The organism is Nonomuraea sp. NPDC002799, assembly GCF_053592075.1.
In genome coordinates, this window is the sequence record NZ_JBSFVA010000041.1 from 1 (window position 1) to 57,671 (window position 57,671).

The following is a 57,671-nucleotide window of genomic DNA, read 5'->3' on the forward strand; positions in this document are numbered from 1 at the left end:
TCATGACGCATCGTCCCGATCGCCTCGACATGCGTCCGACCACCCCGCGAGACCAGGGCGACCAGCCCGGGGATCTTCCCCGAATCGACATGCCGCGCCAGCACCTCACGCAGCCTGCGCAGCCCCGCGTCGGAGAACCCGCTGCCGTTGTTTCCCATCATGAATCTCCTTGCCTGCAGTGTTCGATCTTGTGAAACCCCGTCTCGGCGTGGCGCTCATGGGCAACGCACGAGTTCGGGCGTGACCAGCTCGCAGCCTTGAGGCCGCAGTCGCTGAACCGTTCGTGGCATCGCCGACCGCGGTGGCCGGCGCGGCAGCCGACTCAGATGCGGGGGCCGAGGAAGCAGCCGCCGGAGGCGTCGATGACCTGCCCGGTCACCCAGCGGCCTGCCTCGCCGGCCAGGAAGGCGACCACGTCGGCGATGTCGGCGGGCCGGCCGGCCCGGGGGATGGCGTTGCCGTTGCCCACCATCTGCTGGACCTCGGGGTCGTCGAGCATCCACGGATTCATGTCGGTGACCGTCGGGCCGGGCGCCACGGCGTTGACCGTGATGCCCCGCCCGCCGACCGCCTGGGCCAGGGAGCGGCTGAGCACCTCGATGGCGGCCTTGCTCATCGCGTACGGCTGCTCGGGCATGGCGATCCTGGTCGCCGCCGTGGACAGGTTGACGATGCGGCCGCCGACGTTCAGCAGCGGCAGGGCCCGCTGGATGATGAACAGCGGCGCCTTGGTGTTGACGGCGATCAGCCGGTCGAACGCCTCCGGGGTGATCGTCTCGATCGAGTCGGCGGTGATGGCGGCGTTGTTGACCAGGATGTCCAGCCGCACCTGGCCGGTCCACGCGAGCAGGGCCGTCTCCAGGGCGGTGAACAGGGTGTCCACATCCCCGGCCACGCCCAGCTCCGCGCGGATCGGAAAGGCCCGGCCGCCGTCCTTCTCGATCAGGCGCACAGTCTCCCGGGCGGCCACGTCGTTGCTGCCGTAGTGCACGGCCACCAGTGCCCCATCGGTGGCCAGCCGCCGCGCGATAGCCCGCCCGATCCCCCGCGAAGCCCCGGTCACCAGCGCCGTCTTGCCCAGCAAAGGCGTCATCTCGCCACCCCAGAAGTCATGTGACTAGGATCAGCGCGAACAACCACCTGGAACAACGACAACCTACGCAAGGCAGCATTAACCTCGGGGTTAACGCGAAGGAGGATCGTGGAACTTCGCGACATCGAGATCTTCCTGACCCTGGCCGAGGAGCTGCACTTCGGCCGGACCGCCGAACGGCTGCGCGTGACTCCCGCCCGCATCACCCAGGCCATCAAGAAACAGGAACGCCAGATCGGCGCTTCGCTGTTCGAGCGCAGCAACCGCATGGTCCGGCTGACCCCGCTCGGCCGGCAGCTCCGCGACGACCTGTGGCCCGTCTATACCGGGCTGCGGGACGGCATGCACCGCGCCAAGCTCGCCGCCCAAGGCGTCACCGCCGTGCTGCGCGTCGGCATGCTCCCCATCAACGTGCAAGATCTGCGCCCCTACTGGGACACCTTCCGTGCCCGCCACCCGCAGTGGAAGCTGCAGATCCAGCACGCCTCCTTCGTCGACCCGTTCGTCGGGTTGCGCCGTGGCGCTCTCGACGCCCTGGTCTGCTGGCTGCCGGTCGAAGAACCCGACCTGACGGTGGGTCCGGTCCTGTTCGCCGAGCCGCGGGTGGTGGCCGTGGCCACCGACCACGAACTCACCCGGCGCTCCTCGGTCTCGCTGGAGATGCTCGCCGACTTCGAGCATGCGAACGTCCCGACGTGGCCGGACTACTGGGCCGACGGGTACGTTCCGTTCCACACCCGCTCGGGGCGCCGGATCGAACGCGGCCCGTCGGTCGGCAACACGGAGGAGGTTCTCACCCTGGCCAGCACCAGGGAGATCGTCAACCTCTTCCCCGCCCACATGAGGCGTTATTGGAGCCGGCCCGACATCGCCTACCTGTCCGTCAGCGACATCGGCGCCCTGCCGTTCGCCCTGGTGTGGCGTAGCGAGGCCGAGAACGACCTCATCCGGGCGCTCGCCCGAGTCGCCGCCGACCTCGGCACCCTCATCGTCTGAGCCGTGACCGGGAAGGCGCATGGGGTCAATCCTGGGTACAAAACACCGACTCGCTCGCCACGCCGGTGTTGCCGGTGGTGCGGGGTGGGCAGGCGGTTTGCGGGGGTGGGGTCAGGGCAGTTGACGGCGACAAGTTTCGTGGGGGACGCCAGGAGGGGAAGTGCCGACGTTGGACGCACGCGGCCGTCGTGGCGCCGCCCGGTGCCTTTGTGCGGGAGGCGCGTGATGCGCCTGCCCGCCGCCCGCGGCCCGATCACCGCTGAGCTGTTCACCCGTCTAGCCGGGCCGACGGGTGAGCTGAGCACGCGGCTGCTCATGCCACCGGCTCCCCGGGTGCTGAACGACGGTGACCTCCAGCTCGCCCTCTTCACCTGCTATGAGCTGCACTACCGGGGCTTCGACGACGTGGACGACCACTGGGAGTGGCAGCCGTCGCTGCTGGCCGTCCGCCAGGAGCTGGAACGCTCCTTGGAGTCCGCGCTCGCGCACGCCGTGCCGCGCCCGCCGGCTGTGCCGGCGCAGCAGGTGCGTCACGCGCTGACCGAACTGGTGGGCAAGGAGGAGGCGAGCGGCCCGTCGCTGGCGGCACAGCTGCAGCGCGAGGCCGACCTGGAGCGGTTCCGCGAGTTCGTCGTGCACCGTTCGATCTACCACCTCAAGGAGGCCGACCCGCACACGTGGGCGATCCCGCGATTGCACGGCGGCCCCAAGGCGGCGCTGGTCGAGGTCCAGGCGGACGAGTACGGCGGCGGCCGGGTGGAGCGCATGCACGCCGAGCTGTTCAGGACCACCATGACCGGGGTCGGCCTGGACGGCTCCTACGGCGCCTACCTGGCGCGGGTGCCCGGGATCACGCTGGCCGTCTCGAACGTCATGTCGCTGTTCGGGCTGCACCGGCGGCTGCGCGGCGCGCTGGCCGGGCACCTCGCGGCGCTGGAGATGACCTCGTCGCTGCCCAACAGCCGCTACGCCCTGACCTTGCGCCGCCTCGGCGGCGACGCCGCCACCACCCGCTTCTACGAGGAGCACGTGCAGGCGGACGCGGTGCACGAGCAGGTCGCCGCGCACGACCTCTGCGCCGGTCTGGCCGCTCAGGAGCCGTCGCTGAGCGGCGACATCCTGTACGGCGCCGCCTGCGCCCTGGCCGTCGAGCGCCGCTGGGCCGAGCACGTCATGGGCTGCTGGCAGCGGGGCGTCAGCTCGTTGGAAGGCGACGGCGACCTGGCGGGCCACGGGCCCACCAGCCAGGGGCCGATCGCGCTGGAGGATGAGGCCGTGGCGGCGGCGAGTTCCGAGGGTCGTGCCCCCGGCCGCCGTGCCGGGTGACCGGTCCGCCACGGCGGGCGGCGGTCCCGAGGCGGATGGCACGGCGCTCGACTACGTCCTCCCGCTCCGCTGGGAGGACGACGCGGGCCTGGACGAGCTGACCGGCTATCTCCGCACCCTCACCCGCCACGCCCACGTCATCGTCGTCGACGGCAGCCCGCCTGTCCTGTTCGCCCGCCACGCCCGCCGCTGGCGCGGCCTGGTGACCCACGTGCGTCCCGACCCCGGTCTCGGCCACGCCAACGGCAAGGTGGCCGGGGTGACGACCGGGCTCCGGCTGGCCCGGGCCGAGCGGGTGGTGATCGCCGATGACGACGTGCGCTACGACGGAGCCGCGCTGGCCGCCGTCCACGCTTCGCTCGCCGGCGCCGACCTCGTCCGGCCGCAGAACTACTTCGACCCGGCGCCCTGGCACGCCCTCTGGGACACCGCCCGCACCCTGCTCAACCGCAGCCTCGGCGCCGACTATCCGGGCACGTTCGGCATCCGCCGGGCCTTCTTCGAGGAGATGGGCGGCTACGACGGCGACGTCCTGTTCGAGAACCTCGAACTCATCCGCACCGTCCGGGCGTCCGGCGGCACGGAGGCCCGCCCGCCGGGTCTCTATGTGCGCCGTCTGCCGCCGGACGCGGCGCGGTTCTGGTCGCAACGGGTGCGGCAGGCCTACGACGATCTGGCGCAGCCGCTGCGGCTGGCGTTGTTCGCGGCCGTGCTCCCGGCGGGGGCCGCGGCGTTGTTCCGGCGCCGGTACACGCCACCTGCCGTCGCCGCGCTGCTGGTCGTCGCGCTGGCCGAGGCCGGACGCCGCCGGGCCGGGGGCCGCCGGGTGTTCCCGTGGGCGGCGTCGCTCTTCGCGCCCGTCTGGGTGCTGGAGCGGGCCGCCTGCGTCTGGCTGGCCGTGGCGGCGGCGCTGCGGGGCGGTGTCCCGTACGCGGGTCACCGCCTGCGGGTCGCCGCCCATTCCGCCCGGCGGCTGCGGCGGCGGGCACGCCTGCGGCGTCAGAGGGGCGGGTCGGGCTCGCTGGCGGCGCGAAAGCCGATCGCCTTGTGCGAGCCGTCGCAGAACGGCTTGGCGGACGAGGCCCCGCACCGGCACAGCGCCACCGTCGCCCGGCCCGGCTCGATGACCGCCCCGTTCTGAGTCACCAGCGAGAACGGCCCCCTGACCAGCAGCGGACCGTCCTCGCAGGGTGTCACCGTCACCTCGTCGTCCATCGGCCCCTCCTGCCCCGCGTGGCACGGCGGAAACGACGGCCGGCGGACGTGGGCTCGCGGTGAAGCCGGCCGGCGCCCAGGTGCCACCTGGACGCCGGCCGCGGCGCGGTCCCTGCGGTATACCGGGACCCGGGTGCGGCTGTCAGGTGAGGTCGGCGGCCGGTGGGAAGCGGTCCCACACCCGGTGGCGCGCCAGGAGTGCGACCGTGTCGCGCAGCACCGCCGCGCCGTCCTCTCCCACGACCACCCCGGCCGCCTGCGGCGGCACGCCCGCCTGGGCGAACGCCTGAGCGGCGCCGCCCCATCCGCCGAGGGCCTTGGCGTGCCGGTACGCCTCCTCGATCATGAGCACGACGCGCGGATCCACCTCCGCGCCGGCGGGAGCACCGGCCCTGGCGTCGCGGGCCCCGTACGCGTCCTTGCCCGGCACGGGCGCGCCCGCCAGCAGGATCGCGTCGAACTCGACCGATCGCGCGGTGACGAACGTCCGCTGGACGGTCAGCGTGCCGCCCAGCTTCCCGCCCCGGGGTGCGATGACCAGCGGCACCATGCCGGCGTCGAACACGGCCTGGCGCACCGCCTCGACCACGCCGAGGTCGCTGGTCTCGTCGGCCACGATGCCGATGGTCCGCCCGTCGACCGGCCATTCCTCGCCGACCTGGGACAGGGCGGGGCTCGGCGCGGGACCGGTCGCCGGCCGCGACGCCTCGGGCACGGGCAGCCCGAGCCCGTCGGCGACCTGCCGGCACAACACCGGGTCGATGTCGGCCAGCACCCTCAGGGCGCGCTCCTTGATGGGCTGCTCGTAGCACTTGCCCAGCTCGAAGGTGTAGGCGGCGACGAGGTGCTCGCGCTCGACGGGCGTCAGGCTCCGCCAGAACAGGCGCGGCTGGCTGAAGTGGTCGTCGTAGGAGGCCGGCGCCTCGCGTACCTTGCGGCCCGCCACCTCCAGCGGCACCTCGATGTAGGCGCCCTCGGCCGCGCCCGCGTGGAACGGGCAGCCGCCGTCCAGCGAGTTCGGCTTGTACGGCGCCACCCCCCGGTGCACGGCCGCCTGGTGGAAGCCGTCCCGCAGCATGTCGTTGACCGGCGCGTGCGGCCGGTTGATCGGGATCTGCGCGAAGTTGGGGCCGGCGAGCCTGGTGATCTGCGTGTCGAGGTAGGAGAAGAGCCGCGAGGCGAGCAGGGGGTCGTCGGTGATGTCGATGCCGGGCACGAGGTGACCGACGTGGAAGGCGACCTGCTCGGTCTCGGCGAAGAAGTTGGACGGGTTGCCGTTGAGGGTCATCAGCCCGACCGGCTGGACCGGCGCCAGCTCCTCCGGGACGATCTTCGTCGAGTCCAGCAGGTCGATGTCCTCGAACGTCTGCTCCGGCGTGTCGGGCAGGACCTGGATGCCCAGCTCCCACTGCGGGAACGCGCCCGCCTCGATGGCGTCGGCGAGGTCGCGCCGGTGGAAGTCCGGGTCCACGCCGCCGATGATCTGTGCTTCCTCCCAGGTCAGGGAGTGCACGCCGAGCTTGGGCTTCCAGTGGAACTTCACCAGCGTCGTCGCGCCCTCGGCGTTGACCAGGCGGAAGGTGTGGACGCCGAAGCCCTCCATCATCCGGAACGAGCGCGGGATGCCCCGGTCCGACATGTTCCACATGGTGTGGAAGGTGGCCTCGGTGTGCAGGGAGACGAAGTCCCAGAACGTGTCGTGCGCACTCTGGGCCTGGGGGATCTCGCGGTCCGGGTGCGGCTTGGCGGCGTGGATGATGTCGGGGAACTTGATGCCGTCCTGGATGAAGAAGACCGGGATGTTGTTGCCCACCAGGTCGTACACGCCTTCGCCGGTGTAGAACTTGGTGGCGAAGCCGCGCGTGTCGCGGACGGTGTCGGCCGAGCCGCGCGAGCCGAGCACGGTGGAGAAGCGCACGAAGACCGGCGTCTCGACGCCTTCGGCGAGGAAAGCGGCCTTGGTGACGTTCGAGGCGGTGCCGTAGGAGCGGAACACGCCGTGGGCGCCCGCGCCGCGAGCGTGCACGACGCGCTCCGGGATGCGCTCATGGTCGAAATGCATGATCTTCTCGCGCAGGTGGTGGTCCTGCAGCAGCACCGGGCCGCGCGGGCCCGCCTTGAGCGAGTGGTCGGTGTCCGGCAGCCGCGCCCCCTGCGCGGTGGTCAAGTACGCGCCCGCCTGGGCGACCTTGGCCTGCGGCACGCCGGTGGGCTGCCCCGTGGGGGAGTAGGTGTCGGGGCCGCGCTGGTCGGGCTTGGGCGGCAGCGGCTCCCGCGGCTCGGTCGGCTGTTCCAGCGAGGGCGTCTCGCTGCTGGGCACTCCCGGGATCTCGGCCCGCTCGTCGCCGTCCACGGCTGCTTTGCTGGGGTGGGACTTGTCCATGCTCGTTCTCCTCGCGATGTTGCGACGCCTGGCTTCACTGACGGTCGGCGTTCCGGCGAGTACCCGCACGAGCGGCGGCCAGTCCTCACGAGGCACGGCAACAGTGCAGGTCAGAGGCCTCAGAGTTTCAGGGCGTGGTGCCGCGCGTACGCGTCCAACGCGCAGGTCCGGGCCGTTGCCACGCGCATTCGTGCCAGAACCCTTTCCCTGACGGCCGACGGAGCATATAAGTAAGTATCTAGTTCGTTAGTTAGCGACGCTAGGAAGGTGAGACGCCTATGCTCACCGCCGGCCATGGCGCGGCAGGTCCGCTCAGCCGCCCAGCCGCGAGCCCTCCGCCGGCGCTCGCGACGATCTGCCTCTCCGGCACCCTGGAGGACAAGCTCGCGGCCGCCTCCAGAGCGGGCTTCAAGGGCATCGAGATCTATGAGGGCGACCTCGTCGTGTCGAGCTGGTCGCCGAGCCGGATCCGGCAGGAGTGCGCCGACCTCGGCCTGTCGATCCACCTCTACCAGCCGTTCCATGACTTCGAGTCCGTGCCGCCCGCGCTGTTCGAGGCCAATCTGCGCCGGGCGGAGCGGAAGTTCGACGTGCTGGAGCACCTCGGCACGACCACGATGGCGGTCTGCTCGACGACGTCCGTGAACGCCGTCGGCGACGACGATCTCGCCGCCGAACAGCTCCACACGCTGGCCACCCGGGCCGCGCGGCGCGGCCTGCGCATCGCCTACGAGGGCCTGGCCTGGGGGCGGTTCGTCAACACCGTCGAACACGCCTGGCGGATCGTCCGGCGCGCCGATCACCCCGCGCTCGGTCTATGCCTCGACAGCTTCCACGTCCTCTCCCGCGGCGGCGACCCCGCCGCGCTCCGGGCCGTGCCCGGAGCGAAGATCTTCCACCTGCAACTCGCCGACGCGCCCCGGCTGAACATGGACGTCCTGGAGGGGAGCGAGCACCACCGGCTGTTCCCGGGGGAGGGCGTCTTCGACCTGCCCGCCTTCGTCGGCCAGGTCCTGGCCACCGGGTACGACGGCCCGCTCTCGCTCGAGGTGTTCAACGACGTCTGCCGTCAGGCGGATCCGCGGCAGGTCGCCGTCGAGGCGATGCGCTCGTTGTTGTCGCTGCAGGAGACGGTCGGCACGCTCGGCCCGACGACGATCCGCGAACGCGTCCGGCTGTCCAACCTGCCGCCGGCTCCGCGACTCGACGGCCTCGTGTTCACCGAACTGGCCGTGGACGAGAACTCCGGCCCGGCCGTGGCACGGGCCCTGGCCGCGCTCGGGTTCACCCATGCCGGGCAGCATCGTTCCAAGCCGGTGGATCTGTGGCAGCAGGGCAAGGCCCGGATCCTGCTGAACTTCGCACCGCAGCGGACGGTGCCGGCGGGCACGGCGGCCATCTGCGCGCTGGCGGTGGAGAGCGCCGACCCGGCCGGCTCGGCCCGCCGGGCCGAGCGGCTGCTGGCACCCGTGCTGCCGCGCACCCGCCAGTCGCAGGAAGCCGATCTCAACTCCGTGGCCGCACCCGACGGAACGGCCGTCTTCTTCTGCCATACCGGCGGGAACGACAACTGGCTCGACGACTTCGCGCCCACCGGCCACGCGGCTCGCGGCGACGGCCTGCTGACCGGAACGGATCATGTCTCACTCACCGAGGCGGTCGACGACTTCGACCAGGCCGCGCTCTTCTTTCGTGCGGTGCTCGGCCTGCGGGCGACGCAGACCACCACGCTGCCCGCGCCGTTCGGGCTGATCCACAACCGGGCCGCGACCGATCCGCAGCATCACGTCCGGATCAGCCTCAATACCGCGCCGCTGCGACGGGGCGACTGGTCGCCGGCGGTGCCGAGCCCGCAGCACATCGCCTTCAGCACCGGCGACGCGATCGCCAGTGCGCAGGCGATGCGGGCACTCGGCGCGCCGCTGCTGCGGATCCCCGACAACTACTACGAGGATCTCGACGCCCGCCTGGCGCTGCCGCAGCACCTCCTCACGGCGATGCGGCAGCACTCCGTCCTCTACGACCGCGATCAGGACGGCGAATACCTGCACTTCTACACCGAGATGCTCGGCGCCCGGATCTTCTTCGAAGTGGTGCAGCGCGTCGGCGCATATTCCGGCTACGGCGCCTCCAACAGCGCGGCGGTGCGCATGGCCGCGCACCGCAGGCGCCGGCTGACCACGCTGAGGGAGCCGGCCGCGCTGGTCAGCGGCGGCCACCGGCACGACTACTCGCTGGCGCATCTGACGGCGCTGAGCCTGTCCCCGCCCGAGCTGGTGAGCGCCGCCGCCGACGCGGGCTATCGCTACGTGGGCCTGCGCCTGACCCGGGTCACCCCGCACGAGCCGCACTATCCCCTCGCCACCGACCCGGCCCTGATGCGGGCGACCAAGGTCCGCCTCGCGGCCACGGGCATCGAGGTGCTCGACATCGAGCTGGCCAGGATGGCACCCGATGACGACCCGTCGGGCTTCCTGCGCTTCCTGGAGGCCGGAGCCGAGCTCGGGGCCCGCCATGTCATCACCCAGCTCCCGGATCCGGAGTTCGCCCGCAAAGCCGATCGGTTCGCGCGGCTGTGCGAGATGGCCAGGCCGCTCGGCCTGACCGTCGATCTCGAATTCCCGTCGTGGACCCAGACGCCCGACCTCGCCGCGGCCGTCCGCGTCCTGCGGGACGCCGCCCAGCCCAACGCGGGCATCCTCGTCGACCTGATCCACTTCGCGCGCTCCGGCTCCAGCGTGGCCGATCTCCGTGGCCTGCCATCCGACTGGTTCAGGTTCGCGCACGTCTGTGACGCGCCGGCCGAGGCGCCCGCCACGCAGGAGGAGGTCATTCACGCCGCGCGCTTCGAACGCCTGTTCCCCGGCGAGGGCGGCCTCGACGTGCACGGCGTCCTCGCCGCTCTGCCGCCCGGCATTCCGTACGCGCTGGAGATCCCGCGGGCCACGCTGGTGGCGCAGGTGGGCGCCAAGGAGCACGCCCGCCTCGCGATCACCGCGGCGCGGCGCCACCTCGATGTGGCCGGCCGGAAAGTGGGTCCCACGGAAGCGGCATAGACCCTCCACGGTGCGCGGCCGGCGTCTCAGGCGGCGACCTGGTCGCTGCCGGTGGCGGGGACGTGGCGGTCGCGTTCGGGATCGACCAGCAGGGCGAACAGCACTCCGGCGACGGCGAGCAGGACGCCGGCACCGGTGAGGCAGGCGCCGCCGAGCAGACCGCGCGCCCGTCTGGAGGTGACGCCCGCGCGGAGCAGCCGGTCGGTGGCCGCGCCGGTGACGACCAGCGCCACGATGCCGAGCGCGCTGGGCAGCCCGAACAGCGACCCGGCCGCCTGCGCTGAGAAGCCCAGCGCGTTCTCGGAGTAGGAAGGCAACCAGCCGAAGCCGATGATGACCAAGGTCAGGAGGGGCGCCATGGCGATCTTCGCGACGGAGGCGCCCGCGGTGTAGAGCGCCTGCGGCAGGCCGCGCCGCTCGTTGGGGAACCACGAGTACAGCACGGTCATGGACAGCGGGCTGGCCGGTCCTTCCGCGGCCCCGACGAGGATGCGGCTGGCGTACAGCATGCCGCCGGTGGCGGCGACGATGGCGGGCACCTGGCCGGCGGCCCACAGCAGGCCGCAGACCAGCAGGACCCACCGTGGGGAGATCCGCTGCGCGGCGAAGCTGACGGCGATGCAGGTCGCGCCGAACAGCACGTAGGAGGCGCTGCCCAGGCTGCCGAAACCGGCGGCGGACATGCCCAGCTCGGCGCTCATCGGCTTGGCGACCAGGCCCAGCAGGGCCTTGTCCAGGAACACCACCACCGCGGAGAGGACCAGCACGGCGGTGACGCCCCAGGCGCGGGCTTTGACGTCGGGTGATGTGGGGGGATGGAGGCGCCGTGCGGCGCCAGGCTCTCGTTGATGGCCACGCTGCTGTTCTTCCTTTCCGGCAGGCTATCGGGGAAGGCCCGACAACCAGTGCATGACGGAGTCGTTGACGTCGCCGGCCAGTTCTTGATGGATGAAGTGGCCGGCGTGGGGGCGCAGGAGCACCTGGCTGTAGTCGTGTGACAGGCACGTCCGCTCGATCCGCGCCCGTGCCGCGTGGCGGTGGAAGGCCAGCACCGGCTGGCGGCGCCGGCGCAGGACGGGCTCGGCCTGGGGGCGTTGCGGCTGACGCCGAGCGGGGAGGCGCTGCTGCAGCACGCCCGGCAGTTCCTCGGCCTGGCCGCGGCCACTCAGGAGCTCGTCTCGGAAGCGGCGCGGGCACGGCAGGTGGTCTCCCTCGGGGTGCCGCCCGCGACGCCCGGCTCCTGGTTGTCGTCCATCGTCGAGGCGGCGAACCGCACGCTGCCCCATGCCGAGCTGAACTACGTGGAGGCCACGAGCTTCGCCCAGCTTCGCCTGCTGCACGAGGGCAGGCTCGACCTGTGCCTGGTCCACCAGCAGCCACCCGGCCATCACGCCTCATGGCCGGTGCGTGAGGAGGTTCTCGGCCTCGCGGTACGGCCCGGCCATCCGCTGACCGACGAGCCGCGCTTCCGGATCGGCGACCTTCACGGTCTGCGGGTGCTCGCGCACACCCGTGAACGGGAGCCCTCCCGCGAGAGTGTCACGGCGGCCGCGCTGGCCGCCGGCATCCGGCCGTACTGGCAGTTCGCTCAGTTCACCGAGCACGTCCTCGCCTGCGCGCAGGCGAGCCGGTCCGACGCCGCGCTGGTCACCTCGCACACCGCTGAGACGAAACTGCCCGGCTGGCGCTGGTGGCCCGTCGAAGGGCTGCCCCAGGCCGTGATGACCACGTGGCTGGTGTGCCGGCGACCCACGCGGGCCGTGGTGGACGAGGTGGCCGGCGTCGTGCGGGCCGTGACGGCCTGAGCCGCCGGTTCGGGTGACGCCCATCTGAAGCCCGGTGTGACAACACTGGGGTCATGGACACGGTCAGCACCGACGAGGTTCCAGCCGAAGAGCGGTTCGCCTTCTGGCGGGATTCGAGCTCGCCTGCACCGTGCGCGGTGCCGGCACGGTGACACAGAACGGCCGCCGCAGCGATCCAGGCTTGGGAGACCTGGTCCTGGTCGACACCTCGCGTCCCTACCAGGTCGAGCACGCGCCGCACATCCCGGTGAACCGGGTGATGATCCTGCGCTTCCCGCGCTCGCTGCTGCCGTTGCCTTCCCGGGACGTGCGGCGCCTGAGCGCCGTCCGCATTCCGGCCACCCAGGCCATCGGTGCGCTGTCCTCGCAGTTCCTGCTGCAGCTCGCCCGGCACCTGCCCGAGCTCAGCCCGTCGGAGACCTCCCGGCTGTCCACCCTCACCCTCGACGTGCTGACCCTGGTGCTCGCCGACGCGCTCGACACCGAGAGCCTGGTGCCGCCCCACCCCAGGCAGCAAGCGCTGACGGCCCAAGTCCACGCCTTCATCCGAGAGCACCTGGGCGACCCCGGCCTGACTCCGGGCGCGATCGCCGCCGCCCATCACATCTCGCTGCGCTATCTGCACAAGCTGTTCCAGCGGCAAGGGCACACCGTCGCCGCCTATGTCCGCGAACGCCGCCTGGAACAGTGCCGGCGCGACCTCGCCGAACCCCGGCTGGCCGCCCGCCCGATTCACGCGATCGCGGCCAGGTGGGGATTCACCAGCGCCGCGCACTTCAGCCAGACCTTTCGCCATGCCTACGGCCTCTCGCCGCGCCAGTTCCGCCGCCAGAGCATGACAGAGTGCGCGCAGCCGTAAGGACAGGGCCCGGCCACGGCGTGCACCCTTTCTTGGGAGAGAACGGTGACGCCCAGAAGAAGGGCCGACGATCATGCCAGACATGGCGAACGCGCCACGCGCCCAGCGACGTCATCTCAGGACCGTGAGGCTTCGATGCCTCGGGCGACCCGGCTGACCGCATGTGAGGGTTTGACCTTGACCTAAGGTCAGGGTGCACGCTGAACGGGTGACCGAATCCAACTCCCCCTGGACCGGCATGGTGCCCGTCGACGACACCGCGCTGGCCGTGACCGACACCGGTGGGCCGGGCCGTCCCGTGGTCTATCTCAATGGCCAGTTCGCCACGCAGTCGTACTGGCGGCGCGTCATCGCCGAACTCGGCGGCGACTACCGGCACATCACCTACGACATGCGAGCCCGCGGCCGATCGAGGCGTTCGGCCGCGGCCGCCTCGTTCGAGGCACACGTCCGTGACGTCGACGTCATCCTCGCGGCCAGGGGCGTGGACCGGCCGCTTCTGGTCGGCTGGTCCTACGGCACCCCGGTCGCGCTGCACTGGGCCGGCCGGCATCCGGACCGCGTCCTGGGGGTGGTGTCCGTGGACGGCGCGTACCCGCACGGCTGGACCGACACCGTCACCCCGGAACGGATCAGAGGGCTGTTCCGCCGGTGGGGCTGGCTGTTTCCGGTGCTGCGTCCCCTGCACTTGTGCGCGAAGATGTCCGTCGAGGCGCATGCCCAGAGCAACGTCGAGCTCGTCGAGATCTGCGCCGCCCTCGACCCGGTCCTGGACAGTGTGACGTGCCCGGTCCGATACGTGGTCGCCACGGGTGCCAACCTCGGAGGCAGCCGGGAGGAGATGGAACAGATGCGCGCCACCCTGGCCCCGGTGCTCGCCCGCAACCCGAACATCAAGATGAGCGCGAAGGTCGCCGGTAACCACGGCAACATCCTGCGCAAGGACTTCCGCGCCGTCGCCGACACGGTTCGCGAGCTCGCCGGCATCCCACGATCACGAGGCCGGCAGAGCAGATGACCGACGGCGTCACGATCGGCCAGGCGGCGGCCTTCGCCGGCGTCACGGTGAAGACCGTGCGGCACTACCACAAGCACGGGCTGATCGACGAGCCACGACGCGACGGCTCCGGCTACCGGCGCTACGGATCGGCCGACCTGCTGCGGCTGTTCCAGATCCGGACGCTGACCGCGGCCGGTGTGCCGCTGGCCGAGATCGGGGCGATACTCGACGCCGACCCTGACCGGTTCGCCGCCGCGCTCGGCGACGTCGAACGGCGCCTCAACGATCGGATCGACGATCTGATCGCGCGGCGTGACATGCTGCATCGGCTCGCCACCGGCGACCGGGCCCTGCTGCCCGACCGCGTTCTCGCGAAGCTGGACAGGGTGGCCGCCGACCTCGGCTTCACCCCGGACGACGTCACGATGGCCAGGGAGGGCCTGGTGCTGATCAGGGCCCTGGTGCCGGAGGGCTTCGACGACTATGTCGCCAAGGTCGAGCGCGGCCTCGACGACCCCCGGTACTTCTCCTTGATCAAGCGCATGTGGCGTGCCGCCGCATGGGAGCCGGACGATCCCCGGGTCGACGAACTCGCCACGGCCATGGCCGACCACTATCTCGCCCATCCCGCGCTGCTGCCCATTCCGGCCGGACTCCAGGCCCGCACCGACGGCGCGATCCGGCACGGGTTGCTCAGCCGCCACGGAGAAGAGCAGAAGCCGGCCTGGATCCGCTTGAGGGCGTTGGTCGAGGCAAGAATGCGTGCGGCCGGCATCGACCTCGCGTAGCGGACTCCAGGACGGTCCGCTCCTCGGCGCCGGCACGCGGACGTCCCGCGAGTCGCTCGTGAGCTTCGCCGATTCGCTGCCGGCGCCACGGCGTCAGCCGCGCGCGAGGCCCTGGAGGGTGAGCTCGATGAGGCGGTCGGCGTCGGTGGCGGACAGGTGCTCGTGCAGCGATGCGGCAGCGGTCGTCAGCGCGGTGACGTCCGCGCCCGTCGCGTCGGGACGGACGGCGCCCGACTCGCGGGCCTGAACGATGAGGCGTTCGCCGATCTCGGCCATGCGCAGGCAGGAGGCATGCAGCTCCGACGCCTCGTCGTCCAGGCCGCCGGCGAACAGGGCGGCCAGGCCGCTGTAGGTGGCGGCGTGCTCGGTGACCGCCCGGACCCAGGCGCCGAGCGCGTCCGGCCCCGGCGAGGCGGCCAGTTGGTCGCCGCGCTCGAACAGGGCCTCGTTGCGGTCCCGCAGCACCGCGCCGACCAGCGCGCGGCGGCTGGGGAAGTGGCCGTAGAGCGTGCCGATGGCCACGCCCGCCGCCCTCGCGATGCTCTCCAGGCTGGCGTCGACACCTTGCGCGCGGAAGGCGGCGTCGGCCTCGGCCAGGAGGCGCTCGGAGTTCCGGCGGGCGTCGGCGCGGGGCCGGCGGGTGGTGGTCATAGGGGCTCCAGTGGTAATTCGAGGCTCCCTCGATATATGTTGTCGAGGTAGCCTCAGCTTATCCGAAGGAATTGATCATGATTCTGGTGACCGGAGCCACCGGCTCCATCGGCACGCATCTCGTACCTCTCCTGCTCGATCGCGGCGCCCCGGTCAAGGCGCTGGTCCGTGACGAGGCCAAGGGGGCGGCCCTGGGCTGCGACGTCGTGGTGGGCGACTTCGACGACCCTGAGTCGCTGGCCGCCGCCATGCGGGGCGTGGACCGGCTGTTCCTCAACGCCGGGGGAGCGCAGCCGGTGGACGGTGAGCAGCCGATGATCCGCCAGCAGCGGGCCGTCATGGACGCGGCCCGCGCAGCCGGGGTGTCGAAGGTGGTGAAGATCTCGGTCTGGCACGCCCATCAGGGCGGACGGCTGGCCGAGGGCGCGCACTGGGAGATCGAGGAGTACCTCAAGGCGTCAGGGCTGGGCTGGTCGATCCTGCAGCCCAGCGGGTTCATGCAGAACTTCGTCACCGGCGCGGGCGCCTTCACCGCCGACGGCAAGCTCGCCGGCGCGTACGGGAACGCGGGCGTGTCCTACATCGACTGCCACGACATCGCCGCCTGCGCCGCCGCCCTCCTGACCGGCTCGGCGGGCCTCGGCGAGACGTACGTGCTGACCGGCCCGCACGCGCTCGACCACGACGAGATCGCCCAGGAGCTCTCGGTGGCGTTGGGCCGGACCGTCGAGCACGCCGCGCTGTCGCCGGACGAGCTGGGCGCGGCGCTGCGGGCGCAGGGGTTGCCGGCTCAGTTCGCGGACGATGTCGCGGAGCTGTCCCGGCAGGTGGCGACCGGTTCGCTGGCGGCCACGACGGACGCGGTGCTGGAGCTGACCGGCCGCCGGCCCCGGACGTTCACGGAGTTCCTGACGGCGAACGCGCAGGCGCTTCGGGAGGGACTGATCTCCGGCGTGCGCTGAAGTCATCCGTGAACGCGGGACCGCACGCCCGGCTCCCGGGTGACCGGCAGGCCGGAAGTCACGGTCGTCTGCCCGTCCTGGTGCGCCGCCACAGCGCAGATCACCATGCTGTCCTGTAAATCACCGAAAATCAGTGGTTGTTAGCCCTTGATCAAGAATCTTGATCACGATACTTTCCCGATGATCATGGCACATCGCCCAGTGCCAGGTACCCGTCAGGAAAGAGACAGCGGCTGATGCGCGACCACCCCCCTCGACCGGCCCCTGTGACACGGCGGGCCCTGCTCCGCGCGTCCGGCGCGGCAGGGTCCACCCTGATCGTCGGCATGACCTTACCCACCCCGGCCGCCGCCGCCGAGACGTTGTCACCCGAGCAGCGGAAGCTGGTGCTGCGGGTGGCCAAGGCCGGCGCGATCTATCCCATCGAGGTCCCCGGCTTCGGCGAGGCCGGCCCGGCCGCCAGCCGGGCCACGGCCGCCCGGCTGCGGCAGGCCGAGGCTCGGCTGCAGCCGGCCAGACTGGCGGCGGTCCGCACCGGAGCGGACCTGCTGATCTCCCAAGGTCTGCTGGCCGCGCCACGTCCGGCGCTGCTCGCGGGCATCGGCCGGGCCGCCGCCACTGCGGCTCCCGCCCTGCGGCAGGCGCTGATCGCGGTCGCCGCCCTCGGCGCGGCCACCGTCTCCCGCCATCTCGACCCCGCCTCCGACAGCCCCGCGACCGTGTGGATCGGCGGACTGGCGCACCTGCACGAGCGCGGCGTACAGCCCGACGTCCTGCGGCACTTGGAGACCCGATGAACCTCAGCCAGGACACCGAGGACCGGCTGCACCGGGGCAAGCGGAAGATCCTCGACGACTTCGGCGCCGACCCCAACGTCACCGGCGCCGGCATCGGTTTCCGCCGCCGCGACGGGCAGTGGACCGAGGAGCCCGCGGTCGTGGTCCTGGTCGCCAAGAAGCGCCCCGCCGCGCTGGTCTCCAATCGCCGGCTGCTGCCGGGCACCGTCGAGGTGGACGGGACGCCCTGCGAGGTCGACGTGATCCAGGCCGGCCCGTTCAGCATGGGCCGGGTCGGCGATCCCGTACGGGAGGCGGCGCCGTTGGCCCTGGAGGGGGTCACCGGGCGCATGCGGCCGCCGCGGCCGGGCTGCAGCATCTCCAACCCCCTGGACGGCGACACCGCGGGCACGCTCGGGATTTTCGTCATCGACAAGACGGACGGCAAGCTCTGCATCCTGTCCAACAACCACGTGATGGCCCGCACGAGCAAAGGCGTCAAGGGCGAGAAGATCATTCAGCCGGGTGTCCACGACGGCGGCACGGCGGCGAACGACACGATCGCCACACTCAAGCGCTGGGCGCCCATCACCACGGCCGGGACGAAGATCGATGCCGCCATCGCCCAGCTCGTCGACCAGTCGGGCTACTCCCTGAAACCCGCGCTCGACCGCATGCCGCCGATCTCGGCCACCCACCCGGCCGTCGGCATCTTCACCGCCGGCGACGGGTACGGCTCCGGCCTGATGACCAGGATGGACAACACGCTCGCCGCCCTCAACGTGGCCCCGGCCGTCGCCGGCTCGGACGGCAAACCGGTGGCCGCTCCCGCCGGGGCGGTGACGACACCCTCGCTGTTCATGAACATCGAGAAGGTGGGCCGGACCTCGGGGTACAGCTCCAGCGTCATCACCGCCATCGGCGTCGAGTCGTGGATCATGACCCCGATCGGCGGGGTGCTCTACTCCGACCTCTTCCTCACCGATCGCCTCGGCCGGCCCGGCGACTCCGGGTCGACGGTGTACATCGGCGGCGACGGAAAGACGCTGATCGAGCCCGAGGAGCAGGGTTCGTGCCCGCTGCTGTCCAGCGTCGGGAGTTACTACGGCCTGCCGCTGACCGAGGACAACGACCTCGCCGACGACCTGCGGGACGGCTTCCTGGCCCAGAGCCTGCTCGGCAGGCTCCTGATCCGCATCCCCTACATCAACCAGCAGGCGGTGGTCGACCGCCTGCAGGGCAGACAGGGCACCGGATCGGAGACTTCCTACGCCGCACAGTATTACGAGAAATATCACGACTTCATGGCCACGGTGCTGGCCGACCCGAACTCGACCGCCGTCATCACGGAGGAACACCTCAACGACGCCGGCTTCGTCATCTACGGCCTGAGCCAGTCGGTGCTGACCGGGGAGGAATCCGCCCTCGCCTTCACGCTCTTGGAGAAGGCGCTGCTGCCGACCCTGGGCATGAACCGGCGCCAGGCGCTGGAGTACATGAACCGCACCGACGTGTACAAGATCGTCTATGACGAGATCGCCAAGGTGCCCAGCATCGAGCTGAACGGGCCCATCGAGATCCCGGGATGACGAGCACCGCGACCGTACCGCCCGGCTCCGTGCCGCCCGACGCGTTCACCTCCCAGGTGAACGACAGGCTCTTCAGCCTGGCCGATGGGTTGCCGGAGCCGGTCCGGGCCTCGGTGCGCACGCTCGTCGCCGGGCCGGGCAAGTTCGTCCGGCCACGGCTGCTGGCCGCCTGCGCGGACTTCGGCACGGCCGACCCCGGCCGGCTGGTGCGCCTGGGCGCCGTGGTGGAGCTGATCCACCTGGCCTCGCTCCTGCACGACGATGTCATCGACGAGGCGGAGACCCGCCGGGGAGCGCCGGCCGCGCACATGTCCGTCGGCACGGAGCAGGCCATGCTCGCCGGGCTGGCCTGTTTCGCGCTGGTGGGCACGGAGGCCGCCGATCTCGGGGACGGTGTCGCCGGGGCGGTGAGCACGGCGGTCGCCAAGCTCGCCTACGGTGAGCTGCTCGACGTCGAGCGCGCCTTCGACACCGCCTTCCCCCTGCCCGCCTACCTGGAGCTCGTCCAGAGCAAGACCGCCGAGCTGTTCCGGCTCTGCTGCCTGCTCGGCGCCGCGGAGGCCCGGTGCGCGCCCGAGGAGGCGGACGCGCTCGTCCGGTTCGGCACGGCGCTCGGCGTCACGTTCCAGATCCTTGACGACTGCCTGGACCTGCGCCCGGCACGCTCCGGCAAACCGGTCGGCATCGACCACGCGCTGGGCCTGTTCGGCGCCCCCACCCTGTACGCGCTGCGCGCCGACGGCGGCGGAGAGCTCGCCACGCTGCTGCTGTCGCCGTCGTTCAGCAGGGGCGAGATGCCCGAGGTGTACTCCCTGGTCGAGGCCCACGGCGGGCTGGAGGCCGCGACACGGCTGGCTGCCGACTGGCACGACCAGGCGCTCGCCGCCCTGCGGGAGCTGCCATCGGGCGGGCCCCGCGACCGTTTGGCCGCGCTCGCCGCCTCCCTCCTCCAGGCCCGCTCATGACCGCGCCGCTCGCCAGCGACGCGCCGCTAGGAGCCGACATGCCGCTGGGAGCCGACATGCCAGTCAGAGCCGACGCGCCGCTCGAAGCCGACGTGCTGATCGTCGGCGCCGGACCGGCCGGCGCGATCGCCGCCGCCGAGCTGGCCCGTCACGGCCTGCGCACCGTCCTGGCCGGTGAGGCGGGCGGGGAGGCGGGCGGTGAGGTGGCAGGTGAGGCGGACTACGACCTGGTGCTGGGCGGTGCGGCCATGCGCGCCCTGGCCTCGGTCGGCGCGCTGCAGGAGGTCGCCGCCCACGTCGTCGACACCGTGGAGCTGCGGTTGGGGCAGGGCGGCGGACGAGTGCTGCCCGAGGCCGTGAACGCCGCCTGCGGCCGGCGCCACCTCGTCGACGGGCTGCGCCGGATCGCCGTGACCGCCGGAGCCACCTGGTTGCCGCGAAGGGTCACCGACCCGGTACGCCGGGAAGGCGCCTGGCACGCCTCGACCGGCGGCACCACCGTGTCGGCGCGCCATCTCGTGGTCGCGACCGGAGCGCCCTCAGGCGGCACGCCGCACGCCACCGGCCTGCTGTGCGCGCGACCGTACAGCGGTGTGGACCTGACCTCGTCGATCGTGCTGGCCCTGCCCGCGCCGCGCACCATCGACCCGGCCGAGCGCCCGACGTGCGTGTGGGCGGTGCCGGGGGCTCAGCCGGGCACCTGCACGATCGGCGCCTCCAGGCTCGGCTCCGGCAGCCAGGACGAACTCCTCGGCATCGCGCTGGCCGTCCTCACCGAAGGGGATCAGCGTTTCGCCGGGGCCACCCCCGCAGGACCCCCGGTGAGCGGCGTCCTCAACAGCGGTTTCGCCCCCGAGCTCAGCGTCCCCGGCGACGGCCGGCTGCTGGTCGGCGACGCCGCCGGCCTGGTCAACCCGTTCACCGGCGAGGGGCTCAGCTACGCCGTGCAGAGCGGACTGCTCGCCGCCCGCGCCATCGCCGACCATCCGGACGACCCGGGCGCGGCCGGGCGCACCTACACGCGCCGGCTGTCCGCGACGTTCGTCGGCTACTTCGAGACGGCCACGCACGCCGCCCGCCGCTACCATCTGGCCTGGCGGGTCCTCGTGGCCACGGCCGACGACGAGCGGCCCGTCTCGGCCAAGGTGCGCCGGGCCGTGCTGACGCCAGAGGGGTTCTCCGGGCTGACGGCCGCCGACCTGATGCCGCTGTCCGCACCTGACGTGGCGCTTCTCGGGCCGTTCCTGTTCGCCTGCGACGAGGTCGCCGTCAGCACCGTCCGCAGGGAATGGCCGTTCATCGCCCGCCTGCTGATCGCCGGAGAGCACGGCCCGCACCAGCGGCTGCGCCCCGCCGCGCCGTTCTTCGCCGCCTTGCTGGCCGGCGGGAACCCGCCCGACCCCGCCTTCGCGACCCTCGCCGCCGCGATCGAGCTCGCCACCCTCGGGGCGCTGGCCTTCCTCGGCCCGACGCCGGAGCGCGCGGCGCCGGGCCGGAGGGTGGACTGGGCCGTCGCCAGCACCTTGCTGGCCGGCGACTTCCTTCTCGCGCAGGCCTCACGGCTGGTGGCGGCCGCGGCCCCGCAGGTGTCGTGGTCGTTCGCGGACTGGCTGGGCGAGCTCGCCGCGCTCCGCACCGCCAGGATCGACCCGGCCGGGCGGTCGCGGGCGGGGGAGGTGTTCGCCGCGTTGCTGGAGTTCCCCTCCCGCATCGGGGCCCAGCTAGGCGGTGCCGCACCCGAGACGACCCGAGCGCTGCGCAGTTTCGGCAACCACAGCGGACACGCCTTCCTGCACGCCGAAGAGGTCCTGGCGGTACGCGGCGAGCGAACCCGGCTGGACGTCACGCTGTCCGGAATGTTCGCCGGACGACTTTCGGACATCCCCGACACGCTCCCGCACATCACCGCCGATCTCCTCGCCGGTGACCCCGGCGCCCGCTCGACGGCCCTGCACCTGGCCGAGACCGCCTGCCGTGATGCCCACCGGGCGGCTCTGGACGCTTTGGAGAACGTCGCGCACCCGGTGTCCGCACGTATGCTGCGGAGCTTCGTCGCGACCGTCTGCGCCCCCTGCGCACCGATTTCGGTCAGGAATCTCAGGTAATTGTGGTAGTAAAGGTGCGCTCTTAAACGCTTGTGTTTCTAGGGGGAACAGTGACGATCAGCAGGCGGCGTTTGCTTCAGGTGGGAGCCGGCGCGATGCCCGCTCTGGTGCTCGGCACCCGGGCCGCGGAGGCTGCCGCGGCCCCGACGACCGGGGTCGTGCCGGCCGCGATGGCGGGCTTCGACACCGCCATGAAGACGTACATCGCCGAGCGGAGCATCTCCTGCGCCCAGCTCGCGGTGGCCAAGAACGGGAAGATCCTGCTCGCCCGCGGCTACGGCTCGTACGCGAAGGACGGTGTGTCGGTCCCGGTGCAGCCGACCTCGTTGTTCCGCATCGCCAGCCTCAGCAAGAGCCTGACCGCAGCCGCGCTGGCCAGGCTGGTCCAGGACGGCAAGGTCACACTGGGGGCGAAGGTCGCGACCATTCTGGGGCTGCCCACCACGGCGGATCCGCGGCTGGCGAACGTCACTCTGTGGCGCCTGTTGCAGCACACCGGCGGCTGGGACAGCGCCGTGTCGAAGGACCCGCTCTGGACCGACCCGACGATCGCGGCGTCGCTGGACGTGCCGCTGCCGATCGGTCACGCGGACATCATGAAGTACGTGAGCGGCAGGAAGCTCGACCACGCCCCCGGCACCACGTACGCCTACAGCAACTACGGCTACATGCTGGCCGGCCGGGTGATCGAGAAGATCTCCGGCATGAGCTACGAGTCCTACGTCCGGCAGCACCTGCTCGCCCCCGCCGGGATCACCCGGCTGCGGCTCGGGCGGAGCCTGCGGTCGCAGGCGTTCGCCACCGAGGTGCCCTACGTGTCGAAGTACACCGGGACCAGCGTCGTGGACGAGTCCGGCGCGACGGTGCCCTTTCCGTTCGGCGGCTTCAACATGCCGAACCAGGACGCCAACGGCGGCTGGGTCGCCTCGGCCGTCGACATGGTCAAGTGGGGCTTCGTCTTCGACGCCCCCGGGCCGGTGCTCAACAAGACCTCGATCTCGGGGGTGTTCGCCAAGCCGGAGATCGGCGAGAACGCCGGTGGCTGGTGGTACGGCCTCGGCTGGCAGGTCCGCGCCAACAACGTCGGCACCCTCAACACCTGGCACACCGGCTCGATGCCCGGCACGTACAGCTTCCTCGCGCGGGTGCAGAACGGCGTCAGCTACTGTGCGATCTTCAATCGGCGGAATGAGGAGGGCAGCCCCGAATTCGGCTCCATCGACCCGGTCCTCGGGAAGGCGATCGGCACCGTGAAGACCTGGCCCACCACCGACCTCACCTCCCGGTACTTCTGACCGCCACGACTCCACCCCGGGCGCCGCGAGCCAGGTGAGACGCACGCCCGCGTCGGCGAAGGAGCCGGCCGCAAGCCGCGGACGTCACGGCCGGCTCCGCCCTCGACAGTTCGATGGCGTCATATCCCGGCCAAGGAGTGGCGCACGGGCGGATTCGGCCGGAACATGCGGATGTGGAGGTATCACGCGCTGGGCCGCTCCGCAGGTGGATCACTGCGGGCGGCGTTGTGCTGGCCCTCGGAGGCGGGCTGTGGGCGGTCTCGCTCATCGAGGCCCCGCCGCCACCGAGGTCCGTGCCCACACCCTCGCCTTCGCCCACCGAGACGCCTTCGCCGGAGCCCCTCCGCGTCACCGTCGAGCCGCCGAGCGTCCCCGCCGGAACGCGGAAGGCGCGGGTGTCCGCCTTCTGCGCGTCTCCCGACCGCGACGTCGCCGCCGAGTCCAGCGCCTTCGCCTGGAGCCCGGCTTTCGACGGAGACCTGCCCGGCGTGGGCCTGTACGCCGACGCCGAGCTGAGTCGCGGCCTCACCCCCGGCAGATACCCGGTCATCGTCAGGTGCGGGAACCGCTTCGGCAGCGCCGAACTGGAGGTGACCGGGAAGGCGGTCCCATCCGAGCAGTCCCTGACGCCGCGCGTCGCCACCACCTGGGTGACGCTCACCCGCGCCACGGCCGGCGACTGGAGCGACCACCCCGCCGTGGGGGAGGAACAACTCGGCCGGCTCGATCCGCGGCTGAGCCTCTGCAAGATGCGGGTGATACACGAAGTGAGGGTGCCGGCCGACGACCCTGACGTGGTCGCCCTGCGCGCGGGCGCCGCCGGCCGCCTGCCCATGGAGTTCGCGGAAGCCCGGCTGGGCACCATGGTGAGCACCCTGCAGCCACTTCTCGATCTGGCCTTCGCCGCCCCGGTCATCAGGATGGAACGCGGCTCGCGCGAGGCCGTCATCACCTACACCGGCACCGAGTACGGCGGCTTCCAAGAGGCTGGTGCGAGCGAACCACCTGCGGATCTCCTCGTCGAGCAGGCAGGCGTGAGATATGTCGGCATCGAATACACGCCACCCGCCGATGATCAGGTCCCCCGGCTGACCGCCCACGAGATCGTCGTCACCGCGACCGGCTGGACCGTGGCAGGGGTGCGCGGCCCTCCGCCCTTGACGCAGGACGCGCATTACCTCCGGCTGAGCGGCGCGTCCTCGGTGAAGGTCGCCTTCACCGAGGACGGCCGGTCGGCGCCCGTCGCCGAATATCTCGGCGAGGATCCGCAGATCGCGGTGTACCTGGAGGGCGAAGATCCTCAACAGGGGTTCGAGGAGGAGAATCCGGATGGCAGCTTCCTGAGCCGGGGCTGGACGGCGCTGCAGGCGGTGAGCTGGGTGGCCGCCGGGCTCATCCTGTCCTACAGCCTCGTGCGCGCGCTCGGCGGCACGTGGTGGCGCCGTCCCCGCAACGGGCTGCTCGTGGCCATGGTGGTGGTGGCCTACACAGCGGGCATCTGGACCTTCAGCGGTTGGCTCGCCTACACGGCCGTGGTGTTGTTGCTGGCCGGTGTCCCGATCATGGCGCTCTTCTCCACGGCTCGCGCCGCGCGAGGGCGCAGTGACCTGCCCGTGGCGGTGGCAGCGGGGACCGCCGCCCTGGCGGGCCTCGCCCTGGGCGCGTGGCCGCTGCGGGCGTTCCTCGGCTTCTGGCCCGCCGCCGGATGCCTGGCCGGCGCGGCGGCCCTCGCCATCGTGGTGGCCGCCGTGCCCGGGCTGCGCCGCCTGCTGCCGGGCGCCGGCCTGCTGCTGCTGGGAGCGGGCGCCCTGCTCCAGGGAAGGGCGGTGCTGACCGGGCTGCCCCCGTCGCACCGCATGCTGCTGGCGCTGGGCGTGCTCGCCTGGTGCGCGCTGGTCTTCGGCTGGGTCACCGAGACGAGTCACCGATGGTCGCCGCTGAGCGCGGCTCGCTGGGTGGCGGCCACGTCGGCCGCGTTCGGCGTGCTGGTCTACGCGAACATCGCGATGGAGGCAGGGAGCAGTTGGCTGTCCTTGCGGATGGACGACCTCAACGCCCTGTTCGGGCAGTTCGCGCTCATGGGCCTGCCGGTTCTGGCACTGCTGATGCTCGTCATTCGCGTACGCCGCTTCGGCCAGAGCCCGGCGGGGCTCGCTGAACCGGCCGCCTTCCACACGGCCGTGCTCTTCCTGGTGCTGATCCGTGCCCAGGCCATCGACAGCTCCGCTCTGGGGATCTCGGTGCTGCTGGCCTGGGCGGGGGTGTTCATCCTGCTGCCACGTCCGCGGCCCGAGGTGCTCCAGGAGGTCTCCCAGGACGAGCACCGGTTGCTCGTCCGCGACCTGATGAGACGCAGGTCGGCACGTACGGCGCTGACGAACCTGCTGCGGCAGCCGGGGGAGGGCGACGACTTCGAAGGGCGGCGCCGGACGCTGGAGCAGGCGGGCGACGAGCGCATCAGGACGCTCGACTCCGACCTCGCCCTCACCACCCTGGCCGGGCGCACCCCCTGGCAGAACGCGCTGGCCGCGTTCGGCGTGGGGATGGTGTTGTCGCTGCCGTTCTCCGTCGTGCGGATCGTGGAGTCGGTGAGCGGGCCGGCCGACGGATTCCGGTTGCTCGTGGCCGCGCTGGCGTTGTTGTCGCTGCCTGCCCTGTGCATGGTGTCCGGCTACTTCTACCCGCGCGTGCGCGGCACCCACCCGCTGGCCAAGTCCATGGCGTTCCTGCTGACGGCGCTGCTCGTCGAGCTGCCCACGTACGTGTACACGTTCGTCAAGGCCACCGTCGGGACCACGGATACGCTGGAGACGGTGCCCACGCCCAACGAGGCGCTGATCGGCGTGCTCGTCGCCGTCGGCAACATCGCCGTCGTCAGCATCGGGCTGGGCCTGTGGTGGGAGTGGCGGCTCATGTGGCTGGCGGACGAGCCGTGGGCGCGCGCCAGGAACGTCCGCACGCTGCGTGCCCTGGCCGCACCGATGGCCGCGTTGTCCATCGCCATCGCGACCACGGCGGCGACCGCGCTGATCAACAACGTGATCGCGCCGCTGCCCAGCGGGCCGCCCGCGCCGACCCCACCCACGCTGTCCTCACCCGCGCAGCCGCGCGCCACCTGAGCCGCAGGCGGGCGGCGGGGGACCCGCGAGCCACGCGGCGGCCCGGGGTCTCCCGCGACTTCGCGTTCAGCGCACGGCAGCGCCGAACCACTGGGGCAGACGGCCGAGCAGATCTTGCTGATCTTCACCGACCCACGCCACGTGACCGTCCGGCCGCAGCAGCGCCGCGGGCACGGCCAGTTCCTCGCTGACGTCGGCGACGTGGTCGACCCGATCCGCCCAGCCCGCCACCGAGAGCCGGCCGGTCTGGTCGAGCAGCAGTCCACGGCCGCCGCGCATCAGCTCGTAGAGGCGGCCCCGCTTCAGCTGCACGTCCCGCAGCCGCCGGCCGAGCAGTTCGGGGCCCTCGCCGAAGTCGTAACGGACCTCGACCGCGGTGATCATCCCGGTCACGTACCGGTTCACCTCCTCGAAGTCCATCAGCCTCGACAACAGCCCCCGCAGCGCGGTCGCACCCGGATCTGCGCCCAGCAGGGTGATCTGCGCACGGGTGTTGTCCAGCACGCGGGCGCCCACCGGGTGCCGTTCGGCGTGATAGCTGTCCAGCAGCCCCTCCGGCGCCCAGCCGTTGACCGCGGCGGCCAGCTTCCAGCCCAGGTTGAACGCGTCCTGCACACCGAGGTTGAGCCCCTGCCCGCCGGTCGGCGGATGGATGTGCGCCGCGTCGCCGGCCAGCAGCACCCGGCCGACCCGGTAACGCTCGGCCTGCCGGGTGGCGTCCCCGAACCGGGACAACCAGCGCGGCGAGTGCACGCCGAAGTCGGTCCCCGCGTGGGCCCGCAACTGCCGCTGGAACTCCTCCAGGGTCGGCGCGGTCGCACGGTCCTCGGCCACCCCGTCGGCCGGCACGACGACGCGGTACAGCCCCTCGTCCCCCGTGGGGGCGAGGCCGCACCGCAGTTGGGTCTTGCGGACCTCCGCGACGATGGCCGCGATCGTCGCCGGGTCCTCGGTCGACTCCATCACACCCAGCAGCGTCTCGACCGTGGCGGGCTCGCCGGGGAAGCCGACGCCGAGCCGCTTGCGCACCACACTGCGGGCGCCGTCGCACCCGACGAGGTAGCGCGAGCGCAGGTGCGTGCCGTCCGCCAGCTCGACGGTCACCCCGTCCTCGTCCTGGCTCAGCCCGGTCAGTTCGCAACCGCGCCGGATCTCGGCACCGACTTCGAGGGCGTACTCGTTGAGCAGCCGCTCGGTGACCGGCTGCGGGGTGGCGAGGCCGTACGGGTGAGCCGTGTCCAACCGGTCCGGCCACGGCTTCATGATGCCGCCGAAGAACCCGCCGATCTGAAACTTCTCACTGACCGCGAGGAACCGGTCCAGCAGGCCGCGCTGGTCCATCATCTCGACGCTGCGCGTGTGCAGACCCTGCCCGCGCGACTCCTCGGTCGGCTCGGTCAGCTTCTCCAGCACGACCACCCGCACTCCGGCCAGCCGCAACTCGCCGGCCAGCATCAGGCCGGTCGGTCCGCCGCCGGCCACGATCACGTCGATCATCGAGCCTCCCCTTCGCCAAGGTCGTCTTCCGGCACGTGCTTCGCGAACCCCTTGTTTCCGCAGGTTCTGGCCTCGGCCGATGATTCTGCTGCACGACCCGGGTCTTGCCGCAAGCCCCCCGGTGCGCTATAGATTGAAAGTGGCAGGGAGTGGGGTTTCCTCCTTGCGATCGATGATCGAGGAGCACCAGGCTCGCCGGAGACCTACGGTGTCCGCGCGCTGAGCCGGTCCTCGGGGATGACGGCGACTCCCATGATCTCGATCATCGCCTCCGGCTGCCACAGGGCGGTGCATCCGATGCCGGCCATGGCCGGGTAGACGGGTCCGGCGAGCTCCCGCCAGGCCCGGCCGATCTCCTTGCCGTGCGCCTGGTAGTCGGGGATGTCCGTCAGATACAGCGTGATGCTGACCAGGTCCTCCGGCCGGCCACCCACCTCTCGGAGCGTGGTGAGGACGTTGCTGAAGGCCTGGCGGAACTGCTCGACGATGCCACCTTCGACGATCTTCATGTCCTGGTCGAGCGCGGTCTGGCCGCCGAGGTGGAGCGTGTTGCCGGCCAGGGTCCCATGCGAGTAGCCGCTCGGAGCCGGCAGCAGGGCCGGGTTGACAGGGATCGGGGTCATCACGCCTCCGTCGAGTGAGGTCCGCCGGGGCCGGGCAGCCGCAGCGGTATTGACTTTATATGACGAACGTGAAAAAAACGATATATCAACCATGAGACGTCCGGTTGGAGGCGCGAGGATGAGATTTGCCACGTTGACCGAGGCAGACGGCCGCACGACGGCGGCCGTCAGTCTTGACGGCACCTGGCGCAAGCTGCCGGCACCGCACTTGTCGGCCTACCTCGCGGCGTTCCACGACCGGCCGGTGGCCGGCCTGCTCGGCGAGGAGATCCACGGCGCCCACGCGGCACTGCCGCTGCCCGAACCGGGCAAAGTGGTCTGCTGCGGTCTGAACTACGCCGGCCACATCGCCGAGACGGGACGCGAGCTCCCCGCCCACCCCACCCTCTTCGCCAAGTACGCCGACACGCTGATCGGCCCGGCCGAGGAGATCCGGCTTCCCGACGGTCTCGACGTGGACTGGGAGGCCGAACTGGCCGTGGTCGTGGGAGCCGAGATCCGGGGCGCCGGCCGAGCCGAGGCCGCCGCCGCGATCTGGGGTTACACGATCGCGAACGACGTGTCGGTGCGCGACTGGCAGCGCAGGACACTCCAGTGGTTCCAGGGCAAGGCGTGGGACCGCACCACGCCCGTCGGACCGGTCGTCGTCACCGCGGACGAGCTCGATCCGGCCGCGGGACTCCAGGTCGTCTGCCGGGTCGACGGCGTGGAACGCCAGCGCGGTGACACCCGCGAGCTCGTCTTCGACGCCGCCGCGCTGGTGGCGTACGTGTCGACGTTCACCCGCCTCAGACCTGGCGACCTGGTGCTGACCGGGACGCCGGGCGGCGTGGGGATGGCGATGACGCCGCCGGTCTATCTCACCGACGGCGCCGTCCTGGAGACCGAGATCACCGGCATCGGCGTGCTGCGCAACCGCATCGCGTTCACCAAGGATTAGGAGTCGATCATGCAGCCGACAGAGGGAGACCTCGGCCACGTCCACCTCGTGGGCGACAATTCCCAGTACGCCGGCGAGAGCGGGCTGGTCGTCCCGGTCGTCACCAGAGGCGGGCTGGAGTCCGGTCTGACCGGCCAGTCGGAAGGCGCCTCGCGCATCGCCGGTGTGAGCCCCCAGCACACGCCGGCGACCCGGATCTGGTTCGGGAAGGTCAGCAACGAGCCCGGCTACCGCTCCGTCCCCCATCACCATGGGGAGGCCGAGACCGGGGGATACGTCCTGTCCGGCCGGGCACGCATCTACTTCGGGGAGAAGTACGAGGACTACATCGACATGGCGGAGGGCGACTGGGTGTTCGTCCCGCCCTTCATGCCGCACGTCGAATGCAATCTGGATCGCAACCGGCCGCTCACCTGGATGACCGCCCGCACGCCGGACAACATCGTGGTCAACTTCGCCGACGTCCTGGACGAGGCGCTGAGCGACTGGGTGAGCCGGCCGTGACGGCCCTCACTTCCGAGGCGTTCACGGCGGCCGTCACCCTGAAGGAGGCCGAGCCGGAGCAGCACGACGTGGCCTACACCGCGGTGACCCAGCCCTGCCCCTGGCCCAAGGCCTACGGCGGCGACCTGGTCGCCGCGGCCGCCGCCGCGGCGATGCGCACGGTCCCGGAGGGCAAGACGCTGCACTCCATGCACTCCTACTTCATGCGCCCGGCCGACATCGGAGCCGAAGTCCGCTATGAGGTGGAGCTCCTGCGTGACGGCCGCGGCTACGGCACACGGCAGGTCCGCGGCTACCAGAACGGGCGGGCCATCTACGTGGCGCTCGCCTCGTTCGCGGCCGGCGAGCCGGGCGGCGCCTTCGCCGCACGGCCTCCCGAGGCGCCGGATCCGGGCACGCTGCCGTCCTCGGCCGCCTACCTGGCGGAGCGCTCCGGCGGGACGATGACGGAGGAGTCGAAGGCGTACTGGAGCGGTGGCCGCAGTTTCGACATGCGCCACGTCCCCGGCCCCCTCTACCTGACCGTCGACGGGAACACGGCGCCGCACCAGGCCGTCTGGGTGAAGCCGTTCGACGGCCTGCGACCGGTCGAGGGCCTGACCCGTACGCAGCGCGACCTCGCCGCGCTCTCCTACGTGTGCGACTACACCGTCCTCGAACCGGTGCTGCGCGTGCTCGGCCTGCCATGGGCTCGCCCCGGCCTGGTCACCGCGAGTCTGGACCATGCGATGTGGTTCCACCGGGCGCCGGGCGAAGGAGTCCTCGACGACTGGTTGCTCTACGCGCAGGAGGCCGTCTCCGCCGGGTCCGGACGCGGTGTCGGGCTCGGGCGCTTCTTCACCCGCAGCGGCGAACACCTGGCCACGGTCGTGCAGGAAGGCATGGTCCGCGCGTCCTGATCATTGGACCGTTCCCCCTAAACTCCGTCTGGCCGCCCCCGCGGCTCGGAAGGGCCCCCGATGCAGCTCTCACCCACCTCCTACACCGACACCTTCGCCCGCGATCATCTGCCGCCGATCGAGCAGTGGCCGCGGCTGGAGTTCACCACCGACCTCCTCAAGTACCCGGACCGTCTCAACGCGGCGGGGGAGATCATCGACGCCGCCATCGCGGCTTTCGGCCCCGATCGACCCGCGATCCGCACCGACTCGGGCGAGATGTGGACCTACGGCGAGCTCCGGCGGCACGCCAACCAGGTCGCCCAGGTCCTCGTCGAGGACCTCGGCCTCGTGCCCGGCAACCGGGTGCTGCTGCGCTCGCACAACAACCCGTGGGCGGTCGCCTGCTGGCTCGGGACGCTGAAGGCCGGCGGCGTGATCGTCACCACGATGTCGGCGCTGCGCGCCCGCGACCTCGCCCCCGTCGTCGCCAAGTCCCAGCCGGCGATCGCGCTGGTCGACCACCGCCACGTGGCGGACGTGGAGGTCGTGCGCGACTCCGGCGCCCCCGGCCTGACGATCGTGCCGTTCGGCGGCCGCGGCGACGACGACCTGATCGCCCGCTGCGCGGCCAAGCCGGGCGAGTTCACCGACGTGCCCACCGCCGCCGATGACATCGCGCTGTTCGGGCCGACCTCGGGCAGCACGGGCGTGCCCAAGATCACCGCCCACTTCCACCGTGACATCCTGTCCATCGACAACACCTTCGGCCGGGAGATCCTCCAGCTCACGCCCGATGACGTGGTCGCCTGCACGGCCCCCCTGGCGTTCACCTTCGGGCTCGGCATGCTCGTGGTCTTCCCGTTGCGAGCGGGCGCGTGCGCGTTCCTCGTGGAGAGCGCGACGCCGGCGCGGCTCGCCGGCCTCGTCGAGGAGCACCAGGTCACGGTGCTGGCCACCGCGCCGACCGCCTACAAGCAGATCCTCAAATCGGGCCAGATCGACAAGCTGCGTGGTCTCCGTGCGGCGGTGAGCGCCGGCGAGCACATCTCGCAGGACGTCTGGGAACAGATCGAGTCGGCCATCGGCCTCAAGATCATCGACGGGATCGGGGCCACGGAGATGTTGCACATCTTCATCTCCGCGGCCGGCGACGACATCCGCCCCGGAGCGACGGGCAAGCCGGTGCCCGGCTACCGGGCCACCGTTCTCGGCCCGGACGGAGCGGAGCTGCCCCCCGGTGCCGAGGGCCGGCTGGCCGTGATCGGCCCGGTCGGCTGCCGCTACCTGGACGACGACCGGCAGACGGCCTACGTCGCCGGCGACTGGAACGTCACCGGTGACACCTTCTACCGGGACGAGGACGGCTACTTCTACTACTGCGCGCGCACCGACAACATGATCGTGTCCTCGGGGTACAACATCGGCGGCCCGGAGGTCGAGGCGGTCATCGACACACATCCCGACGTGATCGAGTCCGCGGTCGTCGCCGAGCCGGACCTGGAGCGGGGATCGATCGTGTGCGCCTTCGTCGTGCTCAAGGACGGCGCGGGCGGTGACGCCGCGAAGGCCAAGGAGATCCAGGACTACGTCAAGCAGCAGATGGCGCCGTACAAGTATCCGCGCGACGTGCGTTTCCGTGCCTCCCTCCCGCGCAACCCCAGCGGCAAGCTGCAGCACTACGTCCTCCGGGAGATCGTCGAAGCGGAGCAGGCCGATGCCGTCGCGAACCCGCAGTGAGAGGAAGACCCCGTTGAAGATCGCAATCGCCGGCGGTGGCCCCGGTGGTCTCTACTTCGCAGCGTTGATGAAGCAGCTCGACCCGGCCCATGAGATCACCGTCTGGGAGCGCAACGCTCCGGACGACACCTTCGGCTTCGGTGTCGTCTTCTCCGACGAGACGCTGGGCGGCATCGAGAACGCCGACACCGTCATCCACGACCAGATGGCCCGTCGCTTCGCCCGCTGGACCGACATCGACATCGAGGTCGACGGCCACGCGCACACGGTGGGCGGGCAGGGCTTCGCGGCGATGAGCCGTCAGGAGATCCTGCACCTGCTGCAGCAGCGCGCCGCGGACCTGGGCGTGCACGTCCGCTACGAGAGCGAGGCGCCGGACGCCGACGAGCTCCGCGCGACCCATGACCTCGTCGTGGCGGCCGACGGCCTCAACTCGCGGATCCGGACCAAGTACGCCGACACCTTCGTCCCCTCGCTCGACCACCGGCGCAACAAGTACATCTGGCTGGGCACCGACCTGGTCTTCGAAGCCTTCCAGTTCTTCGTCAAGCAGACGGAGTGGGGCACCATGCAGATCCATGGCTACCCGTACTCCGCGAGCGGCTCGACCTTCATCGTCGAGATGCACGAGGACGTGTGGCGCCGCGCGGGATTCGACGTGACCGAGGGCGAGTCGTTCCCCCCTGGGGCGTCGGACGAGCACGCGGTCGAGCAGATCAAGAAGATCTTCGCCGGCGAGCTCGCCGGGCACCAGGTGCTCACCAACAACTCCAAGTGGCTCAACTTCACGACCGTGCGCAACGAACGCTGGTACGACGGCAACGTCGTCCTGCTCGGGGACGCCGCCCACACCGCGCACTTCTCCATCGGCTCGGGCACCAAGCTCGCGATGGAGGACGCCCTGGCCCTGGCGGCGTGCCTGCACGAGCACCCGTCGCTCGGCGAGGCGCTGCAGGCGTACCAGTCGGAGCGGAAGCCGGTGGTGGAGTCCACCCAGCGCGCGGCGCAGGCTTCGCTGGAGTGGTTCGAGAACATCGGGATGTACGCCGGCCAGGATCCCGTCCAGTTCTGCTTCAACCTGCTGACCCGGTCGCGGCGGATCACCTTCGAGAACCTCAAGGAGCGCGATCCGGAGTTCGCCCGCCTCGTCGAGACGGCGTTCGCCGCGGCGGCGGGGTCGGACGAGGTCGCCCCGGCGATGTTCCAGGCGGTCGACATCGGGCCGCTGCGGCTGAAGAACCGGGTGATCGTGTCGCCGATGGACATGTACTCCGCGCAGGAGGGCGTGCCGGACGACTTCCACCTGGTGCACCTGGGCTCCAAGGCGCTGGGCGGCGCCGGGCTCGTGATGACCGAGATGGTGTGCGTCTCCCCTGAGGGGAGGATCACGCCCGGCTGCACCGGCCTGTGGAACGACACGCAGCGTGCGGCCTACCGCCGGGTGACCGACTTCGTGCACGCGCGGACCACGGCGAAGATCGGGCTGCAGCTCGGCCACGCGGGGCGCAAGGGGTCCACCAGGCTGATGTGGGAGGGCATCGACCAGCCTCTCACCGAGGACAACTGGGAGGTCATCGGGCCGTCCGCGCTGCCGTACGGGAAGGACTGCCACCTGCCCCGCGAGGCCGGCCGCGACGACCTGGACCAGGTGGTGGCCGACTTCGTCGCCGCCGCGCGACGCGGTGTCGCGGCGGGCTTCGACCTCATCGAGGTGCACGCCGCGCACGGCTACCTTCTGTCCTCCTTCCTCTCCCCGGTGGCCAACAAGCGGACCGACTCCTACGGCGGTTCCCTGGCCAACCGGCTGCGCTTTCCCCTGGAGGTCTTCGACGCGGTGCGCGCGGCCGTGCCCGGGGAGATCCCGGTCACGGTCCGCATCTCGGCGACCGACTGGGTGCCGGACGGCAACACCCCGCGGGACGCGATCGACATCGCCCGGGCCTTCGTCGAGCACGGGGCGGCGGCCATCGACGTGTCGTCGGGACAGGTGATCCAGGAGGAGCAGCCGGCGTTCGGGCGCTCCTACCAGACGCCGTTCGCCGACCAGATCCGCCGGCTCGTCGCGGAGCCGGCCGGCGTGCAGGTCATCGCCGTGGGCGCCATCTCCTCCTACGACGATGTGAACTCCATCCTGCTGGCCGGACGGGCGGACCTGTGCGCCCTGGGGCGCACCCACCTCTACGATCCCCAGTGGACCCTGCACGCGGCGGCCGAGCAGGACTACCGAGGCGACGGCGCCGACTGGCCGGATCAGCTCCGCGCGGGCAGCCGGAAGCCTCCGGCGTCGCGCACCGACAAGGTTCCGCCGCGCCTCGCGCTCCTGCGGCGCCAAGAGGACCAGCGCCGCCATGTGCGGTGGACCCCGGGGCGTGAGCACGATCTCACCTCATGATCGGATGACGCGCCCGCACACCGCGCGCGGGGTCCACCACACCCGGGTGGAATGGGTCGACACCGACGCTGCGGGCATCTACCACAACTCCACGGTCATCCGGTACGTCGAGGCCGCGGAGGCCGAGCTCATGCGGGCCTGCGGACTCCTCGACTACTTCCCCCGGGCGCCGCGGGTCCGCTACGAGGTCGAGTTCGCGGCGCCCCTCCGGTTCGGGCAGGAGGTGACCACGGTCGTCCAGATCGAGCGGATCGGGACGACGTCGATGTCGTTCGTCTTCGAGGTGTGGGGAGAGGAGCTCGCGCACCGCCCGCGGGTGCGGGCCGCGGCCGGGCGCTACGTCACGGTGCACGTCGACGGCGGGCACGACGACGACGACGCGGCTCGCAGCGCACCGTGGCCGGCCGCGTGGGTGGAAGCCCTCCAGCGGCCGCGGCTCCCGCCCTCCTGACGAACGCCCGGCCATCTCGGCCCGGTGGGGCCTGACAGACTGAGCGGCTCCTCTCTGCTGGGCGGTTCCGGGGGCCGGCGGGTGCCTGCTGTGCACGGATGCGGTCAGGCGGCGGCGCGTTCGTCGACGGGCCGGCGGCGCAGGCGCGCGTGCTCGATGGCGGGAGGGTTGTAGGCCATGTCGAGCGTCCCGATGTCGGTGCCGGGCGGCACGATCTCGTCGATCCGGTCGAGGACCTCGTCGGTGAGCGTGACGTCGAGTCCGGCGAGCAGGTCGTCGAGGTGCTCCCTGGTGCGCGGCCCGATGATCGCGGACGTGACGCCGGGGTGGGCGATCGTGAAGGCCATGGCCAGGTGGGTCAGCGGGATCCCGGCGTCCTGGGCGAGCGGGATGAGCCGCTCGACGGCGTCCAGGCGGCGCTCGTCGCTCAGGTGCCGGAAGCCGAACCGGGACCGGTGGGTGGCGTTCTGCTGATCCTTGCGGTAGCGGCCGGTGAGCAGGCCGCCGGCGAGCGGGCTCCAGACCAGGGCGCCCATGCCGTACGCCTGGATCACGGGCAGGACCTCGCGCTCGATGCCACGGTTGAGGATCGAGTACGGAGGCTGCTCGGTGCGCAGCCGGGCCAGGCCGCGCCGCTCGGCGACCCAGTGGGACTGGACGATGTCCGAGGCGGGCAGGGAGGAGGTGCCGAAGGCCCGGACCTTGCCGGCCCGCACCAGGTCGGTGAGCGCCGAGAGCGTCTCCTCGATGTCGGTGTCGGGGTCGGGCTGGTGGATCTGGAACAGGTCGACGTAGTCGGTGCCCAGGCGGCGCAACGAGTCGTCCAGGGCGCGGATCAGCCAGCGGCGCGAGGCGCCCGACCGGTTGGGCAGGACCGGGGTGGCGCCGCTGGGGTCGAAGTCCACGGGGAACCGGGCCTTGGTGGCGAGCACGACGTCGTCGCGACGCCCTTGGAGTGCCTTGCCGACGATCTCTTCGGATTCGCCGTGGGAGTACATGTCGGCGGTGTCGATGAAGTTGATCCCCGCGTCCAGAGCCGCGTGGATGATCTTGATGGAGTCGTCGTGGTCGGGGTTGCCGAGGGCCCCGAACATCATGGCGCCGAGCGCGTAGGGGCTGACCTTGATGCCGGTCCGGCCAAGTGTGCGGTACTGCATGCGGTTCTCTCCTGAGATCGTGGTCGAGTGGGGGCGAGCGCTCGTTCGGGCATGCCGTACCCTGAACAGAAGCGGAACGCCTTTCCGGAACTATACGGAAAGGCTTTCCGGTTATGCAACCCGAAGGAGTGTCGTGACGGAGAACGCGGCGCCGACCGGAGTCGACCCGACCGGCTCTGTGGGTCCAGGCGCACTCGAACGCGCGCCGCGCCGGCTACGCGCCGACGCGCAACGCAACGTCGACTCCCTGCTCGAAGCGGCGAAAACCGTTTTCGGCACGTCGGGCGTGGACGCGCCCGCGAAGGAGATCGCCGACCTGGCCGGCGTCGGAGTCGGAACGTTGTACCGGCACTTCCCGCAGCGCTCGGACCTGGTCAAGGCCGTGTTCCAGCGCGAGGTGGATGCCTGCGCCGACGCCGCCCCGGCGCTGACCGCGGCGCACGAGCCGGCCGCGGCACTCGCGAAATGGCTCCACCGCTACACCGAGTTCCTCGCGACCAAACGAGGACTCGCCACCGCCCTGCACTCGGGCGATCCGGCGTTCGACGCCCTGCCTTGCTACTTCATGCAGCGGCTCGGACCCACCCTCGGGTCACTGCTCGAAGCCGCGACGGCCAGCGCCGAGATCCGCGCCGACATCAGCGCCGAGGACCTCCTGTACGCCGTCGCCCATCTGTGCCAGCCGGTGGCCGGCGAAGGAGTCGCGTACAGCCAGCGCATGGTGGCGCTCCTCGTCGACGGACTGCGCTACGGCGCCGACGCGGGCCGGGCCTGATCATCGGCGGGCGCGTACACGACATCACGATTACGTCGTACGAGGCACGGACGGCGGGCGCCATGAGCTCGCCGGGTGCCGGCCTCGCGTACGGGTTCATGGACGTCGCCGCGGTCGTAGCGGCCGTTCTCATCGGTGCCCTCGGGCCGAAATTCCTGATGGCTGCTCATCGCCTCCTCCGGGAGGAGATCATCACGATCGGTGTGTGCCACCCGCAGGCCCAGCTTTACCCGAGCCGGCACCCGGCCCAGCCGTTCAGTCGGTGCCCGACGGACGGCCCGGGGAGATCAGGCCGGTCTCGTAGGCGAGGACGACGGCCTGGACGCGGTCGCGCAGGCCGAGTTTGGCCAGGATGCGGGCCACATGGGTCTTCACGGTCGTCGCGCTGAGGCCCAGCCGGTCGGCGAGCTCGGCGTTGCTCAGCCCGGTGGCGAGCAGGCGCAGCACCTCCAGCTCGCGCGGCGTCAGCTCGGCCAGGTCGCCGTGGAGGGCGGCCCTGGCGTCGTCCCGCCGGGCGAACCGCTCCACCAGCCGGCGGGTGATCGTCGGCGCCAGCAGGGCATCGCCGGAGCGGACCAGGCGGACCGCCGCCACCAGGTGTTCGGGGGTAACGTCCTTGAGCAGGAAGCCACTGGCCCCGGCGGTGAGCGCGGCGTAGACGTAGTGGTCGAGATCGTAGGTGGTCAGGATGAGGACGCGAGTCTCGGTCGCGCCGCCGCTCACGATCCGGCGGGTGGCTTCGATGCCGTCCATCTGTGGCATCCGGATGTCCATGAGGACGACGTCAGGTCTGCTACGCCGGACCGCGGCGATCGCCTCCGCCCCGTCGGCCGCCTCCGCCACCACGTCGATACCGTCGGCGGTGAGGATCATCCGGAACCCGGTCCGTACCAGCGCCTGGTCGTCGGCGATGACGGCGCGCAGCGGGCTCATACGGCGCTCCAGGGGATGCGGGCCTTGAGCCGGTAGCCGCCGCCGGTCCGGCGCGCGGCGTCCAGCGTTCCGCCGTAGAGGGCGAGCCGCTCGCGCAGCCCGATCAGTCCGCGGCCGTTGCCGGTCCGCGACTGCGCCGTACGCGTGCCGCCGGTGTCGGTGACCTCGATCTCCAGGCAGTCGCCGTGCTGGCCGATCACGACGGACGCCACCGCCCCCGAGGCGTGCTTCATCGTGTTGGTCAACGCCTCCTGTACGACCCGGTAGACGGCCAGATCGACTCCCGGGGAAAGGGGGCGGTGCGGCGACGAGATCTCGGCGTCCACCTGCACCCCTGCGGCGCGGACCCGTTCGATGAGGTCATCGAGCTGGTCGAGCCCTGGCTGCGGTTCGAGACCGTCGCCCGGCGCGTCGGCGCTCCCGCTTTCCTGGCCGGCGAGCAGGCCCATGACGTTGCGCAGCTCGGCCATGGCGGCCCGGCCGCTGGCCTCGATCGCGATCAGGGCCTCCTTGGACAACTCCGGCCGCACGTCCATCACCTTGCGGGCGGCACCGGCCTGGATCACCATCACGCTGACATTGTGGGTCACCACGTCGTGGAGTTCGCCCGCGATCCGGGAGCGTTCGGCCTGGATCGCCTTGCGCATGGCGTCCTCCTGGTCCTGCTGCAACTCGGCGAGCCGGATGCGGCTGTGCCGCCAGCGCCGTACGAAGCTGGCCAGAACTCCGGCGCTGAGCAGGACGACGTAGGGCCCCAGCCAGCTCGGGAGGCTGGGCAGGCTGGGCGCGATGTCCCGGTCGACCGCGCCGGCGAGCACGGCGGCGACCAGGAGGCAGGCCACCGCGGGCACCCGGTTACGGCTGTGGGCGATGGCGCTGTAGGCGGCGATCGCGGCGGTCAGCACGGTGATCCACGTCTCGCCGCCGTTCGTGGCCAGTGTCGCGGCCACTACCAGCCCGAAGGTGGTCAGGGGGTAGCGGCGGCGAGCCACCAGCGGGAGCGCGGTGAGGGCCACGAGGAGCAGCGGCGGGTCGTACCCGTGCCTGATCTGGTCGGGCTCGATCGGCTGGGACGGGTCCTGGCCGGGCTGCTGGGTGACGGTGCCCAGGTCCGGAACCGCCGGGATTTCCGGGACCGCGGGGATCTCCGGGACTGCCGGTGGCTGCGGGGTGGGTGCGGTCTGGAGGGCCGGCCGGAGCCGCAGCACGTCGAGCACCGGGCGCGGCTCCTCACCGTACCGGTGAGAGCTCTGCAGGCTCGTCGCCGCGAACACCGCCGCGACGGCGAGGACGGTTGCGAGCAGCGCGTCGGCGATGAGCACCCGGCGGGCCTGCCGCGCGCTGGGCATCTCCGGGCGCAGCAGATCGAACAGGTACTGCCACCAAGGCCGGCGTTCATCCGCTGTCACCGGCACATTATCGCCAATGCCCGAACCGTTACGCATCGTCCCGTTTGACCAGAGACGGGGTTCGCGGGGAGTACATCGCAAGGATGACGCCGCTGCGGATCGTTCCCGGGGTGCAGCGGATGTCGGCGCGACGGCCGATGTGCGCACGGATCGGCCTCGCCTAGCTTCGTTCCCGCCCCCAGGCCGCCACCGGGCTTCCCCCCGCCGGCGCGGCCACCCCGAGCGGAAGAACGGACACCTCATGCGTCGCGTGACCACCAAACGGTACGGCGGCACGCTCGCCCTCGCCGGCCTGCTCGCCTTCACGGGAGCCGCGTCCCTGGCCGCCATCCCCGCTGTCCCGGCCCACGCCGCCACCCCCGCCCACGCCGTCACCTCGGCGGCCGGCGTGCCGGTCCTGCCCAAGCCCACCGGCTCCCACCCCGTGGGCACCACGTCCATCTACCTGAAGGACACCTCCCGCCCGGACCCCTGGGTCCCCTCGGTGAAGGCGCGGGAGCTCATGGTCTCCCTGTGGTACCCGGCGAAGTCACCGGGCCGTGACCGGGCGCGGTACATGACGCCGAAGGAGTCGGAACTCCTCCTCAAGGACGGGGAGATCACCGGTGTTCCGGTCGACGTGCTCAGTAAGACACGCACCAACGCGTTCACCGACGCGCGACCGGACGGCCGCAAGCGCAGCCTGCCCCTCGTGGTGCTCTCTCCCGGTTTCAGCAAGCCCCGGAGCACATTGACCGCCCTCGCCGAGGACCTCGCGAGCAGGGGGTACGTGGTGGCCGCCATCGACCACACGTACGAGAACGTCGCCACCACTTTCCCCGACGGACGAGTCACCACCTGCGTCCCCTGCGAAGGTGAGCGTGAGCCGTCCATGTTCACGAAGTTGTCGAAGGGCCGGGCGGCCGACGTCTCCTTCGTGCTCGACCAGCTGACCGCGTCGAAGCCGAAGTGGAAGGGCGCCGCGCTGATCGACCCGTCCCGCATGGGGATGGCCGGCCACTCGGCGGGCGGCGCCGCCGTCATCGCCGCGATGATCAAGGACTCCCGGCTCCGCGCCGGAATCGACATCGACGGCACCACGGACGAGGGGATCCTGGACAGCGCGTTCAAGCGGCCGTTCATGTTCCTGGGCAAGCCCGCCACGTACACCCCCGGCGCCGGCGGCCCCGCCGACACCTGGGAGCGCGACTGGAAGCTCATGACCGGCTGGAAGCGCTGGCTCCTGCTGACCGGGGCGGCGCATGAGTCCTTCACCGACGTCATGCTCCTGGTGGACCAGCTCGGCCTCGACGGCGGGGCCAAGGTGCCCGGGGCGCGTTCCCTGGCGACCACCCGTGCGTACGTCCGCGCCTTCTTCGACCTGCACCTCCTGAAGAAGCCGCAAACCCTGCTGGACAAGCCGTCGGCAAGCTACCCCGAGATCACCTTCTGCACTCCGGAGAAGAAGGCATGTAAGTGATCTCGCCCCTTTGCGTTGAATGGGGAGAGTCGCGACCGCTTCCGGACTCATCGGCCCCGGCTCGGGGATGTGCAGGTCGATGGCGGTGCCACGGCGCTGGTACTGCAGCCGGCCCAGCTCGTAGATGCCGCCGCGCGCGTGCAGCGTCAGCCGGCCGCCGCTGGCCGAGCTCCTCGTCGCCGACCCCGGCGTGATCGTCCATCTGGAGCGCTCGCGTGAGGTGGGTGAGGTCGAGCAGGTGCTGGAGCGGCTCGGTCTGGCGGACGTGACCGAGCCGGCGGGCCTTCTCTCCCGTTCGGTACGGCTGTCGCCCGTACCGTCCCGGCTGGTCTACCTCATCGAGGACGGCCCGCGAGCCGTTCGGCGCGACCTGCCTCAGAAAGCCGCCAGTCCGCTCTGACCTGCGAGAAAGGGCTGCCCATACCGGCCGGCAGAAGGGCTCCACCTCGTGTCGGGGTCCTCTTCCTTCGGACTCAGGCGGCACACTGGTCTGGTCACGCCGCGTCGCGCGACCCGGTGTGATCACGATGAGTCGCAGGGTGAGGCTGGTGGCCATGGCGCGTTCGGCGGAGTTCCAGGAGTTCCTGGCCGGGGTGGACACGCCCGTGGCGTTCACCCGCGACTCCCTCGACGAGATCCCCGGCATCGCGGCGTTCTCCCTGCTGGAGGGCGCGGAACGAACCGAGGCGGAGGACATCCTCATCGCCAGGCTGGCCGGGAACGACGGCCGGGTGGCGACCGCCCTCGCCGACGCCGGCTGCGTCCGCGCCATTCCCGCGCTCATCGAGGCGACCACCGAAGCGGCGGCGCCCACCATGCGGGTCTTCGCGGCCAGGGCGCTCCTCAGGTTGGACGACTACGCGGGCCGCGCCGCTCTGGTGCGGATGCTGCGCACGCATGACGGCAGCGGAACCGACCGGGGCAGCGCCGCCCGGCTGCTGGCCGAGTTCCCGGACCCGGACAAGGAACTCCTGCTGGAAGTGGCGTCGGCCGATCCGGACAGTGCCGCCCGGTCGGAGGCGACCGACACCCTGCTGACCGTGGTGGGCCTGGACGGCGAGGAGACGGCGCTGGGCGAGGTGCTGCTGAGCATCGGCGGCCGGCTGCTGTCGTCGCTGCCGGCCGTGCGCAACGAGGCGGTCGCCGAACTGCGCGCGATCCTGGCCGAGTGGGAGGCGGGCAAGACCGCCGAGGAGCTGGGGCTGACCTGGCGCGCCGATCCGAAGAACCGGCCGTTGCACCGGTTCATCGAGAGCCTCGACAGCACCAGAGCCGACCTCCGCACCGAGGGCCTGGGGGAGTTGACCGGCCGCGAACGCACCCTTGTGGAGAACCTCGTCCTGCTTCGTCTGCACGCCGATCGCCGCGCGGTCCGGGCCGCGGGCCGGCTGGGCGTCCGCCGGGCGATCGAGCCGCTGCGCGAACTGCTCGGCTCGGCCACCGGTCACGCACGGGAGGAAATCCGGTCCGTCCTGGACAGCCTGACGAAGTGAACGTTCCTGCGACACCGCTGTGACGCCCGGATCGCGGTGCCGCAACGAGCGCCGTGCCATCCTGATGGCTTCCTGGCTCCTGACCAGCGAGGGCGCTGGATGCCTGCTCCCGTTAAAGCCCGCGGTCCACGACCGCCCGCACCGGCCGTGTCGCCGATGGTGGACCAGCGCCGGGCGGACCCCCGAGGCGCGATGGGCGCGGGCTCACCGGTCGTCGCCCACGCACGGCGGGGCGTGGGCAACGCGGCGGTGACGGCGGCGATGGGCGGCCTGCCGCGCGGCGCCGAGCCGAGACCGCCGGCGTGGCTGGCGCAGATGCTGCTGGCCGGCCAGAACCTGGTGGGCAACCAGGCCGTCGCGACCCGGGCGGGCGTGACTCAGGCCGGCGCACCCGTGCGCGTGCCTCCCGAGCCCGCCCCTTCCGCGCAGACGCCTCCAGTGCCCACCCCCGGCCAGAAGGACCTGGCCGGGCGGGACACCTCGACGGCCGAGCGCCCGGACCGGGGTGCGAAGGAGAAGGCCGCCGGCCCGCGTTCGCCGGGCGCGGACCCGAAGTTCCAGGCGCTGACGAAGGACGTCGGCGCGAAAAAGCGAGCGGTCGGCTCCAGCCACCCGCCCGCGACCGTGGAGGCGGGTTCGGCGCAGGCCGCGGCGGAGCCACCGGCCGACGACCGCGAGGCCCGCGGCAAGGTGACCCACGCCGCGGACATGGAGGCCGCCCAGCCCAAGGAGTTCGACAAGCAGACCTTCATCGACGCGGTCAAGAAGGCGATCGCCGACCGCGCCCCGAAGAACCTTGACGAGGCGGACAAGTTCGGCGAGTCGGGCAAGGCCGAGGAAGTGAAAAGCGAGGTCCAGGGCAAGGTAGGCGCGGGCAAGGACGCCTCCGCACGCGAGATCGCCGAGACGACCGCGCAGGTCCCGGCGCCGGCGCCGGACGCCAAACAGGTCGTGCCGATGACCCCGGACAAGCCGCCCGGCAAACCGGGCACGCCGCACCCGGCCCAGGCCACCCCGGACGCGCTGCCCCGCTCGGCCACCGACATGTCGGCCGGCCCGGCCCAGGTCGACCGGCAGATGGCGCAGGCGAAGGTCACCGAGCCGCAACTGTCGTTCCAGAACGCGCGGGAGCCGGCCTTCGACCAGGCGGTGCGTGAGAAGAAGACGATGGAAGCGCACTCGTCGGCGGCGCCGAGGAAACTCCGCGCCGGCGAGTCCCGCGAGCTCGCCCAGGTCAAGAACACCGCCGCGGCGCAGGGCTCGGCCGCGATGGCCGGCATCCACGCCACCCGGGTCACCACGGGCAAGCAGGTGGGCACCGGCAAGACCGGCGCCAAGACCCGCGACGAGGACCAGCGCCGGCAGGTCACCGACCTGCTGCAGAAGGTGTTCGACCAGACCAAGGGCGACGTCGAGAAGATCCTGACCGACCTGGGCGAGCAGGTGGACGCCGACTTCACCACGAAGGAGAAGCGCGCCCGCGACCGCTTCACCACCGAGCACGAGGAGGGCATGCGCCGCTACAAGGACGAGCGGTACGGCGGCTGGGACGGCTGGCTCCGCTGGGGCCGGGACCTGTTCGCGGGCCTGCCGGAAGAGGCCAACCGGATCTACGAGCGCGCCCGCGACACCTACCTGACGGCGATGAACCAGATCATCTCCGACATCGCCGACACGGTGGAGCGCGAACTCAAACGCGCCAAGGACCGCATCGCGACCGGCCGCAAGGACCTCAAGACGGCGGTGGACAAGCTCCCGGCCGACCTGAAAGCCATCGGCAGGGAGGCGGCGACCGAGTTCGAGGGCAAGTTCGACGAGCTGAAGGACACGGTCAACGACAAGGGCACCGAACTCGTCGACACCCTGGCCACCCGCTACACCGACGCCGTCAAGGCGGTCGATGAGGAGGTGGCGGCCGAGAAGGAGAAGAACAAGGGCCTGGTCGCCAAGGCCGCCGACGCCATCGGCGGCGCGATCAAGACCATCATGGAGCTCGGCCGCATGCTGATGGGCGTGCTGCGCAAGGCCGTGACCGCGATCGGCGCGATCCTCCAAGACCCGATCGGGTTCCTCGGCAACCTGGTCACCGGTGTCGGCGGCGGCCTGAAGTTGTTCGCCAAGAACGCCGGCCGGCACCTGCAGGCAGGCGTGCTGGCCTGGTTGATGGGCACCGCCGCGGCAGCCGGGCTGCAACTGCCGCTCACGTTCGACGTCCTCGGCATCCTGACCCTGATCGCCGCGATGCTCGGCCTGTCGTGGCCGAACATCCGCGCCCGCCTCGCCCGCCGCGTCCCCGACGAGGCCCTCACCGCCGCCGAAACGGCCGTTCCGCTGGTCTCCCAGGTCAAACGCCGAGGTGTGGCCGGCATGTGGGAGGACCTGAAGACCCGCGTCGGCGACCTGAAGAAGAGCCTGATCAGCAACCTGGTCTCCTATCTGCTGCCCACCATCGTCATCGCCGGCATCACCTGGATCGTGTCGCTGTTCAACCCCGCCTCGGCGTTCATCCGCGCCTGCAAGATGATCATCGACATCATCCGCTTCATCGTCACCAACGCCCGCCAGATCATCGACTTCGTCAACGCCGTCCTCGACGCCGTCATCGCCATCGCCCGCGGCGGCACCGGCGGCGTGCCCGCCCTGGTCGAACGCGCCCTGGCCCGCTCCATCCCCGTCCTCATCGGCGCCCTGGCCGCGCTGCTGGGGATCGGCGGCATCGCCGGCCGGGTCCGCCAGATCTTCCAGAATCTCGCCCGCCCGGTCAACCGCGCCATCGACCGGGTGATCGACAAGATCATCGGCCTGATCAGAGCACTCTGGTCGAAGACCAAACCCAGGCCGAAGCCCCGCAGGCCCGAGCGCGTCACGGACGGCCGCCCGGCCACCCCACCACGCAGGCCCCGCGTGGCCGATCGGCGCAGACCTCCGAGGAGAACAGACCGGCGCAAGAAGGACGAACGGGCGCCGGCTCGGCACCATCGGAAACTCATGGCCGCACTCCGCGAGGCGGGCCGGCTGGCGGACCGCACCGCCGGTGACGCCGACGCCGTGCGGCGCGGGCTTCCCGCGATCAGAGCCCGGCGCCGCCTGACGCTGCTGACCGTGGCCGTTCACCCCAAGTCCGGCGCCGCCGTGCTCTTCATCTTCGACGGGGCGATCAACCCGCGCGCCAAGTTCGAGCACCTGGCGACCGACCAGTACCTGCACGACGCGCAGCAAGCCTTCAAGAAGACGAACCGCGCGTTCGCCATCGACGACATGCCCGGCCCGATGGGCGACATCGTGCCAGGACTGACGAAAGTCCTTCGATTGGGTGCGACGCAGGCGCGCAGGTACGCCGGCAAGTGGGTCAGTGAGGGCAAGCTCACCACGAAGACCACGGCGCGGGGCCGTGTGGTCTACAGCTTCGTCCACCTGACCGACGTCCATCTGCGGGTTCCGTACGACCATCCGGAGCGCCCCAGGTGGATGGCCGGTGCGGCGAAGATCAACCTGTCTGCGGCACGGGCGGCCCGCCTGTGGTACCTGATCATCGCGGGCATGCGCGACAAGAAGCCGGCGCACTTCGAGACCGTCGCGGACGCGCTGATGGCGGGCATGCGGATCCCGCCGAAGAAGGGCGCGCTCTGGTCGAAGGGCGAGGATCTCAGCGACTACGCCATCAGCCTGGGGTTCGTGACGCTGGAGGCACAGGAGTTCTACCACGTCACGAAGGGGCTGGTCCTGCTCGACGACTGGAACACCGTCCGCCCGGTGTGGCAGGCGTTCTCCGTCCGCTACGCGAGCCGGCTGCGCAAGGAGATCCACATCTTCCTGCGGCGGTACGCGACCGGTTCGGTGCTGGTCGACATCGAGCTGCCCGCGGTACGCGAGACCATGAAGGCGTCGCGACGGCCCATCGCCTTGAAGTACCACGGCATGGAGTGGGGCGATGACCCGCAACGCGTACTGAAGGAACCGGTCCCCGGCTACTGGCGCGAACTGAGGCGCGACGGAACGCCGCTCGGCCCGCGTCAGCAGCAGATCCTGGACGAGAACGGCGCCAAGGCCGCGACCAGCGTGGCACAACGGCGCTTCCTCACCAGCCAGGCGTCGAAGCGCGCGGCCGGGACCCGGACGGCGACGGGCGGCGTCGACCCGGACGCCCTTCGCCGGTTGCTCGATTCGCTGCCGGTGGTGCCGCGGGCGGAGGCGGCGATGAGACGGTTCGCGCGAAACGCCGTCAATGCCACCGGTGACGTCACCCTGGTTCCCGTCGGCGGCGGGTTCTCCGGCGCGCCGGTGTTGCGGATCCTCGATGCCAGGAACACCCTTCTCGGCGTCTTGAAGATCTTCCCGAGCCAGGAGCAGTTCGCCATGGAGTTGTCAGCACTGGTCCGGTTGGGCAGGGTGCGCATCGTGGGCGGCCGGGCGGTGTCCGCCCTGGGCGTCGCACGTACGGCGAGGCGCCCGGGAGCCGCCGGCATGGTGGTCCTGAGCGCGGCCCCCGGCCGGGACGTCGAGGGGATGATGCGCGACACCGGAGCCGCTCCGGCGGGTCCTGAACGCCGAAGAGGGATGCGCGACCTGCGTGCGGCGGTCGCGGGGATCGCACGCACGCTCGCCGGGCTGCACACCGCCCCCGCAGGCTCCGGTGGCGCGGTCGCACCCGCGTTCCTCCAGCGGCACCTCGACGACATGCTCCGCAGAAGGTCCCAGCTGACCGCACTCCGCGCTGAGCTGGCCGGCGTGGGGATCGACGTGGCCGAGCTGCAGGCGCGGATCGACACGCTGGTCGCCCGGTTCCGGGCCCGTCCCGGTGGGTCGGCTATGGTGCACGGGGACGCGCATCCCGGCAACTACTTCTTCAGCCCGGCGACCGGGGTCACCATGATCGACACCACGACGCTGCACTTCTCCATCGACGCCCGTGGCCGGCCCATCGGCGCTCCTTCGCGCGATGTCGCCAACTTCGCCCAGCAGGTGGCGCACTACAGCGTTGACCTCAAACTGACCCCTGCCGAGACAGCCCAGCTCCAGAGCGTCTTCCGGCGGGCCTACGTCGCCGCCGGCGGCACCGGCACGACCCCGGAGGCGGACGCGTTCTTCCGTGCCAGGACCTCACTCGGCTGGTTGACGAGGGCGATGAACGAGCTGCGAACCGGCGGGCCGGGCACCCTCGACGACGCGCAGCGGAGCCACATCGACCTGGCCAAGGAAGCGTTCGGACTCAGGAGGTGATCCAGCGGTGACAGGCGTCGACGGCGGGGCGTGGCCGGCACCCCTGGGAAACGGCGCCAACACCCGGACCTCCCGCGTCCCGCTGTCGGGAAAAGCACAGGTGCGGTGGCGGGTCACCCTTCCCCACCGCCACGTCACCGGCATCTCGGTCGCGGCGAGCGGAAGGTGTTTCGTCACCTCGGATCGCGGCATCGTCGCGCTGGACGGCCCGGCGCTCAGGTGGACGGTCGACACCGCCGCACCCCGAGGTTGCCTCCTGCTCGGCGCTGACCTGCTGGTCGCGGCCGAGACCGGCGGGCTGGTCGTGCGCGACCAGCGAACCGGCTCGATCGTCTCCGAGATCGACGCGACCCCCCTCTCCGATCCGGCGCCGCTGGCGAACGGCCTCCTGGTGTTCCTGGCCTCGCGACAGGGCGAATCCGTGCTCCGCGCCACCACGCTGACCGGCCAGGTGCGCTGGGAGGTCCAGTCGCCCGCCTTGTCGTATCCTCCGCTCGTGCTGCACGATCAGGTGATCGTCACCGAAGGCACCGTCGTGCGTGCCTTCGATCAGGATGGCGGTCCGGCGTGGAGCGCCGGCCGGCACGAGTTCCGGACGGCACCCGGCGTGGTGGATCAGCCGCAGGAGCCGGGTGCGGTGGACGGGCCGCTTGTCGGGCTGCCCAGCGGGAACGTCCTCGTTCCCATCAGGGCCGACGACGTGATGGGCTACCTGGTGGTCGACCCGCGGCAAGGTGACGTCCAGGCGGTGCCCGCGCACCTGCGGCCAGGAGCACCGGTGGTTCCGCTCCGCGACCCCTCGACCGGGCGAGAGCTGCTCGTCCTGCCCGGCTGGCCGGAAACCGACGAGTACGGCGAGTCGCGGCCGACCGTGACGGTCGTGGACATCAGCTCCGGAACCGTCGTCCTGCACCATCGTGTGCCCAGCGCCGTCCACAACATGGTGGCCGGCGTCACGGGACTGGTGGCCGTCGCGGGCAGCCCGTCCTGGGATCGCTGGTCTCAGTATCACGGGTGGCCCGGCTTCGACCTGCGGGACGACTGCTACGTGCTCTTCCTCGACCAGGACGGGATCCGCGCCGAGTGGAAACCCGGCGAGCCCATCACCGGTCCGCTCGCCGTCGGCGCCGACGGCGAGATTCTCGTCCCGCTCTCCGGCGACCTGGTCAGCCTGGCCTGACAGCCGCACCGCCCAAGGCCGCCCTGTCCGAACTGGCGAACCGGTGGCATATTTGACGATCACCTGTCATGATCTTGGGCAAATTACGCTCAGCCGAAAATGAGGTCGTCATGAAGAGATCGACGGTACGCAGAGCCGGTGTCGTGGTGCTGGCCCTGACCAGCCTGATGGGGGTGAGCGTCACCGCGCAGGCCGACGCGCAGCGGCTCGCCAGCTCCTGCGGCGCCAGCTTCTGCCTGTACGAGCACGACGACTACGCCGGCGCCGAACAGGAGTTCCTCTTCACCTCCAACAACACGTGCGCCAACGTCAGCACGCTGAACAACAAGGCCAGCTCCATGAGGAACCCTTCGGCCGGCCGGATCCAGTTCTACAACAGCGCCAACTGCTCGGGTTCCTACGGCTACGCGGCCGCCCCGAAGTCGGCGGACAGCGACCTGACGAACAACGGCTTCGACAACCTGACGAGCTCCGTGAAGCGTGTCAGCCCGTAGCGCCTACCAGCCGGGGCCGTGGCGCTGATGTCCGTCCGGTCGTGGGGAGCGGTCGCGGTCCTCCTGACCGCGGTGACGGCCTGTTCGGAACCGCCGCCCCCGGTGCCGCCGCCCGGCGTGGCGGCGCGCGAGCTCACTGTGCCCTTCGACCGGTACAACTTCTCCCCGGCGGACATCTCGATCATCGAGAACGCCGAGGACCTGCTCGTCCGGGAGTGCATGCGGGGCAGGGGCCTGGCGTGGGAGACGCTGCCGGTGGCGGCGGAGAGCGACCTGGAGCCGCCCAACCGCCGTCGCTACGGTGTCGTCGAACCGGAGATAGCGCGCCTGTACGGTTATCACGTCGCTCCTGAGCGCCCCTCGGTGGCCCGGCGGGTCGCGGCACGTGAGAGCCGTGCCGCACATCTGCCGGAGAAGGAGCGGCAGGCCGTCTACGACGAGACCGGCGGCTGCCTGCGACAGGCGCGGGACCGCATCGAGCAGGGGGCGCCGCAGGTCGACACGGCGCTGTTCAACAAGCTCATCACGCAGACGTTCGAGCAGTCCCGGCGAGATGCGAAGGTCGTCCAGATCTTCCAGTCCTGGAGCGCGTGCATGCGTGCCGAGGGCCTGCGCTATGCCGACCCGCTCGCCGCCATCACCGACCAGCGGTGGCTGGGAGACGGCCCGCCCACGCGGGAGGAGCTCCGCGCGGCCCAGGCGGACGTGCGGTGCAAGGCGGCGACCGGTCTCGTGTCCGTCTGGTCCGCCGCCGAGGAACGTATCCAGGGCGATGCCGTCCGCGCGCACCCCGAGGAGTTCGAGGCGCTGAAGGCGGCGAAGGACCGGCAGATCGAGGCCGCCCTCAGGCTCGCCGGGGCTGTCGAACCCGGGGTTTCCGCAGCTCACGGCGGTAGTCGATCGCCGGCGGCGCTGAATGGCTTCCGGCCGGGTGGGTATTAACCGGCATTACGTCATCAGTCATCGTCAAGAGGGCCGGTGCGGCGACCAGCATTTCGGGTACGAGGGAAGGAAACGTCATGCCTGGTAATAGAGCCGTAATCTACGAAGGACCAGGCAAGGTCGAGGTACACGAGACCGACTATCCCGAGTTCGAACTCAAGGACGGCCCGGGGGTCAATCCGGCCAACGTGGGACGCAAGCTGCCGCACGCCGCGATCCTCAAGACCGTGGCGAGCAACATCTGCGGCAGCGACCAGCACATGGTCCGCGGCCGCACCACGGCTCCGCAGGGCCTCGTACTGGGACACGAGATCACCGGCGAGGTCGTCGAGACCGGACCGGACGTCGAGTTCATCAAGACCGGCGACCTCGTGTCGGTCCCGTTCAACATCTCCTGCGGGCGCTGCCGCAACTGCAAGGAGCGCAAGACCGGAATCTGCGAGAACGTCAACCCCGACCGGCCGGGCTCGGCGTACGGCTACGTCGACATGGGCGGCTGGGTCGGCGGGCAGGCCGAATACGCCCTGGTGCCCTATGCGGACTGGAATCTGCTGAAATTTCCTGACAAGGACCGGGCCATGGAGAAGATCCTCGATCTGACCATGCTCTCGGACATCTTCCCGACGGGCTACCACGGTTGCGTGACCGCCGGTGTGGGGACGGGATCGACCGTCTACATCGCCGGCGCCGGCCCCGTGGGACTGGCCGCAGCCGCCTCCGCGCTCCTGCTCGGGGCCGCCGTGGTCATCGTCGGCGACCTGAACAAGGGGCGGCTGGAGCAAGCTCGCAGCTTCGGCTGCGAGACGGTCGACGTGGCCCTGGGCGACCCGAAGGACCAGATCGAGCAGATCCTCGGCGTGCCGGAGGTCGACTGCGCCGTCGACGCGGTGGGCTTCGAGGCCCGCGGCCACGGGCGGGAGTCGTCGGAGGAACGCCCGGCCACCGTGCTCAACACGCTCATGGACGCCACCCGGGCGGGTGGCGCGCTGGGCATCCCGGGCCTGTACGTGACCGGAGACCCGGGGGCGCACGATGAGGCCGCCAAGCAGGGGTCGTTGTCGATCCGGTTCGGCCTCGGCTGGGCCAAGTCGCACAGCTTCGCCACCGGCCAGTGCCCGGTCATGAAGTACAACCGCGAGCTCATGATGGCGATCCTGCACGATCGGGTGCAGATCGCGAAGGCGGTCAACGCCACGCCGATCCCGCTGGACCAGGCACCGCGCGGCTATCACGAGTTCGACGAGGGGGCCGCCCGCAAGTACGTGCTCGACCCGCACGGGCTGATCTCCAAGACGTCCTAGCCAGGCGGCGGGGATGGCCGCCTGGCCCCACCGGCCCGAGCTGGACCGGGTCGTCGACGTGCTCTCGAACGCTCCGTGACGTCACGAAGCGTTCGACCAGCCCGGTCGTCGCCGAGCTGCACCACCGTGCCCGCGAAACGGGCCCGGGCTCAGCGGCGCAGGGCGATCTCCTGCCCCATGTGCGACAACTTCGCGGGATTGCGGACGGCGTAGAGCCCGGTGATGAGGCCGCCGTCGATGCGTACCGCGATGACGGTGCTGATCTCGCCGTCGACCAGGGAGACCAGCGCCGGGTGGCCATTGACCTGGGCCGGCCGCAGCGACGCCGGGTTGGGGATCCTGCTCAGCGCCCGGATCACCTCGTCACTCCCCACGACGGGCGCCAGCCCGGCCGACACGACTCCGCCACCGTCGCTCAGCAGGACGACGTCCGGCGCGAGGATGTCGAGCAGGTTCTGCATGTCGCCCGTTTCGACCGCCTGCTGGAACGCCTTGAGCGCATCCCGGGTCTCGGCCGGGGATACGGCCTCGCGTGGCCGGCGCGCGGCGACGTGGGCCCGCGCCCGGTGGGCGATCTGGCGGACCGCGGCCGGGCTCTTGTCGACGGCTTCGGCGATCTCGCCGTACTCCAGATCGAACACCTCACGCAGCACGAACACCGCCCGCTCGGTCGGCGTGAGCGTCTCCAGCACCAGCAGCATCGCCATCGAGACGCTCTCGGCCAGCTCGACGTTCTCGGCCACGTCGGGCGCGGTCAGCAGCGGCTCGGGCAGCCAGGGGCCGACGTAGGACTCCTTGCGCCGGCCGAGCGTGCGCAGCCGGGTCAGCGCCTGCCTGGTGGTGACCCGGACCAGGTAGGCACGCTGATCCCGCACGACATCAAGATCGACGCCTGCCCAGCGCAGCCAGGTCTCCTGCAGGACGTCTTCGGCGTCGGCGGCCGAGCCGAGCATCTCGTAGGCCACGGTGAACAGCAGGTTGCGGTGGGCGACGAACGCCTCGGTGGCGGAACCCGGGTGGTCGCCACCAGCGTGCGGCTTGGTTGTGTCCATCGTTCGCTCGCTGCGCTCCCTCATGGCCGGCTCCCGCCTGTTCACTCTCGACTGTGGCACACGCACAAGACTCCGGTTCCCGCCGCTTTGTGACAGCCGCGATCGGTGGCGTACGTCACATGACCGCGCTGCCAGAAGAACCGAGCGGTTCGGCGTGCTATCCGCGCTTTTAGTGGTTATCTCACTACTCTTCGTAACAAGAGGTTGAGGGGGCCATGGTCGCGGACATGACGGATGTTGAGCAACGCGCCTGCACCGGTGCGTTGCCGGGATGGGATCAGGTTGATCGGCTCGTCGTCGACGCGTACGCGTACGCCCGTGCGGACACCGGCGGGCAGGTCGCCGACTACATCCCGGTCCTGGCGCAGGCCGACCCGGAGTGGTTCGGCGTGAGTGTGGCCGAGACCGACGGCGGCCTGCATCATGCGGGGGAGACCGGGGTCGAGTTCTCGATCCAGTCGATCTCGAAGGCGTTCGTCTACGCCCTGGTGTGCGACCATCTCGGCCACGGTGTGGTGCGTGAGCGCGTGGGCGTGAACAACACGGGACTGGCGTTCAACTCGGTCGTCGCCATCGAGCTCAACGATGGCCACCCGATGAATCCCATGGTCAACGCGGGCGCGCTGGCGACCACCGCGCTGATACCGGGGCAGGGCCCGGGGGAGCGGTGGGAGGTGATCCGGGAGGGATTGTCGCGCTTCGCGGGCCGCGCCCTGGAGCTGGATGAGGAGGTCTACCGCTCCGAGGCCGCGACGAACCAGCGTAATCAGGCGATCGCGCGGCTGCTGGACAGCTACGGGCACATCGAGGGCGACCCGCTCGCCGTGGTCGACGTGTACACGAAACAGTGTGCGCTGCGGGTGAGCGCGGCCGACCTCGCGGTGATGGGCGCGACGCTCGCCGACGGCGGGGTGAATCCGGTGACCGGGGAGCGGGTGGTGTCCGCCGAGGTCTGCCGCGACACCTTGGCCGTGCTCGCCGCGTCCGGGCTCTACGAGCGGTCCGGGGAGTGGCTGTTCGAGATCGGGCTGCCCGGCAAGTCCGGCGTATCTGGGGGGATCGTCACGATCTCGCCCGGCAAGGCCGGCATCGGGGTGTTCTCGCCACGGCTCGACTCCGCGGGGAACAGCGTCCGGGGGCAGATCGCCACCGCCTTCCTCTCGCGAGCGCTCGGCCTGAACGTGTTCGCGTCCACGGTACACACCAGAGAGGCCGTTCGTTGACCGCCGAAGGCGCCATGCCGGCCGAGAGCCGCACCTCCTGGACCCCGATGGTGGGGTTGTTCCTCGCCCAGGTGCTGATGTCGTTCAACGTCGCGGCGCTGCCGGTCTCCCTGGGAGGCATCGTCGAGGAGTTCGACGTCGCGCCGACCATCGCGAGCACCTCGATCGTCACCTACGGCCTGGTCGTCGCCGCCCTGGTCATGGTCGGGGCGAAGCTCGGGCAGCGCGTGGGACAGGTGCGTCTGTTCCGCTTCGTGGTGGCCGCCTTCGCCGTGTCCTCCCTGATGATGATCTTCGGGCCCTCGGTCGGATGGGTGATCGCCGCGCAGGGCCTGGCCGGCGCGTGCGCGGCGATCATCGTCCCGTCGCTGGTCCCGCTCATCGCCGAGAACTACCACGGCCTCCAGCAGGCCACCGCGATCGGCTCACTGGGGTCCGCCCGGGCGCTGTCGGGCGTCAGCGCGTTCCTGATCGGCGGGTCGCTGGGCACCCTGGTGGGATGGCGGCCGGTGTTCCTCGTCGTGCTCGTCATCGCGGTGGCCGTGTTCCTGCTCAGCTTCCGGCTGCGCTCGGACCGCGGCGACCCCGACATCAAGATCGACGTGGTCGCCGCGGTGCTCATCGGCCTGGCGGTCGTGCTGCTGACCCTCGGCTTCAACAACCTCAGCGCGTGGGGCATCCTCGCGGCCTCGCCCGACGCGCCGTTCGACGCGCTCGGACTGTCACCCGCGCCGCTGCTGATCGTGCTCGGCATCGTGCTCGGCCAGTGCTTCTTCGCCTGGACGCGAGGTCGTGAGCAGGCGGGCGAGGTCCCGCTGGTGAGCCTGAGCGTGCTGGGGGCGCCGAGCGAGCGGGCGGCGGTCTACGCGATGTTCGTCGTCGTCGTTCTCGAAGGGGCGCTGAACTTCACCGTCCCGGTCTACATCCAGATCGTGCAGGGACGCACCCCCTTCGACACCGCCATCGCGATGATGCCCTTCAACCTCACCGTATTCCTCACCGCGACGCTGGTCGTCCGTTTCTACGGCCGGTTCACCTCGCGTGCCATCGGCATCGCCGGCTTCGGCCTGACCACGGCCGGGCTCACGTGGCTCGCGTTCGTCGTGACGAACAACTGGGAGACCCTGCCGACCATCCTCGGCCTGATCGTCTTCGGGATCGGGCAGGGCGCCCTGGTGACACTCGTCTTCAACGTCCTCGTGACCGCGGCGCCCAAGGAACTGGCCGGCGACGTCGGCTCCATCCGCGGCACCACGCAGAACCTCGCCTCAGCGGTCGGCACCGCCTTCGCCGGCGCCCTGCTCACCACCCTGCTGTCGTGGAACATCGCACGGGCGCTCACCAGCCTCGCCCTGCCCGCGAAGCTCGCGGAGGAGATCGACCTGCACAACAAGGACTTCATCAGCAACGACCAGCTCCGTGACGCCCTGGCCGGCACCGCCGCGACGCCCGAGCAGGTCAACGCCTTCGTCCTGCTCAACACCGACGCCCGCCTGGCCGCGCTCAAGCTCGGCCTCCTCGTCCTGGCCGTCATCAGCGCCCTGGCCATCGTGCCGGCCAGCAGGCTGCCGAAGTACAAGCCGCACGAGATCCCTGACCCCGCTGCGCCGCGACGCTGACCTGCGGCAGCGGTGAACGCCGCGTTCGAAGGCCCACTCCCTGTCACCTGCGTCGGGGCGAATTCCTCATTCCCGGCGTTGACTCGTCGCAGTAAAGATCCGTAACGTGTCACGAAAGGTTCGGGTAAAGACGGCGGCCGGCAATCGCCGACTGATTAAGGGGTGGCAAGCCTTTCGTGCTTGCCACCCCTGACTCAGTCCGCTCTTCTGGTCAGACGCCAACCTGTACGGCACCATTCAGATCGATGCCGTGTCCTCGCCCTGGGCATTGTGGGCGTTACGGCCTCCACTGCTCCGTCGGCGACAGACCCGGCAGCGGCTTGCCGATGAGGGCCAGAGGGAGGAAGAAGCAGACCTGGCCGATGGCCATGATGAGCGTGGCGAGCGCCTTGTCGTCGTACTGCTCGGACGCCCTCGCGTAGAGCTCGTCGGGGACGCGCTCGCCGGACGGGTTCGGGGTGAGCACGGATTCGACCAGTTCCAGCGCGATGCGTTCAGCGTCGGTGAAGTAGGGCGCGTCCCGCCAGGAGGCCAAGGCGGTGATGCTCTCCTCCGTGGCACCGGCCTTGCGGAGGCTGCCGGTGTGCAGGACGGTCAGGTACGTGTTGCCGGCGATCTGGCCGGCACGCAGCTGTAGCAGGCTGATGGTGGTCTGCGGGATCGTGCCGTTCCCGGTCGCCCGGTACAGGGCGCCGCCGATGTCCTTGAGCTCGGGGACGAGCACGGCGGGGTTGGGCAGGCGCGATTCGGTGGTGGTCATGGTGCGGGTTTCCCTTCAGGGTTTCACATGGTGGATCGTTGCTCTGACGGATCGCATGGGGCGAAGGTGACCGGTGCGGCGGACAATTTCATCCGGGCGTGCTGCCGAGGGTTTCCGGCGTGGGCTCGGTGTCCCGATTCCCGGGACGAGGGCGCAGGAAGAGGACGGCGGTGACGATCGCGGCCAGGTAGAAGCCGCCCGCGCCGAGCATGCCGGCGGCGTAGCCGCTCGTCAGCGCGTCGTGCAGCGGGGTGCCGGCCGGTTGGCTCGTGGTGGCGGTGGCGGCGATGCCGGCCAGGACGGCCAGGCCGAGGGCGCCGCCGATCTGCTGGCTGGTGTTGACCAGCCCGGAGGCGATGCCGGAGGCGCCTGGTGCGACGCCCTGCACGCCGCCGATGGTGGCGGCGACGAAGCCGATGCCCAGGCCGATGCCGCCGGCGAGCTGGGCGGGCAGGAGCACGAGCAGAGGGTTCTGATCCGGGGTCAGCAGGCTGAACCAGCCCATCGCCGCGGCGGCCACCGCCATCCCCGTCGCCAGGACGATTCGGGTGGAGGTGCGGGCCTGCAACCGGGGTCCGATGACGCCGGAGCCGATGCCGATGCCGAGGGCGAACGGCAGGTAGGCCAGGCCGGTGATCATGGGGGAGTACTGCTTGATCGTCTGCATGTAGAGGGTCAGGAAGTAGAAGGTGGCCAGTTGCCCGGCGCCCATGAGCAGCATGACCAGGTTGGCGCCGAGCCTGCCGCGGTCGGCCAGCATCCCTGACGGCAACATCGGGCTGCGCGCGCTGCGCTGGATGAACGCGAACACCACGAGCAGCGCCACGGCGACCGCGCCGAAGGTCACCGTGAGCCCGTCGCCGGCGCCGTGCGAGCCGGCCCGGTTGATCGCGTACACCAGCGCGCCGAGGGCGAGCGTCACCGTGGCCGCGCCCGGCAGGTCGATTCGGCCGCGCTCGCGGGTGCCGGGCACCAGGGCGGATGTCCCGGCAAGGACCAGCAGGGCGATGGGGATGTTGACGAACATGATCCAGCGCCAGCCCAGGTATTCGGTGAGCGCGCCGCCCAGCAGCAGGCCGCCGACCGAGCCCAGGCCGCCCATCGCGCCGTACACGCCGAGCGCCTTGTTGCGTTCCGGCCCGGCGGGGAAGGTGTCGGCGAGCAGGGACAGCGCCGCCGGGGCGACGATCGCGGCGCCGACGCCCTGCAGGACCCGGGCGGCGATCAGCATGGTCCCGTTGCCGGCCAGGCCACCCAGCAGGGACGCGGCCAGGAAGACGATCAGTCCGGCGCGGAACAGCCTGCGCCGGCCGAACAGGTCGCCGGCGCGGCCACCGGCCAGCAGCAGGCCGCCAAAGGCCAGGGCGTAGGCGGTGAGGACCCAGTCCAGGTCGGTCTCGGCGATGCCGAGCCCGGTTCCGATGACGGGCAGGCCCACGGTCACGATGGTGCCGTCCATCACCATCAGCAGTTGCGCGGCGGCTATCACCGGCAGCGCGAGGCCGCTTCTCTCGGGACGGGTGGCGTTGATCGAGGTCATGTCGGCTCCTTCAGGAGGCGGTGGCGGCGCGGTGGAGAGCGGCGGCGAGCCGGTCGTGCTCGGGGTAGGACCAGCCGAATCCGAAACGGCGCCGGGTGTAGCCGAA

General features: G+C 71.1%; 46 protein-coding genes and 1 pseudogene (1 of these 47 running past the window's edge). 33 read left to right on the forward strand and 14 right to left on the reverse strand.

Going from position 1 to position 57,671, the window contains the following annotated elements:
• Nucleotides 1-322: 322 nt before the first annotated feature.
• Nucleotides 323-1,093 (reverse strand): SDR family oxidoreductase, encoded by a 771-nt coding sequence (locus ACWD0F_RS43465; RefSeq protein ID WP_449887677.1) that lies wholly within the window; start codon nucleotides 1,091-1,093, stop codon nucleotides 323-325.
• Between the two features lie 108 nt (nucleotides 1,094-1,201).
• Here ACWD0F_RS43465 and ACWD0F_RS43470 point away from each other — a divergent pair, with 108 nt between their 5' ends.
• The 3 genes from ACWD0F_RS43470 to ACWD0F_RS43480 all read left to right on the forward strand — a co-directional run bounded on the left by ACWD0F_RS43470 (nucleotide 1,202) and on the right by ACWD0F_RS43480 (nucleotide 4,556).
• Nucleotides 1,202-2,089, forward strand: a complete 888-nt coding sequence (locus ACWD0F_RS43470) for a LysR family transcriptional regulator (RefSeq protein ID WP_449887679.1) — start codon at nucleotides 1,202-1,204, stop codon at nucleotides 2,087-2,089.
• Between the two features lie 225 nt (nucleotides 2,090-2,314).
• On the forward strand, nucleotides 2,315-3,415 hold the full coding sequence (locus ACWD0F_RS43475; protein ID WP_449887681.1) for an iron-containing redox enzyme family protein: 1,101 nt from the start codon (nucleotides 2,315-2,317) through the stop codon (nucleotides 3,413-3,415).
• A complete protein-coding gene (locus tag ACWD0F_RS43480; RefSeq protein ID WP_449887683.1) occupies nucleotides 3,390-4,556 on the forward strand; it encodes a glycosyltransferase in 1,167 nt (388 codons plus the stop codon). The genes ACWD0F_RS43475 and ACWD0F_RS43480 overlap by 26 nt, the downstream gene beginning before the upstream one ends.
• Here ACWD0F_RS43480 and ACWD0F_RS43485 read toward each other — a convergent pair.
• Nucleotides 4,520-4,630: pseudogene (locus tag ACWD0F_RS43485) on the reverse strand (hypothetical protein); the annotation flags it as partial. The gene ACWD0F_RS43480 and the pseudogene ACWD0F_RS43485 sit on opposite strands and share 37 nt — an antisense overlap.
• Nucleotides 4,631-4,772: 142 nt before the next feature.
• Nucleotides 4,773-7,013 carry a catalase gene (locus ACWD0F_RS43490; RefSeq protein ID WP_449887685.1) on the reverse strand — a complete coding sequence of 747 codons (2,241 nt, stop codon included), beginning with the start codon at nucleotides 7,011-7,013 and terminating at the stop codon, nucleotides 4,773-4,775.
• A gap of 278 nt (nucleotides 7,014-7,291) precedes the next feature.
• Here ACWD0F_RS43490 and ACWD0F_RS43495 point away from each other — a divergent pair, with 278 nt between their 5' ends.
• Nucleotides 7,292-10,069, forward strand: a complete 2,778-nt coding sequence (locus ACWD0F_RS43495; protein ID WP_449887687.1) for a TIM barrel protein — start codon at nucleotides 7,292-7,294, stop codon at nucleotides 10,067-10,069.
• A gap of 26 nt (nucleotides 10,070-10,095) precedes the next feature.
• On the opposite strand, the gene ACWD0F_RS43500 is transcribed toward ACWD0F_RS43495, so the two are convergent.
• Nucleotides 10,096-10,836, reverse strand: a complete 741-nt coding sequence (locus tag ACWD0F_RS43500; protein ID WP_449887689.1) for an MFS transporter — start codon at nucleotides 10,834-10,836, stop codon at nucleotides 10,096-10,098.
• 81 nt (nucleotides 10,837-10,917) lie between these two features.
• On the opposite strand from ACWD0F_RS43500, the gene ACWD0F_RS43505 reads away from it, so the two are divergent.
• The 5 genes from ACWD0F_RS43505 (at nucleotide 10,918) to ACWD0F_RS43525 (ending at nucleotide 14,521) form a co-directional block, all read left to right on the forward strand.
• Entirely contained in the window at nucleotides 10,918-11,067 is a 150-nt protein-coding gene (locus ACWD0F_RS43505; RefSeq protein ID WP_449887691.1) for a hypothetical protein, read from the forward strand.
• Nucleotides 11,068-11,106: 39 nt separating this feature from the next.
• Nucleotides 11,107-11,874 carry a LysR substrate-binding domain-containing protein gene (locus tag ACWD0F_RS43510; RefSeq protein WP_449887693.1) on the forward strand — a complete coding sequence of 256 codons (768 nt, stop codon included), beginning with the start codon at nucleotides 11,107-11,109 and terminating at the stop codon, nucleotides 11,872-11,874.
• A 103-nt stretch (nucleotides 11,875-11,977) separates the two neighbouring features.
• Nucleotides 11,978-12,733: a helix-turn-helix domain-containing protein gene (locus tag ACWD0F_RS43515; RefSeq protein ID WP_449887799.1), complete on the forward strand. Its 756-nt coding sequence runs from the start codon at nucleotides 11,978-11,980 to the stop codon at nucleotides 12,731-12,733.
• A gap of 208 nt (nucleotides 12,734-12,941) precedes the next feature.
• Complete coding sequence (locus tag ACWD0F_RS43520; protein ID WP_449887695.1) at nucleotides 12,942-13,751, forward strand: alpha/beta fold hydrolase; 810 nt, start codon at nucleotides 12,942-12,944, stop codon at nucleotides 13,749-13,751.
• Nucleotides 13,748-14,521: a MerR family transcriptional regulator gene (locus ACWD0F_RS43525; RefSeq protein WP_449887697.1), complete on the forward strand. Its 774-nt coding sequence runs from the start codon at nucleotides 13,748-13,750 to the stop codon at nucleotides 14,519-14,521. The genes ACWD0F_RS43520 and ACWD0F_RS43525 overlap by 4 nt, the downstream gene beginning before the upstream one ends.
• Before the next feature lie 93 nt (nucleotides 14,522-14,614).
• Here the strand turns inward: ACWD0F_RS43525 and ACWD0F_RS43530 are convergent, their stop codons facing one another.
• The gene (locus tag ACWD0F_RS43530) at nucleotides 14,615-15,172 is read right to left on the reverse strand and encodes a TetR/AcrR family transcriptional regulator (RefSeq protein WP_449887699.1); all 558 of its coding nucleotides are present in this window, start codon (nucleotides 15,170-15,172) and stop codon (nucleotides 14,615-14,617) included.
• A gap of 77 nt (nucleotides 15,173-15,249) precedes the next feature.
• On the opposite strand from ACWD0F_RS43530, the gene ACWD0F_RS43535 reads away from it, so the two are divergent.
• The 7 genes from ACWD0F_RS43535 to ACWD0F_RS43565 all read left to right on the forward strand — a co-directional run bounded on the left by ACWD0F_RS43535 (nucleotide 15,250) and on the right by ACWD0F_RS43565 (nucleotide 25,983).
• On the forward strand, nucleotides 15,250-16,134 hold the full coding sequence (locus ACWD0F_RS43535; protein ID WP_449887701.1) for an SDR family oxidoreductase: 885 nt from the start codon (nucleotides 15,250-15,252) through the stop codon (nucleotides 16,132-16,134).
• A 326-nt stretch (nucleotides 16,135-16,460) separates the two neighbouring features.
• Nucleotides 16,461-16,931: a hypothetical protein gene (locus tag ACWD0F_RS43540; RefSeq protein WP_449887703.1), complete on the forward strand. Its 471-nt coding sequence runs from the start codon at nucleotides 16,461-16,463 to the stop codon at nucleotides 16,929-16,931.
• A complete protein-coding gene (locus tag ACWD0F_RS43545; protein ID WP_449887705.1) occupies nucleotides 16,928-18,499 on the forward strand; it encodes a hypothetical protein in 1,572 nt (523 codons plus the stop codon). Before ACWD0F_RS43540 ends, ACWD0F_RS43545 begins: the two co-directional genes overlap by 4 nt.
• Nucleotides 18,496-19,464 (forward strand): polyprenyl synthetase family protein, encoded by a 969-nt coding sequence (locus tag ACWD0F_RS43550; protein ID WP_449887707.1) that lies wholly within the window; start codon nucleotides 18,496-18,498, stop codon nucleotides 19,462-19,464. The genes ACWD0F_RS43545 and ACWD0F_RS43550 overlap by 4 nt, the downstream gene beginning before the upstream one ends.
• 56 nt (nucleotides 19,465-19,520) lie before the next feature.
• Nucleotides 19,521-21,569 (forward strand): FAD-dependent monooxygenase, encoded by a 2,049-nt coding sequence (locus ACWD0F_RS43555; RefSeq protein WP_449887709.1) that lies wholly within the window; start codon nucleotides 19,521-19,523, stop codon nucleotides 21,567-21,569.
• Between the two features lie 95 nt (nucleotides 21,570-21,664).
• Nucleotides 21,665-22,864 carry a serine hydrolase domain-containing protein gene (locus ACWD0F_RS43560; RefSeq protein ID WP_449887711.1) on the forward strand — a complete coding sequence of 400 codons (1,200 nt, stop codon included), beginning with the start codon at nucleotides 21,665-21,667 and terminating at the stop codon, nucleotides 22,862-22,864.
• A 227-nt stretch (nucleotides 22,865-23,091) separates the two neighbouring features.
• Nucleotides 23,092-25,983, forward strand: a complete 2,892-nt coding sequence (locus ACWD0F_RS43565) for a hypothetical protein (protein ID WP_449887713.1) — start codon at nucleotides 23,092-23,094, stop codon at nucleotides 25,981-25,983.
• Between the two features lie 66 nt (nucleotides 25,984-26,049).
• Here the strand turns inward: ACWD0F_RS43565 and rox are convergent, their stop codons facing one another.
• The gene (gene rox, locus ACWD0F_RS43570; RefSeq protein ID WP_449887715.1) at nucleotides 26,050-27,480 is read right to left on the reverse strand and encodes a rifampin monooxygenase; all 1,431 of its coding nucleotides are present in this window, start codon (nucleotides 27,478-27,480) and stop codon (nucleotides 26,050-26,052) included.
• A 203-nt stretch (nucleotides 27,481-27,683) separates the two neighbouring features.
• Entirely contained in the window at nucleotides 27,684-28,103 is a 420-nt protein-coding gene (locus ACWD0F_RS43575) for a RidA family protein (protein WP_449887717.1), read from the reverse strand.
• Between the two features lie 133 nt (nucleotides 28,104-28,236).
• On the opposite strand from ACWD0F_RS43575, the gene ACWD0F_RS43580 reads away from it, so the two are divergent.
• The 6 genes from ACWD0F_RS43580 to ACWD0F_RS43605 are packed head-to-tail and all read left to right on the forward strand — an operon-like array spanning nucleotide 28,237 to nucleotide 35,008.
• On the forward strand, nucleotides 28,237-29,043 hold the full coding sequence (locus tag ACWD0F_RS43580) for a fumarylacetoacetate hydrolase family protein (RefSeq protein ID WP_449887719.1): 807 nt from the start codon (nucleotides 28,237-28,239) through the stop codon (nucleotides 29,041-29,043).
• Between the two features lie 9 nt (nucleotides 29,044-29,052).
• A complete protein-coding gene (locus ACWD0F_RS43585; protein ID WP_449887721.1) occupies nucleotides 29,053-29,547 on the forward strand; it encodes a cupin domain-containing protein in 495 nt (164 codons plus the stop codon).
• Nucleotides 29,544-30,446 (forward strand): acyl-CoA thioesterase, encoded by a 903-nt coding sequence (locus tag ACWD0F_RS43590; protein ID WP_449887723.1) that lies wholly within the window; start codon nucleotides 29,544-29,546, stop codon nucleotides 30,444-30,446. Before ACWD0F_RS43585 ends, ACWD0F_RS43590 begins: the two co-directional genes overlap by 4 nt.
• A 60-nt stretch (nucleotides 30,447-30,506) precedes the next feature.
• Complete coding sequence (locus tag ACWD0F_RS43595; protein ID WP_449887725.1) at nucleotides 30,507-32,165, forward strand: AMP-binding protein; 1,659 nt, start codon at nucleotides 30,507-30,509, stop codon at nucleotides 32,163-32,165.
• A gap of 13 nt (nucleotides 32,166-32,178) precedes the next feature.
• A complete protein-coding gene (locus ACWD0F_RS43600; RefSeq protein WP_449887727.1) occupies nucleotides 32,179-34,557 on the forward strand; it encodes a bifunctional salicylyl-CoA 5-hydroxylase/oxidoreductase in 2,379 nt (792 codons plus the stop codon).
• Nucleotides 34,558-34,561: 4 nt separating this feature from the next.
• Nucleotides 34,562-35,008, forward strand: coding sequence for an acyl-CoA thioesterase (locus ACWD0F_RS43605; protein WP_449887729.1), 447 nt, complete (start codon nucleotides 34,562-34,564; stop codon nucleotides 35,006-35,008).
• Between the two features lie 104 nt (nucleotides 35,009-35,112).
• On the opposite strand, the gene ACWD0F_RS43610 is transcribed toward ACWD0F_RS43605, so the two are convergent.
• A complete protein-coding gene (locus ACWD0F_RS43610) occupies nucleotides 35,113-36,165 on the reverse strand; it encodes an aldo/keto reductase (RefSeq protein ID WP_449887731.1) in 1,053 nt (350 codons plus the stop codon).
• 133 nt (nucleotides 36,166-36,298) lie between these two features.
• On the opposite strand from ACWD0F_RS43610, the gene ACWD0F_RS43615 reads away from it, so the two are divergent.
• On the forward strand, nucleotides 36,299-36,940 hold the full coding sequence (locus ACWD0F_RS43615; protein WP_449887733.1) for a TetR/AcrR family transcriptional regulator: 642 nt from the start codon (nucleotides 36,299-36,301) through the stop codon (nucleotides 36,938-36,940).
• 255 nt (nucleotides 36,941-37,195) lie between these two features.
• On the opposite strand, the gene ACWD0F_RS43620 is transcribed toward ACWD0F_RS43615, so the two are convergent.
• The gene (locus ACWD0F_RS43620) at nucleotides 37,196-37,873 is read right to left on the reverse strand and encodes a response regulator (protein WP_449887735.1); all 678 of its coding nucleotides are present in this window, start codon (nucleotides 37,871-37,873) and stop codon (nucleotides 37,196-37,198) included.
• Entirely contained in the window at nucleotides 37,870-39,282 is a 1,413-nt protein-coding gene (locus tag ACWD0F_RS43625) for a histidine kinase (protein WP_449887737.1), read from the reverse strand. Before ACWD0F_RS43625 ends, ACWD0F_RS43620 begins: the two co-directional genes overlap by 4 nt.
• Nucleotides 39,283-39,532: 250 nt before the next feature.
• On the opposite strand from ACWD0F_RS43625, the gene ACWD0F_RS43630 reads away from it, so the two are divergent.
• The 8 genes from ACWD0F_RS43630 (at nucleotide 39,533) to fdhA (ending at nucleotide 51,371) form a co-directional block, all read left to right on the forward strand.
• The gene (locus ACWD0F_RS43630; protein WP_449887739.1) at nucleotides 39,533-40,741 is read left to right on the forward strand and encodes an alpha/beta hydrolase family protein; all 1,209 of its coding nucleotides are present in this window, start codon (nucleotides 39,533-39,535) and stop codon (nucleotides 40,739-40,741) included.
• A 124-nt stretch (nucleotides 40,742-40,865) separates the two neighbouring features.
• The gene (locus tag ACWD0F_RS43635; protein WP_449887741.1) at nucleotides 40,866-41,141 is read left to right on the forward strand and encodes a hypothetical protein; all 276 of its coding nucleotides are present in this window, start codon (nucleotides 40,866-40,868) and stop codon (nucleotides 41,139-41,141) included.
• Nucleotides 41,142-41,268: 127 nt separating this feature from the next.
• Nucleotides 41,269-42,234 carry a HEAT repeat domain-containing protein gene (locus tag ACWD0F_RS43640; RefSeq protein ID WP_449887743.1) on the forward strand — a complete coding sequence of 322 codons (966 nt, stop codon included), beginning with the start codon at nucleotides 41,269-41,271 and terminating at the stop codon, nucleotides 42,232-42,234.
• A 156-nt stretch (nucleotides 42,235-42,390) separates the two neighbouring features.
• Nucleotides 42,391-47,454, forward strand: coding sequence for a phosphotransferase (locus tag ACWD0F_RS43645; RefSeq protein ID WP_449887745.1), 5,064 nt, complete (start codon nucleotides 42,391-42,393; stop codon nucleotides 47,452-47,454).
• 7 nt (nucleotides 47,455-47,461) lie between these two features.
• A complete protein-coding gene (locus tag ACWD0F_RS43650) occupies nucleotides 47,462-48,634 on the forward strand; it encodes an outer membrane protein assembly factor BamB family protein (protein ID WP_449887747.1) in 1,173 nt (390 codons plus the stop codon).
• A gap of 110 nt (nucleotides 48,635-48,744) precedes the next feature.
• Nucleotides 48,745-49,128, forward strand: coding sequence for a peptidase inhibitor family I36 protein (locus ACWD0F_RS43655; protein WP_449887749.1), 384 nt, complete (start codon nucleotides 48,745-48,747; stop codon nucleotides 49,126-49,128).
• Nucleotides 49,129-49,146: 18 nt separating this feature from the next.
• Nucleotides 49,147-50,070, forward strand: a complete 924-nt coding sequence (locus ACWD0F_RS43660; RefSeq protein WP_449887751.1) for a hypothetical protein — start codon at nucleotides 49,147-49,149, stop codon at nucleotides 50,068-50,070.
• Between the two features lie 77 nt (nucleotides 50,071-50,147).
• A complete protein-coding gene (fdhA, locus tag ACWD0F_RS43665) occupies nucleotides 50,148-51,371 on the forward strand; it encodes a formaldehyde dehydrogenase, glutathione-independent (protein ID WP_449887753.1) in 1,224 nt (407 codons plus the stop codon).
• Nucleotides 51,372-51,520: 149 nt separating this feature from the next.
• Here the strand turns inward: fdhA and ACWD0F_RS43670 are convergent, their stop codons facing one another.
• On the reverse strand, nucleotides 51,521-52,423 hold the full coding sequence (locus ACWD0F_RS43670) for an RNA polymerase sigma-70 factor (protein WP_449887755.1): 903 nt from the start codon (nucleotides 52,421-52,423) through the stop codon (nucleotides 51,521-51,523).
• Nucleotides 52,424-52,650: 227 nt separating this feature from the next.
• Between ACWD0F_RS43670 and glsA the strand changes: the two genes are divergently transcribed.
• A complete protein-coding gene (gene glsA, locus ACWD0F_RS43675) occupies nucleotides 52,651-53,646 on the forward strand; it encodes a glutaminase A (protein WP_449887757.1) in 996 nt (331 codons plus the stop codon).
• The gene (locus ACWD0F_RS43680) at nucleotides 53,643-55,265 is read left to right on the forward strand and encodes an MFS transporter (protein WP_449887759.1); all 1,623 of its coding nucleotides are present in this window, start codon (nucleotides 53,643-53,645) and stop codon (nucleotides 55,263-55,265) included. The genes glsA and ACWD0F_RS43680 overlap by 4 nt, the downstream gene beginning before the upstream one ends.
• Before the next feature lie 277 nt (nucleotides 55,266-55,542).
• Here ACWD0F_RS43680 and ACWD0F_RS43685 read toward each other — a convergent pair whose 3' ends face one another.
• The 3 genes from ACWD0F_RS43685 to ACWD0F_RS43695 all read right to left on the reverse strand — a co-directional run.
• Nucleotides 55,543-56,025: a carboxymuconolactone decarboxylase family protein gene (locus ACWD0F_RS43685; RefSeq protein ID WP_449887761.1), complete on the reverse strand. Its 483-nt coding sequence runs from the start codon at nucleotides 56,023-56,025 to the stop codon at nucleotides 55,543-55,545.
• Between the two features lie 88 nt (nucleotides 56,026-56,113).
• Nucleotides 56,114-57,565: an MFS transporter gene (locus ACWD0F_RS43690; protein ID WP_449887763.1), complete on the reverse strand. Its 1,452-nt coding sequence runs from the start codon at nucleotides 57,563-57,565 to the stop codon at nucleotides 56,114-56,116.
• 10 nt (nucleotides 57,566-57,575) lie between these two features.
• On the reverse strand, nucleotides 57,576-57,671 hold the end of the coding sequence (locus ACWD0F_RS43695; protein WP_449887765.1) for a serine hydrolase domain-containing protein. The gene runs 1,044 nt beyond the window's last position; the window shows 96 of its 1,140 coding nt (coding positions 1,045-1,140); its start codon lies off the right edge, out of view — the gene reads right to left on this strand; it ends in the stop codon at nucleotides 57,576-57,578.

Excerpts from the sequence above, each read along its gene's own strand:
- ACWD0F_RS43465 (WP_449887677.1), bottom strand. The coding sequence starts at position 1,093 with ATGACGCCTTTGCTGGGCAAGACGGCGCTGGTGACCGGGGCTTCGCGG.
- ACWD0F_RS43475 (WP_449887681.1), top strand. The coding sequence starts at position 2,315 with ATGCGCCTGCCCGCCGCCCGCGGCCCGATCACCGCTGAGCTGTTCACC.
- ACWD0F_RS43490 (WP_449887685.1), bottom strand. The coding sequence starts at position 7,013 with ATGGACAAGTCCCACCCCAGCAAAGCAGCCGTGGACGGCGACGAGCGG.
- ACWD0F_RS43495 (WP_449887687.1), top strand. The coding sequence starts at position 7,292 with ATGCTCACCGCCGGCCATGGCGCGGCAGGTCCGCTCAGCCGCCCAGCC.
- ACWD0F_RS43505 (WP_449887691.1), top strand. The coding sequence starts at position 10,918 with ATGGCCACGCTGCTGTTCTTCCTTTCCGGCAGGCTATCGGGGAAGGCC.
- ACWD0F_RS43525 (WP_449887697.1), top strand. The coding sequence starts at position 13,748 with ATGACCGACGGCGTCACGATCGGCCAGGCGGCGGCCTTCGCCGGCGTC.
- ACWD0F_RS43530 (WP_449887699.1), bottom strand. The coding sequence starts at position 15,172 with ATGACCACCACCCGCCGGCCCCGCGCCGACGCCCGCCGGAACTCCGAG.
- ACWD0F_RS43535 (WP_449887701.1), top strand. The coding sequence starts at position 15,250 with ATGATTCTGGTGACCGGAGCCACCGGCTCCATCGGCACGCATCTCGTA.
- ACWD0F_RS43540 (WP_449887703.1), top strand. The coding sequence starts at position 16,461 with ATGACCTTACCCACCCCGGCCGCCGCCGCCGAGACGTTGTCACCCGAG.
- ACWD0F_RS43545 (WP_449887705.1), top strand. The coding sequence starts at position 16,928 with ATGAACCTCAGCCAGGACACCGAGGACCGGCTGCACCGGGGCAAGCGG.
- ACWD0F_RS43550 (WP_449887707.1), top strand. The coding sequence starts at position 18,496 with ATGACGAGCACCGCGACCGTACCGCCCGGCTCCGTGCCGCCCGACGCG.
- ACWD0F_RS43555 (WP_449887709.1), top strand. The coding sequence starts at position 19,521 with ATGCCAGTCAGAGCCGACGCGCCGCTCGAAGCCGACGTGCTGATCGTC.
- ACWD0F_RS43560 (WP_449887711.1), top strand. The coding sequence starts at position 21,665 with ATGCCCGCTCTGGTGCTCGGCACCCGGGCCGCGGAGGCTGCCGCGGCC.
- rox (WP_449887715.1), bottom strand. The coding sequence starts at position 27,480 with ATGATCGACGTGATCGTGGCCGGCGGCGGACCGACCGGCCTGATGCTG.
- ACWD0F_RS43575 (WP_449887717.1), bottom strand. The coding sequence starts at position 28,103 with ATGACCCCGATCCCTGTCAACCCGGCCCTGCTGCCGGCTCCGAGCGGC.
- ACWD0F_RS43585 (WP_449887721.1), top strand. The coding sequence starts at position 29,053 with ATGCAGCCGACAGAGGGAGACCTCGGCCACGTCCACCTCGTGGGCGAC.
- ACWD0F_RS43595 (WP_449887725.1), top strand. The coding sequence starts at position 30,507 with ATGCAGCTCTCACCCACCTCCTACACCGACACCTTCGCCCGCGATCAT.
- ACWD0F_RS43605 (WP_449887729.1), top strand. The coding sequence starts at position 34,562 with ATGACGCGCCCGCACACCGCGCGCGGGGTCCACCACACCCGGGTGGAA.
- ACWD0F_RS43610 (WP_449887731.1), bottom strand. The coding sequence starts at position 36,165 with ATGCAGTACCGCACACTTGGCCGGACCGGCATCAAGGTCAGCCCCTAC.
- ACWD0F_RS43620 (WP_449887735.1), bottom strand. The coding sequence starts at position 37,873 with ATGAGCCCGCTGCGCGCCGTCATCGCCGACGACCAGGCGCTGGTACGG.
- ACWD0F_RS43635 (WP_449887741.1), top strand. The coding sequence starts at position 40,866 with ATGCCGCCGCGCGCGTGCAGCGTCAGCCGGCCGCCGCTGGCCGAGCTC.
- ACWD0F_RS43640 (WP_449887743.1), top strand. The coding sequence starts at position 41,269 with ATGAGTCGCAGGGTGAGGCTGGTGGCCATGGCGCGTTCGGCGGAGTTC.
- ACWD0F_RS43645 (WP_449887745.1), top strand. The coding sequence starts at position 42,391 with ATGGTGGACCAGCGCCGGGCGGACCCCCGAGGCGCGATGGGCGCGGGC.
- ACWD0F_RS43655 (WP_449887749.1), top strand. The coding sequence starts at position 48,745 with ATGAAGAGATCGACGGTACGCAGAGCCGGTGTCGTGGTGCTGGCCCTG.
- fdhA (WP_449887753.1), top strand. The coding sequence starts at position 50,148 with ATGCCTGGTAATAGAGCCGTAATCTACGAAGGACCAGGCAAGGTCGAG.
- ACWD0F_RS43670 (WP_449887755.1), bottom strand. The coding sequence starts at position 52,423 with ATGGACACAACCAAGCCGCACGCTGGTGGCGACCACCCGGGTTCCGCC.
- glsA (WP_449887757.1), top strand. The coding sequence starts at position 52,651 with ATGACGGATGTTGAGCAACGCGCCTGCACCGGTGCGTTGCCGGGATGG.
- ACWD0F_RS43685 (WP_449887761.1), bottom strand. The coding sequence starts at position 56,025 with ATGACCACCACCGAATCGCGCCTGCCCAACCCCGCCGTGCTCGTCCCC.
- ACWD0F_RS43690 (WP_449887763.1), bottom strand. The coding sequence starts at position 57,565 with ATGACCTCGATCAACGCCACCCGTCCCGAGAGAAGCGGCCTCGCGCTG.